The sequence below is a fragment of the Pseudomonas sp. SST3 genome (assembly GCF_003325755.1).
Map to the genome: position 1 here is coordinate 113236 of NZ_QORI02000004.1, position 56919 is coordinate 170154.

A 56919-nucleotide genomic window follows, 5' to 3' on the forward strand; every position below is an offset into this window, starting at 1 on the left:
CCGCCTGCTGATCGAGGTCGCCACAGGCGCGCAGGGTCGATTGCAGATTTTCCACGCCTTGCTGGTTGAGGGTGTTGATCTCGGTGATGTCCATATTCAGCGACTCGATCACCGAAGTCTGCTCTTCCGTAGCGGCGGCCACCGACTGGTTCATCGCATCGATCTCCCCAATGCTCTGGGTCACGCTACTGAGACGCTCACCGGCACGGTTGGCGATGCCCACGCTGGCCTCACTCTGGCGCTGGCTTTCGGTCATGGTGGCTACCGAATCACGCGCGCCGACTTGCAGTTTCTCGATCATGCCGTGGATTTCCTGGGCCGAGGCCTGGGTGCGATGCGCCAGGCTGCGCACCTCGTCGGCTACCACAGCGAAACCACGCCCGGCCTCCCCGGCGCGGGCCGCTTCGATGGCAGCGTTGAGCGCCAGCAGGTTGGTCTGCTCGGAGATGCCCTTGATCACGTCAAGGATCTGGCCGATGCCGACGGTCTGGCTGTTGAGCGCCTCGATCTGGGTACAGGACGCGCTGATGTTGTTCGACAGCTGCTTCATCGCCTCGATGTTCTGCTCCACCACCGTGCGCCCATCTTCGGCCTGATGGCTGGCACCGCTGGCCTGCTGCGAGGCATCAGCCGCGTTGCGGGCGATCTCCTGTGCGGCGGCGCCGAGCTGGTTGATCGCGGCGGCGACGCTGTTGGTACGGCTGGCCTGCTCATCGGAGTTGAGCATCGATGAGTTGGAAGCGGTCAGCACGCGCTTCGCCACTTCGTTGACCTGCTCGGTGGCCGACGACACATCCCGGATCGAGCCGTGGATACGCTCGACGAACCGGTTGAACGCCATGGCCAGAACACCGAATTCATCGTTCGACTCGACTTTGAGGCGGCGCGTGAGGTCGCCTTCGCCCGCGGCGATGTTTTCCATCGCTTGACCCATGTCATTCAGCGGGCGCATCAGCACGCGGATCAGCATGCCCAGCAGCAGCATAATGAAAACCACGGCAATGATGGTGGCGAGTACCGCCGTGGTACGGAAGCTGGACAACGCGGCATAGGCTTTGCCCTTATCCACCGAGATACCGACATACCAGCTCACCGAAGGCAGGCCGGCTACCGGGCTGAAACTGACGATCCGCGTCTGGCCGTCGAGCTCGGCTTCGCTATATTTGCTGGTCAGCGCTGGGGTGTCCTGCGGATAGAGATCACCCAGGGTCTTCATCACCTTGGTCTTGTCCGGATGGACGAGGATTTTGCCGTCGCCGCTAACCAGGAAGGCATAGCCCAGACCATCGAAGTCCAGCGCGTTGATGGTGTCTACCAGTACGCGCAGGCTTAGGTCGCCGCCGACCACACCGAGATTACGGCCGCCACGCTTGGCTGGCGTTGCCGCCGAAATGACCAGTTCATTGGTGGCGGTGTCCACATAGGGCTCGGTCAGGGTGGTGCTTGCCGCGGCGATGGCGTCCTTGTACCAGGGTCTCTGGCGCGGATCGAAGTCGGCCGGCAGCTCGAGCCGGGGGTAAACGATGAACTCGCCGTCGTCGGCGCGGCCCAGGTAGGTGAAGGCGAACGTGGAGCTGAGCGCCGGCTGCTCGACCAGCGACTCGACCGCGCCGCCCGAGCTGTCATGAGCGACCGTCTGTGCCACGCTTTCCAGCAGCACCAGGCGGCCGGTAAGCCAGTTCTGGATATTGTTCGCGGTGCTTTCGCCCATCTCGCTGAGGTAGTCCTGGAGATTGTCGCGAATAGCGTTGCGCTGCAGGTAATCGTTGTAGAGCGTGAACAGGGTGAAGGTCGCGATCACTACGAGTGACGCGGCCAAGAGAATCTTGTGGCTGAACTTGAGACGGCTAGACATGGGGGCAAGTCCGGATCGGGTCTGATCGAATCGGCAATCCCTGGCCTGGGTGAGCATCCATTGCGTTACATCCGTGCTGTCGGCTGGAGCCAACGGATCTTTAACCTAGAGGCTTCGTCGGAATAGGCCCGAGTCCCGTCAGCCGTGCGCTTCAGCGGTTCCGGCGCGGTATCTGACACATCCTGTATCACTTCGCTGACTGGCCTTTCGCCACAAACAAAAACGGCACACCCGTTGCCGAATGTGCCGTTCTGCTACCCACCGGATCGGTGGGCGAACTTATCGCCCTGCCAGCGCCGGCATGACGCGTGGACGCAGGCCCTCGCCGAGGATGGTCAGCGCACCGATGGCGCCGGCAATCCAGTACCAGCGCGCCAGCGGGTCGAAGCCCAGCCAGCCGAGGGCATGCAGGAAGACCATGGTGATCAGCACCGGGCAGACATAGCGCACCATGAACAGCCACAGCGCGTAACCCAGCGGTGGCAGATCCAGCTCATCACGCATGATCTCGCTGCGCAGCACGTAGCCGGCGAAGATAACGATGAAGATTCCGCCCAGCGGCATCATCCAGCGTGAGGTCAGGTAGTCCAGCCAGTCGAAGAAGTTCTTGTCCATCGGCGCCCACCCGGCCATCAGATTGAACGAGAGCATCGCCAGCAGACTGATCACCAGCAATACGGTGCCTGCACCCATGGCAGCCTTGAGACGGCTGATGCCGTGTTTTTCGTTAAGGTAGGCCACGGTGGCCTCGATCATCGAAATGGCGGAGGTCAGCGCCGCGATCGACACCATCGCGAAGAACAGGGTGCCGAACAGCGTACCGAACGGCATCTGCTGGAAGGCCAGCGGCAGGCTCATGAAGATCAAGCCGGGGCCCGCGGTCGGGTCCATGCCGTTGGCAAAGATGATCGGGAAGATTGCCAGTCCCGCCAGCAGCGCCACGCAGGTATCGGCGATGGCGACCATGAAGGTGGTGCGGGTAATGGATTGATCGTCGGGAATATAGGAGCCGTAGGTGAGGATCGCACCGGACGCCAGGCTCAGGGTAAAAAAGGCATGGCCGAGCGCAGCCAGCAGCGCTTCACCGGTGAGCTTGGAGGTATCGAAGCTGAACAGGAAGGCGAACCCCTGATCGAAGCCGCCGCTGGTGAAGGCATAGCCGACCAGAATCAGCAGCATCACTGCAAGCCCCGGCATCATCCAGCGCACCGCGCGTTCGATGCCCTGCTGCACACCTTTGGCGACGATCCACAGCGTCAGCAACGCCACCAGCACACTCCAGCCACCGAGCTGCCAGGGATTGGCGTTGTGCGCCTCGAACACCTGCGCCAGGCTATCGACGGAGCTGGCGGCGAGCGAGCCGTCGAGCATCTTGACGGTATAGGCAAACGCCCAGCCGGCCACCACGACATAGAAACAGAGAATCAGGAAGCCGGCCGCCATGGCCATGCCACCGACACCCTTCCAGATCGGGCTGCTGCCGTTCTCACGCACCGCCCGACCGATAGCATCGATGGGGCTGCCACGGCCGCGACGGCCGATGGCGATCTCGGTCATCATCACCGGGATACCGATAGCCAGGATGCACGCCAGGTACATCAGCACGAAGGCGCCACCGCCGTATTCGCCGGTGATATAGGGGAATTTCCAGATGTTGCCCAGGCCGACGGCCGAACCGGTCGCAGCGAGGATGAAGCCCCAGCGGGAAAGCCAGAGGTTCTTGGGTTTTTCACGGGTCATGCGTCACCTGTTTGTTGTTATCTGTGACGGAATCGAACCCGCCGCGCTCGTGGCGCGACGGAGTGGCAAGGCGGATCAACCTTTATTGAGCGTCGGGCTGCACCTCCGGAGCTGCTTTGGCAAAAGCTTCGAGGGTTTCGCACTGCTCGGTCATCTGCAAAATGCGTGGATACGCACTGAGGTCACAGGAAAAACGGCGCGCATTGTATACCTGTGGAACCAGGCACGCCTCCAGATAACCCGGCCGCCTGCCGAGTGACAGTTTGCCGTCGAACGCGGCCAGCCCCTGCTCGACACCGGCGAGGCCCGTGGCGATCCAGTGGCGGATCCACTGCTGCTTGGCCTCATCCTCGACGCCCAGCGTGCCGCTGAGGTATTGCAGCACCCGCAGATTGTTCAGCGGATGCAAATCACAGGCGATGTGCAATGCCAGCGAACGTACTTGAGCCCGATCGGCTGGATCGTCCGGTAGCAAGGCCGGGAGCGGGAACACCTCTTCCAGGTATTCGAGGATGGCCAGCGACTGGCTGATGCGCTCGCGGCCATCGACCAGAAGCGGCACCAGCTCCTGCGGATTGAGCGTCTTGTAGTCGGCCGAATGCTGCTGACCGCCATCCTTGACCAGATGTACGGGCAAATTTTCGAACGCCAATCCCTTGAGGTTCAAGGCGATGCGCACCCGGTAGGCAGCGCTGGAACGCCAGTAACCGTAGAGCTTCAGCGTGGGTGATCCGGCTGTTTCGTTCATGTCAGTGTTGTTCATGAAATCCCTGCTTGTGTTGCCTGCTCGTAGGATGGATGACACTTTCTTCATCCGCCTTCGGCCGCTGCGGTGTTCTCGACCCGCCTGGTGGTGAAGTTGACCCACCCTACCGCTCCAACGGCGGTGCGCGCAGTCTCGTCGGGCGGGCTTCAGCCCATCGTTCAGCTTTGCATCGGTGGGCTGAAGCCCACCCTACGGTTTATTCCTCACCGATCACGCCGCGGCGAACCTGATCTTCCTCGATGGATTCGAACAGGGCCTTGAAGTTGCCCTCGCCGAAACCTTGGTTGCCCTTGCGCTGAATGATCTCGAAGAAGATCGGGCCGATCACCGTGTTGGTGAAGATCTGCAGCAGGATGCCGTCATCGCCCGGCGCACCGTCGATCAGCAGGTTCAGCTCGCGCAGCACATCGGTGGGCTCGCCGTGGCCGGCAACGCGGGTATCGACCTTCTCGTAATAGGTGTCCGGCGTGCGCATGAAATCCACGCCGTTGGCGCGCAGCTGGCGCACGGTGGCGTAGATGTCGTCGGTCGACAGCGCGATATGCTGGATGCCTTCGCCGTGGTACTCGCGGATGAATTCCTCGATCTGCGACTTGTCGTCCGCCGACTCGTTGATCGGGATGCGAATCTTGCCGCACGGCGCGGTCATCGCGCGGGAGAAGAGGCCGGTGAGCTTGCCTTCGATGTCGAAGTAGCGGATCTCGCGGAAGTTGGCGATGCGCTCGTAGAAACCGGACCAGACGTCCATCTGCCCGCGCATGACGTTGTGGGTCAGGTGGTCGATGCACATCAGGCCGACGGCGTTGTCATTCGGCGTACGGCCCTTGATGAACTCGAAGTCGACGTCATAGATGCTCTTGTCGCCGTAGCGGTCGACGAGATACAGCAGCGAGCCGCCGATGCCTTCGACGCAGGGGATGTTCAGCTCGCCAAAGTTGGCATGACTGCCGACCAGCGTGGCGCCCTGGGATTCGACATAGGCGGCGGCCTGGGCAGCGTTTTTCACCCGGAATGCCATGGCACAGGCACTCGGCCCGTGTTTCTCGGCGAAGGCATGCACGTGCCCGGTAGGGCTGCCGTTGAGCACGATATTGATATCGTTCTGCTGGAACAGCCAGACCTCCTTGGAGCGGTGCCTGGCGGTTTCGGTGAAGCCCATCTGATTGAACAGCTGACGCAGCTGCTCGATGCCCTCGGCGTTCGGCGCCGTGAATTCGACGAATTCAAAGCCGTCGGTACCGATAGGGTTATGCTGTTCGATCTTGGTCACGGCGTTCATTTCGCCTCCTGATTCTTGTTATAGGTGCCGCTGCACGGTTTGGCTGCGCCCATCACAAACCAGAGGGAGAAGCTCCACAAGCCCGCATTCAGCGCCATGCGCAGCTTTGCCAGGGCCGCGCTGGAAGCTTTTCTTTACAACCCGACGGAAGGCCCGGAGGACGAGCTTGCAAGCCCTTATCCGTAACGAAAAGCTGACAACCGGGCTGCCAGCCACCGCACTTAATTAGCTAGCTCCGGCTGGGCTGGTGGGCTGAAGCCCACCCTACTGTCATCGGTAGAGCGGGCTTCAGCCCACCGATGGGCCGCCCGATCCCCAGCTCGTAGGGTGGGCTTTAGCCCACCGAGGCCTGTGCAAGGCGCTGCCCTGTCGTGCGACAGAGATCGTCAATGGCTGCTAGAGCAACCCGCTCAGATTGAGAAACACCAGCACGATCGCCAGCGGAGTGCCGAACCGCAGCAGTAACCACCAGGCGCGGAACAGCCCGCCCTGACCAATGCCGATGGCCTCGCGCACCGTTTGCTCCTTCAGCACCCAGCCGGTGAACAGCACCGTCGCCAAGCCACCCAGCGGCATTAACCAGTTGGTGGTCAGGTAGTCGAGACTGTCGAAGAAGGTCTTGCCGAACAGCATGAAGTCGGACCAGTAATTGAACGAGAACACGCTGCCCAGGCTCAGCAACCAAAGCAATCCACCGCTGGTCAGCACCGCCTTGAGACGGCTCATGCCGAAGCGTTCGGTCATCCAGGCGATGCTTGGCTCACTCAACGAGATGGCCGACGTCAACGCCGCAATCACCAGCATGATGAAGAACAACCCACCCACCAGCTGGCCCAGCGGCATCTGCCCGAAGGCGATCGGCAGGGTGACGAAGATCAGGCCAGGACCCGCGCCCGGCTCCAGCCCGTTGCCGAATACCAGGGGAAAGATTGCCAAGCCGGCCAACAGCGCGACGGCCGTATCAGCCAGTGCGACCAGAATCGACGTCTTGGCGATCGAGGTGCCTTCCGGCAGGTAGGAGCCGTACACCATCATCGCGCCGCAACCGAGGCTGAGCGTGAAGAAGGCGTGGCCCAGGGCGATGAGCACACTGGTCGCGGTCAGCTTGGAGAAGTCTGGAACGAAGAGGAATTCCGCACCGCGGGCGAATTCACCATTGAGCGCCGCATAGCCGACCAGCGCCAACAGCAGCACGAACAACCCCGGCATGAGAAAGCGCAGCGAGCGCTCCAACCCGCCCCGCACACCCAGCCCGACAATCAGCATGGTCGCCGCCAGCACTAGGCTGCCGCTGACGATCAGCCGCAGCGGGTCGGCCAGCAATGCGCCGAACATCTCGCCGCTCGCCTCACCGGTCACCCCGTTGAAGCCACCGCTCAGGGTGGTCGGGACATACGCCAGCGCCCAGCCTGCCACCACCAGATAGAAGCTCAGGATGAGAAACCCGGTCAGTCCACCCAACCAGCCGGCAACGCGCCAACGCGAGCTAGCTCCAGCCTCGCGCGCCAGGCGCGCCACTGCACCGTCGGGATTCTGCCGTCCGCGCCGACCGATCATCACCTCGGCCATCAGCAGTGGGATGCCGATCAGCAGAATGCACGCCAGATAGACCAGCACGAAGGCGCCGCCGCCGTTCTCGCCGGTGATGTAAGGGAATTTCCAGATATTGCCCAGGCCGACCGCCGATCCCGTGGCGGCAAGGAAGAACACCCAGCGCGAGGACCAAAGGCCACGCGCCGCGCTTTGCTGCGTACGAACGGAGGCGCCACCGAGCGTGCCGGCGACGAGGCTGCTTTTGTCAGTCATTGCGGATTCCTGCTTGTTGTTTTTGTCAGGCTGTTGTCAGGGGAAACGCCGGCAGGCAGGCCCGACCACACGATGGCGGTACAGCACTGCGAAGATCTGATCGGTGTTTTCCACATAGCTCGGCAGTACAACTGGGCTGCCGAAAAAAACGGGGCGGCACAGGCCGCCCGAAGGTCACGCGTGTAAGCGCTGCTCGCTCGGCTGCTCGCCCGGTTCGCCAACCCGCAGCCGCTCGAGGGCCAGACGATCAGCGATGATCGAGGTCGGCTCGCCACTGGCGGCCGCACGGTCGAAGATTTCGCGCAGCGTGTCGCCGATGCTTTTGATATGCGCATCGATGCGTGCCGCGCTGCCACCGACGCGCTGGTAATACACATCAATGATGCCGCCGGCGTTGATCGCGTAATCCGGTGCATAGAGGTGATTGCGCCGCTGCAATTCGACGCCGATATCCGGGCTCGCCAGTTGGTTATTGGCCGCCCCAGCAATAACTGGCGCGCGGAGGGTCTGCAGTGTCTCTGCATTGAGGATGCCGCCCATGGCGCAGGGCGCGAACACATCCACATCGAGCCCGTAGATATCGTGCGGGCGCACCGCGTGGGCACCGAGTTCATCCATCGCCTGTCGCACATTGGCATCGAAGATGTCGCACACCCACAGCTCGGCACCCGCCGCCTTGAGATGCCGTGCCAGACCAAGACCGACATGGCCAACGCCCTGGATGGCGACTTTCAGCCCCTGCAGGTCATCCCGGCCGAGGCGCTGGCGCACCGCCTCACGCAGGCCGACGAAGACACCGAGCGCGGTAGAGGGCGAAGGGTCGCCGCTGACAATGCTGCCGTCGAGCGTGGTGCGCGGCGTGGCGCCGATGACATGCCGGGTGCGCTGGGCGAAGGCCTGCATTTCCGGCTCGCCAGTGCCCGAGTCGGCGGCGGTGATGTAGCGCCCGCCGAGGCTATCGACGAAATCGCCCATTGCATGCAGCAGCGCCTGGCTCTTGCCGGTGTGCGGATCGCCGATCATCACCGCCTTGCCGCCACCGAGCTTGAGACCGGCCAAGGACGACTTCAGCGTCATGCCGCGAGACAGACGCAGCACGTCGCGCAGCGCATCGTCGTCGCTCACGTACGGGAACATCCGGCAACCGCCCAGCGCCGGGCCGAGCGTGGTGTCGTGGATGGCGATGATGGCGCGCAGACCCGATGCCTTGTCATGGCAGAACACCACCTGTTCGTGGTGATCGAAATCGGGATGGGTGAAGACGGACATTTGCGGATTCCTCTGTTGTTGTTCTGTTCAGGCGCCTGCAGTCCAGGCCCCTTCGAATGTTCTGTCTGCATATGCGCTTGCGTTTGCCGGCCGGGCGACGGCCGTACGTCCAAAACCGGTGGGCTGAAGCCCACCCTACGGCCGCGCCACTCGGACTGCTGTCGTAGGGTGGGCTTTAGCCCACCAATGCGCGAAGCCCCGGCGGGCTAAAGCGGAACGCCGCCCGGCCCGCCCGACTCCGTAGCGCTACGCGTCAAGCCGCCGGCTCGAACAGCCGCACGGTCTGCACCTCGTCGCCGCGGTTCAGCTGTTCCTTGAGCAGCTTCTCCTGCTGGCGCGCTTGGCAATCGAATGCTCCTTCACCGGGCCATAACCACGGATCAGCTCGGGTAGCGCAGCGATAGCCACAGCGGTGCGGTAGTTGGTCGGCTTGAGTTTCGCCAGCAGTCCGTCGAGGTTGCGCTCGTACTCGCCGATCAACTCGCGCTCCACACGGCGGTCATGGCCGTAACCGAATACATCCAACGGCGTGCCGCGGAGGAACTTCAGCTTGGCTAGCACGTTGAAGGCATTCAGCACCCAAGGCCCAAGTTCACGCTTGCGCGGCTCGCCAGTGGTGCTGTCGCGCTTGGCCAGCCAGGCCGGTGCCAGGTGGAACTGCAGCTTGTAGTCGCCTTCGAACTGCGCCTCGAGCTGCTGGCGAAACTCCGGCTCGCTGTACAGCCGCGCCACTTCGTACTCGTCCTTGTAGGCGAGCAGCTTGAAGTAGTAACGCGCCACGGCTTTCGAGAGCGCCAGGTCATCCGCGGTATCCACCGCACGCACGCGCTCGACCATCGAGCGATAGCGCTTGGCATAGGCCGCGTTCTGGTACTTGGTAAGGAAGTTCATGCGCCAGTCGACGATCTCTTCCAGGGTCTGGCAGAGCGGTTCGGCCATTTCCACCGGACGCGCCAGCTTTTCGACCGCCTCGCGCTCCAGTGCCGCACGACGGCCCCAGCGGAACGCCTGCTGGTTCAGCTCTGCGGCGACGCCGTTGATGCTGATGGCCTTTTCGATGGCCTCGGCGGACAGCGGCAGCAACCCTTGCTGATAGGCAAAGCCCAGCAGAAACAGGTTGGTGGCGATGCTATCGCCCAGCAGCCGAGTGGCCAGGAAGGTCGCATCGATGAAGTGGGTTTTCTCTGCGCCCACCGCATCGACCAGCGCTTCGCGCATGGCCTTGCCCGGCACCTGAGCATCAGGGTTACGGGTGAACTCGGCGGTTGCCGACTCGTGACTATTGATCACCGCATTACTGATCTGATCGTTGAGGCGGGTCAGGGAATCCTCGCCGGCAGCCACCACCAGATCGCAGCCCAGCAGCAGATCGGTTTCGCCTGCGGCGATGCGCACGGCATAGATATCGTCTTGCTTGGCGGCGATACGCACGTGAGTGACCACCGGGCCGAACTTCTGCGCCAGACCGGCCTGGTCGAGCACCGTGCAGCCCTTGCCTTCCAGATGCGCGGCCATGCCCAGCAGCGCGCCGAGGGTGGTCACACCGCTGCCGCCAACGCCTGGAATCAGCACGTTCCAGGGGCGGTCCAGCGTCGGGTGCTGCGGCTCAGGCAATGTCGCCGCCTCGATACCGCCCGCCATCGCCTCGGGCTTGCGCAGCCCACCACCGTGCACGGTGACAAAGCTCGGGCAGAAGCCTTCGACGCAGGAAAAGTCCTTGTTGCAGGCGTTCTGATCGATTTCACGCTTGCGGCCCAGTTCGGTTTCCAGCGGCATCACTGCCAAGCAGTTGGACTTCTCGCCGCAGTCGCCACAACCCTCGCACACCGCCGGGTTGATGAAGGCACGCTTGGCCGGGTCTTCCAGCTTGCCGCGCTTGCGCCGACGGCGTTTCTCAGTGGCGCAAGTCTGGTCATAGATGATCACCGAGACACCCTTGAACTCGCGCAACTCTCGCTGCACGGCGTCCAGATCGCGGCGGTGGTGGAAGCTGGTGATGGAGGCGAAGGTTTCGCGGGTCGGGTATTTGTCCGGCTCGTCACTGACCAGCGCGATGCGTTTCACGCCTTCATCGGCGATCTGCCGACTGAGCTGATCGACCCGCAGTTCACCGTCGATGGGCTGGCCACCGGTCATGGCCACCGCATCGTTATAGAGAATCTTGAAGGTGATGTTCACACCGGCGGCCACCGCAGCGCGCACGGCCAGGCTGCCAGAGTGGAAGTAGGTGCCATCGCCCAGGTTCTGGAACATGTGCGGGGTGTCGGTGAACGGCGCCTGGCCGATCCAGTTGACGCCCTCCCCGCCCATCTGGGTGAAGGTCTCGGTGCGGCGGTCCATCCACTGCACCATGTAGTGACAGCCGATGCCGGCCGAGGCGCGGCTGCCTTCCGGCACCTTGGTCGAGGTGTTGTGCGGGCAGCCGGAGCAGTAATGCGGCGTGCGAACGGTGTCGTAGCTGCGCGCCGCCAAGGCCTTTTCCTTGGCGGAGAGGAACGCGAGCCGCGCCTGGATGCTGTCGCTGGTGTAGATCGGCGCGAGACGCTTGGCGATCACCCGGGCGATCATCGCCGGGGTCAGCTCGGAGAGGTTCGGCAGCAAGGAATTACCGTGCTCATCGAACTCGCCGACCACCCGCGGACGCTTGTCCAGCGGCCAGTTGTAGAGCTGCCCGGTGAGCTGGTCTTCAAGGATGCTGCGCTTCTCCTCGACGACGAGAATCTCGTCCAGCCCCTGTGCGAACTCATGCACCGAGACCGGCTCCAGCGGCCAGCTCATGCCGACCTTCAATACGCGCAGGCCGACGGAGGCGCACAGCGCTTCGTCCAGCCCAAGGTCGTCCAGTGCCTGGCGAACGTCGAGATATGACTTGCCGGTGGTGATGATGCCCAGTCGCGGGTTCGGCGAATCGAGCATCACCTGGTTGAGGTTGTTGGCGCGGGCGAAGGCGCGCGCGGCGTAGATCTTGTACAGATTGAGGCGCTTTTCCTGCGCCAGCGGCGGGTCCGGCCAGCGGATGTGTACGCCGTCTTCGGGCAGTTCGAAGTCATCAGGGATGCGCGTTTTCACGCGGAGCGGATCGACTTCAACAACCGCGGAGGAGTCGACGTTCTCGGCGATGGTCTTGAGCGCCACCCAGCAACCGGAATAGCGCGAGAGCTCCCAGCCGATGATGCCGTAGTCGAGGATTTCCTGGACGTTGGACGGGTTGAGCACCGGGATCGAGGCGGCAATGAATGCGTGTTCACTCTGGTGCGGCAATGTCGAGGATTTGCAGCCGTGGTCGTCGCCGGCCAGCAGCAGCACGCCGCCATGGGGCGAGACGCCAGCGGCGTTGCCGTGCTTGAAGACGTCACCGGAGCGGTCGACACCCGGCCCCTTGCCGTACCACATGGCGAACACGCCGTCGTACTTGGCGCCCGGAAACAGGTTGGTCTGCTGACTGCCCCAGACCGCCGTCGCCGCCAGTTCCTCGTTGAGGCCCGGCTGGAAATGGATGGCGTGCTGCTTCAGGTAATCGCGGGCTTCCCAGAGGCTCTTGTCCAGCATGCCCAGCGGCGAGCCGCGGTAGCCGGAGATAAAGCAACCGGTATTCAGGTTTTGGGCCTGGTCGCGTTGATGCTGCAGCATGGGCAGGCGGGTCAGCGCCTGGGTGCCGGTGAGGTACAGATGCCCGGTTGCGAGCCGGTACTTGTCATCCAGGCGGATCTCGGCCAGTGACATGTGGCGCTCCTGTTTGTTTTTATCGGAGTCTGGACGGCTTCTTAAGCCATCCGCCTAACAAGGCTGTGGGAGCTGCACGGAAAGCTTTCCCACGCCAGCACACAGCAAGGGATCACCTCACCGTTGCGCGTTGGATAAGAGTTTGGCCGTGACGCCGAGCGATTTTCTTTCTACTTTTGCTGTGTAAGCGCACTCGCGTGCATGATCCATCCACTAACAACAACAAAAAGAGAACGAACATGCAGACCCCGCTGAGCAGCATCGACCGCAAGATTTTGCTGCTGCTGCAACACAACGCCGACCTGTCCGCTGCGGAGATCGCAGAAAAGGTCGAGCTGTCGCAATCGCCGTGCTGGCGCCGCATCAACCGCATGCAGGAAGAAGGGCTGATCGAACGCAAGGTCGCGCTGCTCAACCCGAAGAAGCTCGGGTTGAACATGACGGTGTTCGTCAACATCAAACTCTCCGCCCATGGACGCAGCAACCTCGATGAGTTCGAACGCGCGGTGGTCGGTTATCCCGAGGTGCTCGAATGCCACACCATGGCCGGCGAGTCGGATTACCTGCTCAAAGTGGTGGCCAAGGACATTGACAGCTATGAACGGTTTCTTCGCGACCAGCTGTTGCAGCGCCCTCATGTGCAGGAAGCGCATTCACATATCGCGATGAGTGAGGTGAAGCGCACCACCGAGCTGCCGTTGGATTAGCGTGGCGAAGATCAGGCCTGTTGAGGCTGCGGCCGTATGTCGAAACGATGGCTTGCCCAGCGCAGCGCCAGCGGTCCGAACAACAGCAGGAGCCCCATCAGAGCGAAGGCCGCCCACCATCCCAGTAGCTGATCGTCGCCCAGCGCGTCGAGCACCATGCCAAACAGCAAGGGCCCGAGGAACGCACCGGTAAATCCGGTGCAGGAATACAGCGCCATGGCGGCGCCGCGGTAGCTGGCAGGTGCCACGGCTACCAATCCGGCGGTGAGCGCGGCCGAGTCGGCGGTCACCGTGAGGCTGTAGCAGAGAATCAGCATCAGCAGCGCCCAGAACGGCAACACAGCGCCGAGTCCGATCAGGCCTGCCAGTACGGCGGAAAGCAGCATTACCGACATCAGCCAGCGCTGCCGACCGAAGCGAATCGCCATCTCGTTGCCGAGGATACTGGCCGGCATGCCGATCAGTGTCGCCAGCATCGCTATCCAGGTCCCGCTCAGCCAGGGCGCCTGCCCCTGCCAGTCACCGGTAAACACGATGAACGCCACCAGCCAGGCGCGAAAGGCGAACAGTTCCAGGTTGTGCATGGCGTAAGCCAGGCAATAGGCGATGACAGGGCGTTCCATCAGCGGCGCCAAATCCAGCCAGCGCCGCGGCGCATGCTGGGCGACCGGTTTAGGTGGCAACCCGCGCCACACCATCACCCAGGCCAGCAGCGCGCAGCCGCCACTGAGCAGTGCCGGCAGTTGCCAGCCTCCGAGCTTGGCCAGTTCACCGGCGAGCAGGAAGGAAAGCGCCGTGCCGAGCCCGAAGCTCGCCGTGTAGAAGGCAATGGCGCGCGACTGTGCCGGCCCCTCAATGCGCTCAGACAAGGCCTTCAGCCCAGGCATGTAAGTGCCGGCCAGGCCAATGCCGGCCAGCATGCGCCAGAGCAGCGCCGACCAGAAGTCATCGGCCAGCACAAAGCCAACGCTGGCGAATGCGGTCAGTAGCATCGCCCAAAGGTAGATCAGCCGCGCATCGTAACGATCGGTCAGCCCGGTCAGGACCGGCACCGCCAGCATGTAACCAAGAAAGAATCCGCCGCCGATCCAGCCCGCTTCGGTGTTGTCAAGCGCCCAGAGCAGCTGGAACTCAGGCAGCAACGCGGCGAACAGCGCAAAACCGGCCATGCCCAGGGTTTCCGCGAGGCACATCACCAAGGTGAGACGGCGAGCAGTCGAGCTCGCTTCGGAAGTGGGTGATGAGACATCGGTCGGGTTCATTCGGCATCCATCGTCGCGGCGATTCCGGTAATGGAACGCACCCAGCTCCTCACAGAGCCTGACCGTCCCAGGCCAGGGTGACCCCAGCCGGCAGCGCGGCGGGGTTGTCCAGCAACCAGGCGTCCAGATTGTGGCCAATATGGGTGAGCAGCGCGTGCCTCGGCTGAAGCTCGGCAATCACCGCCAGCGCTCGGGTCAGATCGTTGTGGTTCTGCGGTGACGTCTGCGGCGGGCTCGAGCAGTCCAGCACCAGCAGGTCCAGCGATTGTTGGCGCAGCACGCTCACGCTGGCGTCGGGCACGCCCAGGGTGTCCGTGAGATAGGCGATGCGCCGGCCCATCCCTTCGAACAAATAGCCCAGGGTCGGCTTGGAGTGATTGAGCGGTAATGCAGTGACGCCCAGTTCGCCCAGCTCGCGATGTTCCAATGCTTCGAAAGGCGCCGAAAAATCCAGAATACCGGGATGCTTGTAGAGATCGGCCAAGCCTTCAGGGTCACTTGGGCCATGCACCGGTATGCGCAACCCGAGCCCCCAGCGCAGATGCAGCAGGCCTTGGGCGTGGTCGGCGTGGTAATGGGTCTGCAGGATTCCGCTGAGGCTGCCGGGCGCGAAACGCTCGGTGAGGTCGGTCAGGCCGCTGTCGATCAACCAGCGCTGCGCGCCGCACTCGATCAACGCGCAGCAGGGGCCGCGGCGCCAGGCCGGATCGAGCCGGGCACGCTGGCAAGCGGCGCATTCGCAGTTGTACACCGGCACCTGACGGGCATTGCCGCTGCCGAGGATGGTCAGGCGCATGCCGGAGCCCGGTCGATCAGTTGCAGCAGACGCTGCACGGTTTGTTCCAGCGGCCCAGAATTATCCAGGATCAACGCCTCGCCCTGCTCCGCCGCCGAGCGGAACTGTTCATTGCGAGCCAGCCGTGCCTCGATCTCATTGATCGACTCACGCCCCCGCGCCAGCAGTCGCTCACGCAGCACCGGCAACGCCACCGTGAGCAACACCGGCTGCAACTGCGGATAACGCCGATGCGCCTCGCTCAGATAGCCCCGCGATCCATTGACCAGCACATCCTCGCCCGCCGCCAGCCAGTCATCGATCTGCCGGGAAATGCCGTAATGCAGACCGTTGGCTTGCCAGTCCAGGGCGAAAGCGCCGTTGCGGCGCAGTCGCTCGAACTCGGCCTCAGTCACTGCCAGGGCATCCTCGCCCACCGCCTCGGCAGAACGGGTGATAACGCGCCGGGCGATCCTGCACCCGCGCGCCTGCAGCGGCTCGCGGGCGGTCAGCAGCAGGCTGTCCTTGCCGGCACCGGATGGGCCCATCAGATAGATCAGTCGTCCCGTCATCCGTCCGTTCATCAAAACACCCTTCTGCCTTGTCGCCATACCTGTCGGACCACCGGCATGCCATGCCTGTCACTTGCTTGCAGCAGATCGGCGCGCAAACCGGGGCGAATCTGCCCGCGGTCGTCGAGACCCGCCGCCTGAGCCGGCGCCAGACTGACCGTGGCGACCGCTTTGGGCAAATCATAGGCATTGCCCAGCGCCGCGAGCTGAAACGCGGCCTGCAACAGGCTGGCCGGATAGTAATCGCTGGAGAGGATGTCCAGCGCACCGCGACGGGCCAGATCAGCCGCGGCAATATTGCCCGAATGCGAGCCGCCACGAACGATGTTCGGTGCGCCCATCAGCACCTTGAGCCCACGCGCATGGCTGGCCTCGGCCGCCTCGAAGGTGGTCGGGAATTCAGCGATCGCCATGCCGAAACCGGCCGATTCCTCGACGTGCGCGAGGGTGGCGTCATCGTGGCTGGCCAGCGCCAATCCGCGGGCCTGACAGATCTCGACGACGGCGCGGCGCTGGCGGTCGCTGTGCTGTCTGGAATTGGCGACTTGCTGATCGCTGAACGCATCCATCTCCGTCTCGCTGAGGTGGTATTTGCCCATGTAGTACTCGCGGTACTTCTGCGCCTGGGCGAACTGCCGCTGGCCCGGCGAATGATCCATCACCGATACCAATTGCACCAGCGGCTGTTCCACCAGATCGCGGAACAGGCTTAGCGCATCCGGATGGCAGACTTCGCAGCGCAGGTGCAGCCGATGCTCAGCACGGGTGTCTCCGCTGGCCTCGGCATGGGCAATGGCGTCGAGCATGGCCGGCAACTGCTGCATGCGCTTGCCGCGCGGATTGATGTCACCGATGGACAATGCATCGAACACCGTGGTGATCCCAGCGGCGACGATCTGCGCATCGTGGGTCAGCACCGCGGAGGCCGAAGGCCAGTCGACACCAGGGCGCGGCGTCATGTGCTTTTCCAGATTGTCGGTGTGCAACTCGACCAGGCCGGGCATCAGGTAGTCGCCGCCCAGATCCTGGGCCTGCGGCAGTCGGCTGTTGCCTTCGTCGAACTCGGCGATCAGCCCATCGCGGATCACCAGCGTGCCGTCGATCACCCGATCGGCGGTAACGACTCGGGCGTTGCTCAGAATCAGTTCAGCAGGCATGGCGATGCTCCTCGGCGGTCATGTCCAGGTAGCGGTCGGCGACCGCCTCGCGTATGGCACGGTCATGGAAGATGCCGATCAGCGCGGCCCCTGCGGCCTTGGCCTCGCTGATCAGCTCCAGCACCACCCGGCAGTTGGCCTCGTCCAGCGAGGCGGTTGGCTCGTCCAGCAGCAACACCGGCCACTGCACCATGAAGCCGCGCGCCAGGTTCACGCGCTGCTGCTCGCCACCGGAAAAGGTGCCGGGGGCCAATTGCCAGAGCCGCTCGGGGATGTTCAGTCGGGCCAACAGATTCTCTGCACGCGCACGTGCCTGTTCACGGTCCCAGCCACGCGCCAGGGCCGGTGCCATGACCACCTCCAGGCACGGCACCCGCGGAATCACCCGCAGAAACTGGCTGACATAGCCGAGACTTTCGCGACGGACCGCCAGCAGCTGCCGCGGCTCGGCGCCGACCAGCTCCAGCGGTTCGCCGCGATGGCACAGGCGGATGCTGCCGGTGGCCAGGTAGTTGCCGTACAGGCAGCGCAACAGGGTAGATTTTCCTGCACCGGAACGGCCGTGCAGTACCAGACACTCGCCGGGAGCCACAGTGAAGCTGACCTCGCTCAGTACGTTTAGGGTCACGCCGTGCTGTTGATGGAGCGTGAAGGATTTACGCAGGTTGCGGACTTCGATCGGGTTGTTCATGAGTTACCTCGCAACGAAAGGAAAGGCTGAAGGCCGTACCGGCGTGCCTGATTTGCGAGCAAGAACTCGGCGGGGCTCGCGGCTCGCACTGGCCCCTTGGAGCCAGCTTGCTGGCCAAGCTCTTTGCGCAAGACCGTTCGTCCCGGGCGCTGCCCGGTTCGCGAGCAAGCTCGCTCCTACAAAGAACGGATGGGCCATGATCCAGCCCATCCTCCCGGCCCCAAGGACACCAGCCGTGCGTAATTCTCGAGCCAAGGGCTCGGCGCCCCCCTCGCGCCTACAAGAGCAGCGGGTAACGTTGCGCTCGCGGCTTACATCGGCCCCTTGTAGGAGCCAGCTTGCTGGCGAAGCTTTTCGCGACGAACCGACCGCCATACCCGGCTTGCTTGTAAGCCCCCTCATGGCTGCAGCACCGACGAGACCAACAGCTGCGAATACGGATGCTGCGGATCATCAAGAATCTGATCGGTAAGGCCGGTTTCCACCACGCGCGAGCGGCGCATGACCATCAGCCGATCCGCCAGCAGCCGCGCCACAGCCAGATCGTGGGTGACGATCACCACGGCCAGATCCAGCTCGTGCACCAGCCCGCGCAACAGGTCGAGCAGGCGCGCCTGCACGGAAACATCGAGACCGCCGGTGGGCTCGTCCATGAACACCAGGCGCGGACCGGACACCAGGTTGCGGGCGATCTGCAGGCGCTGCTGCATGCCGCCGGAGAAGGTGCGCGGCAAGTCATCGATACGTGCCGGATCGATCTCCACCTGGCTCAGCCAATCCAATCCGGCCTGACGCAACTGGCCGTAATGCCGTTGCCCCTGGGCCATCAGCCGCTCGCCGATATTGGCGCCGGCCGAAACGCCCATGCGCAGGCCGTCGCGCGGGTTCTGTTCGACGAAACCCCACTCGGTGCGCAGCAAGTTGCGACGCTCCGCCTCGCTGGCGGCGTAGAGATCGAGCCAGGCACCGTCGCGGCCGCGGTAGCTCACCGAGCCCCGGTCAGGCGGGCAGCGGCCGGAGAGCAGGCTGAGCAGCGTGGACTTACCGGAGCCGGATTCACCGACGATGCCCAGCACCTCACCGGGATAGAGGTCGAAGTCGACGCCCTGGCAGCCAGTATCCGGCCCGTACAGGCGCGTCAGCCCGCGGACCGACAGTAAGGGCTGATCGAGCGGGCTGACGGGTTGTTGCAGTTCGAGCGCGGCGTTCATTCGGCGGCCTCCTGGGCGTCGCGGCGTTGCGTGCAGTAATCGGTATCCGAGCAGACGAAGCGCTTGGTGCCGGCGTCGTCAACAATGAGTTCGTCGAGGTAGGAGCTGTCACTGCCGCAGAAGGCGCAGCACTGATCCCACGCCTGTATCGCGAAGGGGTGATCTTCGAAATCCAGGCTGCGCACGTCTGTGTAGGGCGGCAACGCATAGAGGCGCTTTTCGCGGCCGGCACCGAACAGCATCAGCGCCGGGCTCATGTCCAGCTTCGGGTTATCGAATTTGGGAATTGGCGACGGGTCCATCACGTAGCGGCCATCCACCGTCACCGGGTAGGCGTAGCTGGTGGCGATATGACCGAAGGTGGCGATGTCTTCGTAGAGTTTGACGTGCATGACGCCGTAATCGGCCAGCGCATGCATGGTCCGCGTCTCGCTCTCCGACGGCTCGATGAAGCGCAGCGGTTCGGGAATCGGCACCTGATAGACCATGATCTGGTCATTGCGCAGGGGTGTTTCCGGAATGCGGTGGCGGGTCTGGATCACCGTCGCCTCGGGCGTGCGGGTGGTGGTGGCGACGCCGGCAGTACGGGAGAAGAAGCGACGAATCGACACCGCGTTGGTGGTGTCGTCCGCGCCCTGGTCGATCACCTTAAGCACGTCCTCGGCACCGAGAATGGCGGCGGTCAGCTGCATGCCGCCGGTGCCCCAGCCATAGGGCAGCGGCATCTCGCGCCCGCCGAAGGGCACCTGGTAGCCGGGGATCGCCACGGCTTTGAGCAGCCCGCGGCGGATCATGCGTTTGGTTTGCTCGTCGAGGTAGGCGAAGTTGTAGCCCTGCTCTGTCTCGCCGGGCTGACGGTCAATAACAGTCATATTCATGCGCGGCGCTCCTCGGCATCGGGCTCGGACTCGGCCGTGGCGGTCTCGTCGACCGGCGCGCGGCGGAGCTTGCGGATCAGTTCCAGTTCGGACTGGAAATCGACGTAATGCGGCAGCTTGAGGTGCGAGACGAAACCACCGGCCTCGACGTTGTCGCAGTGCATCAGCACGAATTCTTCCTGCTGCGCCGGGCCCTGCACCGTCTCGCCGTACTCGGCGCCGCGCAGCGCGCGATCGACCAGGGCCATGCCCATGGCCTTGCGCTCGGCGTAACCGAAGGCCAGCCCGTAGCCGCGGGTGAACTGCGGGTCGATGCCCTGCCCGCCGACGAACTGGTTGACCATCTCGCACTCGGTCACTTCGATGTCGCCCAGCGGCACGGCGAAGCCCAACTCTGGCGGTTCCATCCAGACCTCGACCTGGCCGATGCGGATTTCCCCGGCGAAGGGGTGATTGCGGCCGTAGCCACGCTGGGTCGAATAGCCCAGCGCCAGCAGGAAGCCCTCGTCGCCACGAGCCAGCGCTTGCAGTCGTTGGGCGCGGTCGCTGGGAAATTCCAGGGGTTCGCGGGTGATGTCCGGCACGGCGTGGTCTTCGCCGCGTTCCGGTTTCATCAGGCCTTCCTGGGCGAGCAGGTCGAGCACGCGCGGACAGGCCGCCAGCTCGGCGTGAGGATCAAGCTCCGGACCGGGATGTTCGCCTTCGGCCAGCAAGCTGAAATCCAGAAGGCGATGGCTGTAGTCGAAGGTCGGGCCAAGCAGCTGGCCGCCGGGCAAGTCCTTGAAGGTCGCCGAGATCCGCCGGGTCGGACGCATCTGCGCGGTTTCCAACGGGACGCTGGCGCCGAAGCGCGGCAGCGTGGTGCGATAGGCGCGCAGCAGGAAGATCGCTTCGAGCAGATCGCCGGCCGCCTGCTTGATCGCCAGCGCCGCCAGCTCTTCGTCGAACAGCGAGCCTTCGGCCATGACCCGCGCCACCGCCAACGGCAGTTGCTGACGGATCTGATTAACGCTCAATTCGGGCAAGGCGGTGTCGCCGCGGCGCTTCTTCGCCAGCAGCCGGTGAGCATTATCGATGGCCTGTTCGCCACCTTTAACGGCTACGTACATCAGGCGACCTCCTCTATCGATGGCACAATGCGGGTGCTGCGGGGCAAGCCGATCAGTGATTGATCAGCGGCAAAAAACAGATCCAGCCCGCGCGGGAAATCATTCCGGGCGGCGCGCTGCTGCCAGAACGCAGCCGGTACCGGCAGGCTCACCTCGCGCTGGCCGAGGATCCCTGGGCCGCTCCAGCTCAACGCCCGGCCACCCTCGAGGGCATCGAGCTGGACCAGCAGCGTGCAGGACTGGTCGGGAAAGCGTTCACTGCCAGTGCAGTAGCCAGACAGGTCGCCCAACTCCTGAACGCCGAGCAGCGCAAAATCAGCCACCTCACGTTCGGCCACGATTGGGCAACCGCAATGGAAGGCCAGGTTGGCGCGTACCGCTGGCGTATCGAAGGCCGGCGCCAGCCACAGCCGCGTATCCCCGTCGAGCAGGCTCAGGCACAAGGCGTAAGTCGCCGGCGCCAGCGGCTCGAGGGCGGCTATCGGGATGACTGGCTGCGCCAGGCCAGGCTCGGCAAGAGCTTTAAGCGCAGTACGAAACACTCGTTGGCTGTCGAGTACTTGATCGTCGAACGCCGGATGCAACAAATCTGCACTCATCAGTCTTCTCCTCGGACCAGGGTGAAGAATTCCACCTTGCTACTGGCCGTCTCGGCGTCCTGCACCGCACGACGTGCCGCCTGCTCAGCTGCCAACGGATCGATCAGCTGCTGCTGCCAACGCGCCTGATCGCGGCCTTGCAGATGCGCGTCCGCCAGCGCGGCCAATTCGGCGTGACGCTTGTTGCGTCCGGCCACGTAGCTGTAACCGGTGCGGCCGTCGCCAAGGCGAACGACGCATCGGGTCACGCTCATCTCGCCTAGATTGAACGCGGCGCCGGTGCCGCCCATGCGGCCACGGACCAGGGTCATGCCGATCTCTGGGGCACGAACGAGTTGGTAATCGATGTCCTTGAGTGCAGCCTCGTAACGCGCCAGCTCATTGCCGGCGCGGGCAAGCACGCCCATCCAGCGCTGGCGTGTGGCAACTTCAGGGGTCATGTGCGTCTCCATCAGATAGCGACCTGGTATTGGAAGCGGTCGGCGCGGCTGGTCGACAACGACAGCTCCACCGGCCGGCCGGCCAGGTCATGGGAAAGGGTCATAACGGTGAGCAGCGGCGCGTGGCGCGGCATCAGTAGCTGGTCAGCCTCGTCGGGCGTGGGCAGCCGGGCCCCGATCAGGCTGAACGCACGGTGCAGCGGCACATCGCGCTCGGCCAGGTAGTGGCGAAGCGAGCCACCGTTGTAGTCGGCCAGGAGTGCTTGATGACTGGCGCAGAAACGGTGTCGGATCAGGCTTACCGGCTGATCGTCGAGCAGGCGCAGCGTGTGCAGTTCGAGCAACGGTGCGCTCTCGCTCAACGTCAGGTGTTCGGCTTCCTCTGCCGTGGCAGGACGCACCTGCCGCTGCAGCAGCCGAGCCTGTACGCCGTGCCCCTGCGCCGACAGCGACTCGCTGTAAGCGCTACCGACGGCCAATGGATAGATCAACGGCCGCGCCAGGACTCGAGTGCTCCTGCCTTGATGCCTGAGCACCCGCCCCTCGCTGACCAGCTCGTCGATGGCGCGGCGCAGCGTGTGCCGGTTGACCGCAAACCGAGTCGCAAGCTGGACCTCGCCAGGCAGCTGATCGCCTGGCTGCAGATGGCGCAATTCCTCACGCAGCTGGGCGGCCAGTTGCAAGTAGCGCGGCTGCGGTTGTCTAGACATGTGCATGGCTAAAAAAAGACGCTCGTGGCGCCCTCTCCTGTCAGATGAACAGTTTGCGCAAGCGCTGGGAAACGATGTCGATCACGCTCACAACCGCCACGATGACGATCAGCAGCGCGCAGGTCTGGCCGAACTGGAAACCGCGAATGGCCTCCCAGAGAATCACGCCGATGCCGCCAGCGCCGACCATGCCCACCACCGTTGCGGAGCGCACGTTGGATTCGAAGCGATACAGCGCATAGGAAATCCACAGCGGCAGGACTTGCGGGATGACGCCGAAAATCACTTCCTGCAGCGCGCTGGCGCCGGTGGCGCGCACGCCCTCAACCGGGCCCGGCTCAATCGCTTCCACCGCTTCAGCGAATAGCTTGGCGAGCACGCCTGTGGTGCCGACGAACAGCGCCAGTACGCCGGCGAACGGCCCGAGGCCAACCGCAACGACGAAGAGCATCGCGAAGACCATTTCATTGATCGACCGGCACGCATCCATCACCCGCCGGACCGGCTGATAGACCCACCACGGCACGATGTTTTCGGCGCAGAGAATGCCCAGGGGAATCGCGCAGAGAATTGCCAGCACAGTGCCCCATAGCGCGATCTGCACGGTGACGATCATTTCCTTGAGGTACAGCTCCCAGTTGCTAAAGTCCGGTGGAAAGAAGTCAGCAGCAAAGGTCGCCATGTTGCCGCCGTCGCGAATCAGCGCCAGCGGATTCATTTCGGCGCCCTGCCAGGACCAGCCGAGGATCGCCAGAAACAGGCCCCAGCCGATCAATTTGAACCACGAGCGCTTGTGCGGCGCTGCGACAGGGGTCGGTGCGGTTATAGAAGTCATGGAAACTCCAGCAGACGAGAAAGCCGGCCGCCACTTGCGCGGCGGCCCGTGAATCAACCCGCTGTGGCGGCTGCGGTTTTCTGCTGGAGCTCGGCCATGCGCTGTTCAAGCACGGCGAGCTGAGCGTCCAGGTCCTTGAGCTGGGCCTGCTTGTCGCTTTCGTCGAGCTTGGCGTTGTTGGCGATCTCGCTGCGCTTCTTGAACAGTTCCAACTGGCGAATCGGTAGGAGCTGGTCGTTATCGGAGGCGCGGAACTTGCCCCACTGAAGGTCAGCCAGCACCTTCATCTCGCTCGGCTCGTCGCCGTAGCTCATGATGAAGTCGCGAATGTCTGCCTTGGTCGCCTCAGGCAAGTTCTTGCGCCAGACCATGGGGTCGGCAGGAATCAGCGGCGACGTCCAGATCACTTTGAGCTGAGCAGCTTTCTCTGGGGCGGTCAGCTCCAGGCGCTCCATGCCCTCGCTATTGAAAGTGCCGACGTCGACCTGCTTGTTAGCCACCGACAGTGCGTTTACTTCGTGGCTGCCATTGAGCGAGCGCTTGAAGATCTTATTGGCGTCTACCTTGTTCTTGGCGAAGACGTAATAGCCCGGCACCAGATAGCCGGAGGTGGAATTCGGATCACCGTTGGCGAAGGTCAGCTTGCCGGCGTCCTTGAGCATATCTTCGACGGAGTTGATGGGACTGTCCTTGTGCGCCACCAGCAGGCTGTAGTAACCCTGCGCACCGTTGGCGGCGACGGTCTGGGCGAAGATCTCACCGCCGGCGCGGTCCACGGCTTCCATCGCCGACTTGTTGCCGTACCAGGCCAGGTCGACCTTGTCGAAACGCATGCCCTGGATGATGCCGGCATAGTCCGGGGCGAAGAAGGCGTTGATCTTCATCCCGGTGCGCTCGCTCATGGCGGCGAGGAAGGGATCCCATACGGCCCGCAGGTTCTGCGAGGATTCGGTGGAGATGATGCCAAAATTCAGTTCTTTGCCATCTTCGGCGTGGGCGCCGCCCAGCAACGAGCCGGTCAGCAAGGCGGAGGCGGCCAGCACACGGCCAATACGATTGAACATGGAAAAGCTCCTGTTATTGGATGACGTTGGGGTTGGCATGACGTGGGATTGAGGGAATCAAGCCCGGGCCAGACTCAGCGTGCGGGTCTGCGCAGGCACTGCCGCGGCAGGCGAACGGGTCTGATCGGAAAACAGCAAAGTGGCGTCGAGATCGGCGCCGTAGAGATCGTTGAGAAGCCGCGAATCGAGATCGGCGCAGGCACCGTCGTAATGGATGCGTCCATCCTTGAGCGCCACGGCTCGCTCGCAATAACGCAGGGCGTAATCGACCTGATGCAGGGTCACCACCACGGTCTTGCCGTCGCGCCGGTTGATGTCGGCCAGGATGTCCATGACCTTGCGGGCGGATTCCGGGTCGAGCGAGGCGATCGGCTCGTCGGCGAGTATCACTTCGGCCTGCTGAGTCAGCGCACGGGCAATGGCTACTCGCTGCTGCTGACCACCGGACAGTGTCGAAGCACGCTGCTCGGCACGATGGGCCAGCCCTACGCGGTCCAGTGCTGCCAGCGCCTGTTGCTTCTGCTCGGCGCTGAACATGCCCAGCGAGCCGCGCCAGCGCGGCATACGCCCGAGGAATCCCAGCAGGACGTTGTCTATCACGCTGAGGCGGTTGACCAGGTTGAACTGCTGGAAGATGTAGCCGATGTCGGCACGCAGCCGCCGGACGTCAGCGTTCAGACGTCCCGCCGACTGCACCTCGCGGCCGAGCACCTCGACGTTGCCGCCGCTACGATCGCAGCAAGCCAGCCCGGCAATGTGCCGCAGCAGGGTGGACTTGCCGGAGCCGGACGCGCCGATCAGCGCCACCATCTCACCCGGCTGCACGGAGAGCGCCAGGTCGTGCAGGGCAAGTTTGCCTGCGAATGTCTTGTTCAGACGGTCGACACGGATAACCGCACTCATGGATCGACTCCTCATCGAGAACGACGGCAGCCGATGGCGGCCGTCTGATGAGGCATGACCTTAGGCACGGCCAGTGTCACTTGGGTGAACCGTTCGTGACGGTTTGGTGACTTGTCTGGACAGGCGAAACGGGGGAGTCGAAGGGCGTTCGTCGAAGCGCGCCTTCTAGCTCGCCGGTTGGCGCCTTTCAGCCGTTCGCTGGACTATTTCGGGATGCCGTTGACCTGATCGCCAGTGCCCAACTGATGGTGACGAAACCAGCCCTGGTTCACTTCCAACGCATAACGCGCCGGCTCGCGTGAACAGCGGATCGTTTTGTCCAGTGGCGCCAGATCGATGATGTCGACGATGCGTCCCTGTTCGTCCATGAAGGCAGCCGACAACGGCAGCGGCGTATTCTTCATCCACAGGCAATGGCGGCGAACATCATCGAAGCGAAACAGCATGCCGCGGTCCGCTGCCAGCTCGGTGCGCTCCATCAGCCCACGGGCACGCTCGTCCGGCGAACGGGCGTACTCCGCCTTCAGTTGCGCAGCGCCAATCTGCAGATCGAGCAGCGACTCGGTCGCAGCCACCGAGGAAAGGCCACTCAGGCCCAAGAGAGATAACAGCCAAGCCGTGCGCATCGAACGCCTCTGGAGAAAGAAAGGAGCCATCGCAGCATAACCAAGGCAGTGGTCTCTAGTCCTCGGTCACCGGCGCCTCGATGGCCACGTGTTCGCTGTCGCCATAACGCTTCTGGCAGCGCTCGCAGTAGAAGCTGCGGCGTTTGCTGCGGCCGAGGGATTTGGCTTTTACGAAGGGTTTTTTGCAGCGCGGGCAGGTGGTCTTGGTATGCGCCAGCCAGTGTGCTTTCAAGGTGCCTTCGCGCTTCCACTGCAGGAATTCGAAGCTGTAGGTGCGTACCTCCTTGGCCAGCTCGCGCAGCTTGGTAGCCGGCAGGTCACCGATCAGCGACAGCGGATGAATGCGCGTGCGAAACAGCACTTCGTTCTTGATGATGTTGCCGGAGCCGGAAAACAGCGTCTGGTCCAGCAGCGCATCGCACGCCAGCAGACGTGGCCGCGCGCGTAGCTTCTTCAGCGTCACTCGGCCATCCCAGGCCTCGCTCATGACGTCCGCGCCCCAATCGTAGGCTTCGTCCAGGGGGCCTTCGATGAACTGCACCGAACAGCCGTAGAAATTCAGCTCACCGTTGGCGAACCCCAGCCTGAGACGAGGCGCGGAGTCCTTGCGCTCATTGATCCGATAACTGCCGAACAGCAGCAGATGAATGCGCAGGGAGACGTCATCCAACTCGATGAGAAAATGCTTGCCCCAGCTGCGAAATGAACGCACCGATTGACTCACCAGCCGCGCCTTGTCGAGCTTGGCGCTGCCCTCCGCGAACTCGACGGTCTTGCCGGTGAATCCGGCGACTTCCTCTCGAAGAATGACGATGGACGGACCTTCGGGCATGGCTGCTACCGGTACGTGGGCGTACTGATATGGACTCGAGCCGTGGCTGAAGGTGCGACGAGGAAAAGCGAGCGCTTCGCGCCGATGTGGGCGTGTTCGCCATGACGCAGTTTTGCGCGCCCGACGTTGTGCCTGCAGACGGGGGGTCATAGAGTACTGGCATTCCGTGGCGCCAGAGCCTTGAGCCCGCCCCACCATGACCTCGTCCGGATGTAGCCGATGGATATCAAACCCTTACTGAAAACCCTGGCCGCCCAGGATGGCTCCGATCTGTTCCTGTCCACCGGAGCACCGCCCTGTGCCAAGTTCAACGGTGTGCTCAAGGCGCTGGCAGCCGAGCCGCTGAAGCCCGGCGACATCGCCACCATCGCCGACGGCGTCATGGATGCCGAGCAGCGTGCCGAGTTCGAGCGCGAGCTGGAGATGAACCTGGCGATGTCGATACCAGGCGTCGGGCGCTTTCGTATCAATATCTTCAAGCAGCGCAACGAAGTCTCTATCGTCGCGCGCAATATCAAACTAGATATTCCCAATTTCGATGACCTCAAGCTGCCCCAGGTGCTGCTCGACGTCATCATGGAAAAGCGCGGTCTGGTGCTGTTCGTCGGCGGTACCGGTTCGGGCAAGTCCACGTCGTTGGCGGCGCTGATCGATCACCGCAATCGCAACAGCGGCGGGCACATCATCACCATCGAAGACCCGGTGGAATATGTGCATCGGCACAAGAAATCCATCATCAACCAGCGCGAAGTCGGCGTGGATACCCGTAGCTTCCAGGCCGCGCTGAAGAACACCCTGCGCCAGGCGCCGGACGTCATCCTGATCGGCGAAATCCGCGACCGCGAAACCATGGAACACGCCCTGGCGTTCGCCGATACCGGCCACCTGGCGATTTCTACCCTGCATGCCAACAACGCCAACCAGGCGCTGGACCGCATCATCAACTTTTTCCCCGAAGAACGCCGGCCGCAGCTGCTCAACGACCTGGGCAACAACCTCAAGGCGTTCATCTCTCAGCGGCTGGTGAAGACCCGCGACGGCAAGCGCCGTGCCGCGGTGGAGGTGATGCTCGGCACGCCGACGGTTCGTGATCTGATCAAGCGCAACGAGTTCAGCGAACTCAAGGAGATCATGGAAAAGTCGAAGAACCTGGGCATGCAGACCTTCGACCAGGCACTCATCGATCTGGTCAACGAAGGGGTGCTGGACGAGGAAGAAGCCACCAAGAATGCCGACTCGGCAAACAATGTGCGACTCAAACTCAAGCTGCACCGCGACGGTGGCGTCGCCGCCAGCCCGAGCAACGCGCCGGCGTCGCCACAGCCAAGCGGCGAAGCCAAGACGGCGAACTGGGGAATGGAGCTGAAGCTGGAAGAGCTCGATGACCCTAACGAGGAGAACGACAAGCCCTGACGGCCGCGAGCACTCAGGCCCAAACAAAAAGACCGGCCATTACCGCTCAGATGGCCGGGTGAGCCTACCACTCCAGCTGCAAGCGGCTCTCGAAACGGCGCTGCTCGCCGCTCAGCGGATCGCGAAACGCCAATGCCTGCGCCAGCAGCTTCAACGGCTTGGCGTAGTCATCCTGATCACGCCGCGCGCGCTCGATCAGCTCCGGATAGAAGGGATCGTTGCAGATGCCCGCACCCAACGTCGCCATCTGCAGGCGCAGTTGGTGTTTGCGGCCGGTGACCGGATAGAGCGCGTAACGCCAATGCTCGCCGCGACGCTCCAGCACCTCGATACGCGTCTCGCTGTTGGGCTCTCCCTCGCCTTCCTTCATTAGGAAGAACGGCTCACCCTCGACCATGTGTATCCGCTGCTGCCGGGGAAATTTCAGATCGGGCAGCGCCGGGCAGATCGCCTCGTAGCGCTTGTCGATCTTCCGTTCGCGGAACAGTGCCTGATAGCGGCCGCGGCTCTCGCGATTGGTGGAAAACAGCACCAGTCCAGCCGTCAACCGGTCGATACGATGAATCGGCACTAGATCGGGATTGCCCACACGCTTGCTCAGCCGCGCCAGTAGCGTTTCGTTGACGTACTCGCCGGCCGGCATCACCGGTAGGAAGTGCGGTTTGTCGGCCACCAGCAAATGCTCGTCGAGATGCAGCACCTGTTCCTCGAAGGGAATGGGTTTCTCGTCCGGCACCTCGCGAAAGTAATGAACCTTCAACCCGACCTGATAGGGATGCTCGACCGTTATCGGCTGCCCATCGGCGCCCAGGACGCGGCCACGGGTGAAGCGATCGGTCCAGGTCACGCGATCGATCGCGGGGAAATGCGCGCACAGGCAATCGAGCACCGTAGCCCAGCCGCCTTGAGGTAGATGCAGGGTGCTGCGGGCATTGGGAGCGGTAGCGGACATGACGAAGGCGTGCACGAGGGAACGGCCGATGATGATAACCGACTGCGCCGCGACAGCTCCGACAGTGCCGGCTCGAAATCCATCGGATTTCACCAGTACCTGTCGATCTGCACCGATGCCAGTCGACCATCAGAGCGCGCATCGAAATCATCGATGCCCCATGACTCGTTCCGCACTGGAGGTCACGATGAACAACCATCCGATCGTTTCCCGTCAGCAGTGGCTGGCCGCCCATACCGAACACCTGCTCAAGGAGAAGCAGGTCACCCATCAACGCGAGGCGCTGGCCGCGGCCCGTCGCGAATTGCCCTGGGCGCTCGTGGAAAAGGATTACCGCTTCCAGGACGCACAAGGCACGGTGGGCCTGGAGCAGCTGTTCGACGGCCGCAGCCAGCTGGTCATCAAGCATTTCATGTTCGGCGCGACTGGCAGGAGGGCTGTGTCGGCTGTTCTTTCGAGATGGACCACCTGCAGGGCGCCCTGGTGCATCTGGCCAACCACGACGTCAGCGTCGTGGCCGTATCACGCGGACCTTTCGCGGCGCTGGAGGCCTTTCGCCAACGCATGGGCTGGCAGATCCGCTGGGTGTCGTCTGCCGGCAGCGATTTCAATCGGGACTTCCACGTCTCGTTCGATCCCGAAGATATCGTCGAGGGCAAGGTGTTTTACAACTTCACCTGGGAACCGTTCGTCTGTGAGGAGCTGTCGGGCTTCAGCGTGTTCTATCGCGACGAAGACGGACGCATCTTTCATACGTTCTCGGCATATGGGCGCGGCGCGGAGGAGTTACTGGGCAGCTATGTGCTGCTCGACATGACGCCCAACGGGCGCAACGAAAACGAACGGCACAACCTGACCGATTGGGTCCGCCATCATGACCGTTACGGCAGCGGAGGCAGCGTTGGCCCCGATGGGCGCGCCGTTCCAGCTGCCCAAGAATCGGCTTCAGACTGTTGCCATTGAGCCGGAGCGCGCGTTGGTCACACCCTGAATTTCCCTGAAACCCTCGCGGCCTTGTCCGGTCCAGATTAGAACAGCAGGCATTCCGGGGCTGCGAAGGCCGCTTCCATTGCGCGTGAGAGTTGCGTTGCGTGCGAACGCCTCCGGTGTACCAGCCCTCCCTTTGTCTGAACGGTTCATCCTCCAGACCAAGCGAGGTTTCCATGGCAATGACAGTGGGTGACTACCTAATCGAACGCCTCTACCAATGGGGCGTTCGCCGCATCTATGGCTATCCTGGCGACGGCATCAACGGCGTGTTCGGCGCCCTCAATCGTTCGGATGAAAAGATTCGCTTCATCCAGGCACGCCATGAGGAGATGGCTGCTTTCATGGCTTCTGCCGATGCCAAGTTCAACGGTGGCCTCGGCGTCTGCATCGCTACCTCTGGCCCTGGGGCGGCACACCTGATAACCGGCCTGTACGACGCGCGCCTGGACCATATGCCAGTGTTAGCCATCACCGGTCAGAAATCGCGTACCGCACTAGGGAGTCATTACCAGCAGGAAATCGATTTGGTCTCGCTGTTCAAGGATGTTTCCGGCGCGTTTGTCGAGCAGGCCAGCGCACCGGCCCAGGTCAGGCATCTGATCGACCGGGCCATTCGTACCGCGGTGGGCGAGCGCAAGGTAGCGACCATCATTCTACCCAGTGATCTGCAGGACGCCGAATACAGCGAGCCACCACGCGCCCATGGCGCGGTGCATTCAGGCATCGGTTACACGCGGCCGAAAATAGTGCCCTACGAGGCTGACCTGCAGCGCGCCGCAGACGTGCTCAATGCCGGCAAGAAGGTCGCCATCCTGGTCGGTGCCGGGGCGCTGAACGCCACCGATGAGGTCATCGCGGTTGCCGAAAAACTCGGGGCCGGGGTGGCCAAGGCGCTGTTGGGCAAAGCGGCGGTACCGGACGATCTGCCCTGGGTGACCGGCTCCATTGGTTTGCTCGGCACCGAGCCGAGCTACAAGCTGATGACCGAATGCGACACCCTGCTGATGATCGGTTCGGGCTTCCCCTACTCCGAGTTCCTGCCCGAAGAAGGCCAGGCGCGAGGCGTACAGATCGACCTCAAGGCAGACATGCTGAGCATTCGCTACCCCATGGAAGTCAGCCTGCAAGGCGATTCCGCCGAAACACTCCGGGCGCTGCTGCCACTGCTCACCGAGAAGACCCAACGCAGCTGGCGCAGCGACGTCGAAGGTTGGCGGATGGAATGGGAGCAGACGCTTGAGAAGCGTGCCATGACCCAGGCGGACCCCGTCAACCCTCAGCGCGTCGCCTATGAACTGTCGCCGCGCCTGCCCGACTATTCGATCATCACCAGTGACTCGGGCTCCTGCGCCAACTGGTACGCGCGGGACGTGAAGATCCGCCGCGGCATGATGTGCTCGCTGTCTGGGGGGCTGGCCTCGATGGGTGCAGCGGTGCCCTACGCCATCGCCGCCAAGTTCTCGCACCCTGATCGGCCGGTCGTTGCGATGGTTGGCGACGGCGCGATGCAGATGAACAACCTGGCCGAACTGATCACTGTCGCCAAGTACTGGAAGGAGTGGCAGAACCCGCAATGGATCTGCTGCGTATTCAACAACGAGGACCTCAACCAGGTGACCTGGGAGCAGCGGGTAATGGAAGGCGATCCTAAGTTCGAGGCGTCGCAGAACATCCCCAATGTGCCCTATCACCGCTTCGCCGAGTCGATCGGTCTGAAAGGCATCTATGTCGACCGGGAAGATCGTGTTGCTGCCGCATGGGATGAAGCCTTCGCCTCTGACAAACCCGTGTTGATCGAATTCAAGACCGACCCGAACGTGCCGCCGCTGCCACCGCACATCACGCTGGAACAGGCGAAGAAATACGCCTCGGTGTTGCTGCATGGCGACCCGGATCAGGGCGGGATCATCAAGCAATCGGCCAAGCAGGTGCTCAGCAAGGTGATGCCCGGGCATGACAAGGATAAAGAATGACCGCTCGGCCGGACGCGGCCATTCGCGCGCTACGGGTCGGGGCCTACCGCGTTCCGACCGACGCGCCCGAGGCCGACGGTACCTTTCGGTGGGACGCGACTACGCTGGTGCTGGTTGAGCTGGATGCGGCCGGCGAGACCGGCATGGGATATACCTATGCCGACGCCTCGTTGGTGCGGCTAATCGACGACCATCTGCGCTCATTGGTTGTAGGTGCCGACCCGATGGCCATAGCCGGCATCGCCGAGCAGCTCTGGGCCAGCGTGCGCAATCTGGGGCGTTCAGGCCTGGCCGCCTGTGCAATTTCGGCAGTCGACGGTGCGCTGTGGGATCTCAAGGCGAAGTGCCTTGGCGTGCCGCTGGCGCAGCTGCTGGGCACGCGGCGGACTGCAGTACCGGTGTACGGCAGCGGCGGGTTCACGAGTTATGCCGACGACAGGTTACGCGACCAGCTTGGGCGCTGGGTAGAAGAGGACGGCTGCCGCTGGGTGAAGATGAAAATCGGCGCCGATGCCGATCATGACGGCCAGCGCGTGGCCGCGGCTCGGGATGCGGTCGGTGACGCCGGGCTGTTCATCGACGCCAACGGTGCGCATAGCAGCCGCAGCGCCATCGCTTTCGCCGCGCGTATCGCCGAGTACCGTGTCGGCTGGTTTGAGGAGCCGGTCAGTTCGGATGATTTGAACGGGCTGAGCGCGGTGCGTGAGGCTGTCGGCGCACAGGGACTGGCGGTGGATATCGCCGCTGGGGAATACGCATATACGCCGGACGATTTCCGCCGGCTGCTCCAGTGTGGCGCCGTCGATGTGTTGCAGGCTGACGCGACTCGGTGCGGCGGCATCAGCGGTTTTCTGCAGGCAGCAGCCTTGAGCGATGCCTTTCATATCGATGTTTCTGCGCATTGCGCCCCTGCCTTGCATCGACACGTGGCTTGCGCGGTGCCGCGACTTCGACATATCGAATGGTTTCACGACCACGTGCGCCTGGAGTCACGGTTGTTCGACGGGGCTCCTGAAATCGATCGGGGCGTGATCACCCCAGACTGGAGTCGGCCTGGTCATGGCTTGCAGTTCAAGCATGCCGATGCGCGGCAGTACCAGATATGACGCTCTCCCAACCTGCGCAAGAGAGGCTTCATGGTTTCAGGCACTCAACTCAAGCTGATCGCCGCTGGCGCAACCACGGCGTTGGCTGCGGCCTCACTGGTCTGGCAAAAGCATGAACGACGCGGTCGCGGGCTGCTCTTCCGCCCCGCGGACGACAGCCTCGTCGCGGCGGCACGCACGCTCAATCGGGGCGCCGGGTTGCTGGCCCTTGCAGTCGGTATGGACAGCGCCGCCGAGCATTACCGCGGCGACTTTCAGAACCGGGCCATGTACACGCCACTGGCGGTATCAGCGCTGTCATTGCTCGCAAGCAGTCAGGGGCAGCAGGACCCGGACCCAGCCTCCAGCCGACTGCGCAACGGGGTCTACCTGGGCACGGTGTTAACCGGTCTGGCCGGGACGGGCTTCCATCTCTACAACGTCACCAAGCGGCCGGGCGGCTTCTGCTGGAGCAACCTGTTCTATGCCGCCCCCCTTGGCGCGCCGTCGGCGTTGGTGCTTTCCGGCGTATTGGGTTATTACGCCGAGCGGTTGCGCGCCGAAACGGATGACGCGATACCGCAGGTGTTCGGCTTACCGGCAGGCAAAGCGGTCGCGCTGATGGCAGCCGCCGGGTTGCTCGGCACCACGGCCGAAGCCGGGCTGTTGCATTTTCGCGGCTCGTTCCAGAACCCCGCCATGTACTTGCCTGTCACTGCGCCTCCGATCGCCGCAGGGCTGCTGGTCGCCACGGCACTTGCCGGGCCACAGCATCCGCGTCTGCGCTGGTGGTCGCGTTTGACCCTGCGTTTCACCACGTTCATGGGCCTCGCCGGAGCGGGCTTCCATACCCTGGGCATCGCCCGCAACTTCGGCGGCTGGCGCAACTGGCGGCAGAATCTGCAGGCCGGCCCGCCGCTCCCCGCTCCGCCGAGTTTCACCGGCCTGGCGCTGGCGGGCCTCGCCGCACACACCTTGCTCGATGAAGAGCGCGACCTGTCGGAATACCGATGGTGGGACAAATGAATCAGCGCTATCCCGGCTATGACGTACAGAGCAAACGCGAGGGTTCCTCCTGGAACGAGCCGACTCGCCGGGCGATCGATACCCGGGTTTCGGTACCCGATCAGCCGCGCTTTTTTGACTCCACGCAATGGCTTGTGCTCAGGGCGGTTTGCGCGCGAATCGTGCCGCAGCCGAGCAATAGACCGCCGGTGCCATTAGCGGCGCTGGTCGATTCGAAGGCCTTCCAGCGGCACGGCGAGGGCTATCGGGATGCGCGCCTGCCACCGTTGCCGCAAGCCTGGCGCAGCGGGTTAGCCGCGCTGAACGCCGAGGCGCAAACGCTACACGGCAAAGCTTTTGCGCAGCTCAGCGACCACGAGCAGGATGCGCTATTGGCGGCCATGCAGAAGGGCCAGCTGTACCATCCAGCGTGGGGCGCGATGCCGCCCAAGGTGTTCTTCAGCGAACGGGTGGTGCATGACATCACCGCCGCGTATTACAGCCATCCCACAGCCTGGAACGAAATCGGCTTCGGCGGGCCCGCCAGCCCGCGCGGCTATGTGCGGCTGGAGGCCAACGCCCGTGATGCCTGGGAACCGGCCGAGGCCAAACCCGACGACGAAGGCAAAGCCAGGGAGCTCAATCATCGTGTCAGATGAGTTGTTCTTGCACGCACTGCAAACCCCCCGCGGTCGCGACGGGCGCGCCCCCGATGTATTCAAGGTCGGCCGCTGGATACCCATGCGCGAGTACCCACAGAATGAGCCAGTGGACTTCGCCATTGTCGGTACCGGGGCGGGTGGCGGCACCCTTGCCTGCAAGCTCGCCGAAGCCGGGTTTTCGGTGGTGGCCTTCGATGCAGGCGCCTGGTGGAGACCGCTTGAGGAATTTGCCTCGGATGAAGGACACCAGCAGAAACTCTTCTGGACGGACGAACGCCTGTGCGACGGGGCAAACCCGCTCAAGCTCGGGAGCAACAATAGCGGCATGGCAGTAGGCGGCAGCACGGTGCACTTCGCCATGGTCTCGTTGCGGTTTCGCCCGGAATGGTTCAAGGCGCGTAGCCTGCTTGGCTATGGCTGCGACTGGCCGATCGACTGGCAGGACATGTGGCGTTATTACACCGAGGTCGAACAGACGCTGAAAATTGCCGGACCGGTTCGCTACCCCTGGGGCCCGAAACGTCCCCGCTACCCCTATCGTCAACATGAGGTGAATGCTTCCGGGTTGGCGCTGGCCCAGGCCTGCGAATCGCTCGGCGTGGATTGGTCGCCTACCCCCTTGGCGACACTCTCCGCACCGCGCGGCGACGCACCGCCCTGCGTTTACCGGGGTTTCTGCGTCACGGGGTGCTCCACCAACGCCAAGCAGAGCGTGCTGAACACCTGGATACCCCGCGCGGTGAAGGCTGGCGCGGAAATACGAGATTTGGCGATGGTCGGTCGCGTCGAGACGGGCCCGGACGGCTTGGCTACCGGCCTGCACTTTCATCGGGAAGGCCGGTGGCAGTTCCAGCACGCCAAGCATGTCGTGATCGCCGGCTATGCCATCGAAACCCCCAGACTGCTGCTCAATTCAGCCAACGATCGATACCCGAACGGGCTCGCCAACAGTTCCGGGCTGGTCGGCAAGAACCTCATGGTGCATAGCAACCAAGCGGTATGGGGCATGCTGGAAGACGAGATTCGCTGGTACAAGGGTCCGCCGTCGCTGGCGGTGTGCGAGCACTGGAATTACGAAGACCGCGGCAAGGACTTCTTCGGTGGTTATGCATTCATGAGCCAAGGTCCGCTACCGGGCGCCTGGGCCGCGTCCCAGACCGGCAACCACGGTCTCTGGGGACAGGCGCTGGTGGACGAAATGCAGCACTACAACCATCAGGTGGGTCTGAAAATCGTTGGCGAAACCCTGCCGCAAGCACACAACCGGGTCACGCTGGCCGATGAAACCGATCAGTACGGCCTGCCGATCGCCCGCGTCAGCTGGAGCTATAGCGATAATGATTGGCGGTTGATCGAGCATGCGCTGGACTTCACGCGCCGCGGTCTCGAAGGAATCGATGCGAAAAACATCTGGGCCGAAGCCGAGGGTACTGCCCATCTTGCCGGAACCGCGCGGATGGGCAGCGATCCGGCCAGCAGTGTGGTCGATGGTGACTGCCGCAGCTGGGATATCCGTAATCTCTGGATCTGCGACGGGTCGGTGTTGCCCACCATTGGCGGCGCCAATCCGTCTCTGACCATCCAGGCGATCGCCTGCCGCACCGGCGACCGCATCCGTGAACTGGCGCGCCGGGGCGAACTGTAGCGGACCGCTGCGATCAGTCCTCTTCCTCGTGGGTCACTTCGCCGGTTTTGCCGTCCAGCTTGAAGTCCCAGACCTTGCCGTCGGCCTTCATCCCCTCGCCTTCCCAGGAATCGCCCTCAGCGTCTATGGAGTGGAGCGTGGTGAAGCCAGCGGATTTGGCCTTTTCCACCGCCTGCTCCAGGGTAATCCAGTCGGCACCCGGCTTGTCTGCCAGCGCGACTCCGCTGGCGATTCCGAAAACGGCGATGGCAAGGGCGGCGGTCAGGTGTTTCTGATTCATGGCGAAATCCTCTTGTTTCACGAACGGGATGTGCTGCGATGCGCTCTTGTACATACGAGCCCGACGCCCGACCGGGGTTCACCGATAGGTCTGGAATGGGTCCGGCGGTCTGTATCAGCGCTTTTCAATGGAAACGAGGGCCGCTTCGTCGCCTTCGCTCTGAAAGCCGATCCGGACCTCATCACCCACCGCCAGACCTTCGAGCTGCTCGCGCCGGGCCTGGAACTCCATGGTCGACGCAGGCCATTTCAACGCCGGTACGGGTCCGTGGGCGATGGTCACGACGCCTCGCTCGCGATCCAGCGCCTCGATGGTACCGCTGGCGCGCATGACCGGCTCGGAGACCATTTCGGTGGCGGGCCCGGCATCGATATCCGGTGAATCAGAGGGCGCCGCAGGCTTGAGTAGATCCTGTGCCAGCACGGTTGGAGCGAGCAGGAGCAGGCCCGATAGCGTGATGCAATGGAGTGGTTTCATGGCAGACCTCCCGGAACAGGTGGACGTACGCTGCATTGGACAATGCAGCCGCTGCTATTGCTGCCCAGGGTGCGGTTTCACGACACGGTCACGTTCAGTTTCGTGTAAGCCACGGCTCGTAACCTGTGCAACGTCGAAACCCACATAGGAAAACGAAACCATGAAAACACTGACTACCCTGATCACTGCCGCTACCCTCGCCCTCGGTGCCAACCTGGCCATGGCTCGGGACCTCGGCCCGGACGAAGCGCTCAAACTGCGCGATGCCGGCACCATCCAGTCCTTCGAAAAGCTCAACGAAGCGGCCCTGGCCAAGCACCCCGGTGCCAAGGTCGAGGAAACCGAACTTGAAGAAGAATATGGTCGCCACATCTATCAGGTTGAATTGCGCGACGACAAAGGTGTGCAATGGGACATGGAGCTCGACGCCAAGACCGGCGAAGTGCTCAAGGACCATCAGGACGACTAATGCGCCCCGCCACTCTTCTCATTATTCCGCTGGCTCTGCTGCTCGCCGCCACCCCGGTGGCGAGCCGCGATCTTGACCAGGATGAAGCCCTGCGGCTGCGCCGCGAGGGGCTGATCCAGCCACTGGAAAGCTTGTTGCAGAAGGCAATGGAGCGCCACCCCGGCGCTCGGCTGCTGGAAGCCGAACTGGAAGAAGAAGATGGCCTCTACGTCTACGAAATCGAACTGCTGACCGCAGACGGCGTCGCCCGCGAGCTGGAACTGGACGCGCGCGACGGTCGACTGCTCAAGGACGAAGAGGACTGATGCGCCTGTTACTGGTCGAAGACAATGTGCCGCTGGCCGATGAACTGATCGCCAGCCTTGGCCGCCAGGGTTACGCCACCGATTGGCTGGCCGATGGCCGCGACGCCGATTACCAGGGCACCAGCGAGCCCTACGATCTGATCGTTCTCGACCTCGGATTGCCTGGCAAGCCGGGGCTGGAGGTGCTCCGCGATTGGCGTGGCCGTGGCCTGGCGACGCCGGTGCTGATTCTCACGGCTCGCGATTCCTGGGCCGAGCGCATCGAAGGGCTGAAAGCCGGTGCCGACGACTATCTGACCAAGCCCTTCCACCCTGAAGAACTGTTGCTGCGCATCCAGGCACTGCTGCGCCGAGCCCATGGCGTGGCCAACCAGCCGCTGCTGCAGGTTGGCGGGGTGGCGCTGGACGAAGCACGTCAACGCTGCCGCAAGGACGACCAGGACATCGAACTGACCGCCGGCGAATTCCGCCTGCTGCGCTACTTCATGCTGCATCCCGGTCAGCTGCTATCCAAGACTCAATTGGCCGAACATCTTTATGACGGCGAAACCGAACGTGATTCCAATGTGATTGAAGTCCACGTCAACCGCCTGCGCGGCAAGCTCGGTCGCGAGCTGATCGAAACGCGGCGCGGTCAGGGCTATCGCTTCGGCGGCGCGCCTTGAAATCCATTCAGCGCAGCCTCAGCTTCGGGCTGATTGCAGGCCTGCTGCTGGTCGGCCTGCTATTGGTGCAGACCAGCCTGTGGCTGTTCGAAGCGGGCCTGCGGCGCAACCTGGCCATCGACCTGCGAGAGGAAACCGAGGGGTTGCTGATCGCCGTGGTGCAGGGCCCGGACGGTTTCAAGCTGGACCCGAGTCGGCTTAACCCTCGCTACCAGCGGCCGTTTGCCGGCCACTATTTCCGCATCGATCTGCCAGCGCAGAGCTGGCGGTCGCGCTCGCTATGGGATGCCGAACCGGCTTGGCCTACCAATAATGGGCTGGCCGATGAGCTGCTGCACGGCCCGCAGGATCAGCGGCTGCTGAGCTATCGCGCCGAATATCGCCGCGACGGCCAACCCATCGTCATCAACGTGGCGCGCGATTACACACCGATCCTCAAGAGCTTCGCTCAGGTTCGCCTCGGCGGCCTGGCGCTGGTCGGTCTGGCACTGCTGGTGTTTCTGCTGTTGCAACGCTATGCGGTCAAGCTCGCCATGCGCCCACTGGAGCGCGCCCGTCAGCAGATCGCTCAGTTGCAGCAGGGCCAGCGCCAGCAACTGGACATCCAGGTGCCGGTCGAACTGCAACCATTGGTGGAGCAGATCAACCACTTGCTGGCGCATACCGACGACACGCTCAAGCGCTCGCGGCACGCCCTGGGCAATCTGGGTCATGCGCTGAAAACGCCGCTGGCGGTGCTCGCCAGCCTCGTTCGCCACGAAGAGCTGGCTGCTCATCCGCAACTGCAGGCGAATCTTCGTGAACAGCTGGAACAGATCCAGCAACGCGTCTCCCGCGAACTGGGACGCGCCCGCCTGGCTGGCGACGTATTGCCCGGCGGTTATTTCGACTGCGCCGAGGAGCTCGGTCCGCTATTCGAAACCCTGAACATGATCCACCGCCGCGACCTTCATCTGCATTGGCAGGCGCATGAAGGTTGTCGCCTGCCCTGGGATCGTGAAGACATGCTCGAGCTGCTCGGCAATCTGCTGGATAACGCCTGCAAATTCGCCCGGTCTGAAGTGCTGCTGACGATCACGCAGTCGCCGGACGGCTATCTCATACAGGTAGAAGATGACGGACCGGGCATACCGACCGAACGTCGCGAAGCGGTTCTGGAGCGCGGCATACGCCTCGACGAGCGTGCCGAAGGGCACGGCCTGGGGCTTGGCATCGTGCGGGATATTCTGGCTGCCTGGAACGGTCGGCTGACGTTGGAGCAAAGTGCGCTGGGCGGATTACGCGCAGGCATCGACCTGCCAGTGCAGAAGCGCAGGACGGAATAGTCAGATCACGGAAAAGCTAAAGGCGCGGGGTTATTGCGTGCGCGCCAGCTCTTTGCGCATGTCTTCGAGCATCGTTTCCACTAACAGGCCATTCTGCACCTGGCGGCCGGACACCATGCGAATGGCCTCGGTGCCGTTGATTGGATAGCCGACGCGAACGACCAAGTATCCGTCGTCCTGCGGCTCCACGCGGGTCTTGTAATCAGCCGGAAAATTATCGGCAAGGTGACGGGACAGGGTTTTCATGAGTGCCTCGAGCGCTGAGTCTGAAACAAAGACCCAGCAATAAGCCTGGAGATTCCAAGCCACTCATCGGATGACCGCCTATCGACAAAAAACTGTAACGGTAAACCCGTCCAGGCTCACTTCCCCTCGCTTCGCCCGTAGGCCAACCAGGCCAGAACGCCCATGCCGGCAAAAGCGGTTGCAGAGAAAAGCAGCGCATTCAGTAACAGGCTCATCATGTTGTCATCCTTGCTCGGCTCGCTTGAAGTACGTACCGAATATATGTAGCTTCGCGCGACACGTCGAGCCACCTGATAGTCGCATGTAAAGTTTTCCGGCAGATGAGGCGAATATGAAAAGGAAGCAATCGATCAGTCAGATCCGCTGGGATCTGGCGCTGCGCTACCGGCTGATCGAGACGATAGCCTGGTGGGAAGGCCGCCTGACCACGGGCCACCTGATGCAAAGTTTCGGCATCAGCCGGCAGCAAGCCTCGAAGGACATCAATACCTATCTCAACGAGCATGCGCCGAATAACCTTACATATGACCGTCATCTGAAGGGCTACAAGCCGAGCAAACAGTTCGAACCGCTGTTCATCGATGGCAGCGCCAGCGCCTACCTGCACCTGCTCGATCAGAACCGTGACCGCGCCCCGCATATAGAAGGGCTGGCGCTGGCCTATGCGCACACCGAAGTACTGCACATGCCCGACCGCAGCATCCGCCCGGAAGTGCTGCGGCCGATTCTGCGCGCCTGTCGCGAGGGGCTGCGGCTGGAAACCGAGTACGTCTCCCTCGCCCACCCGGAGGTGGAGATCCGCGTGATGGCGCCGCATACGCTGGTCTTCACCGGCACCCGCTGGCATGTACGTGCCTATTGCGAGAAGAACCGCGGCTACCGTGATTTCGTCCTCAGCCGTTTCCGCGGCGAGCCGGACCTGATGGACGAGAGCGAGAATAGGATCGAGCAGGACGAGGCATGGAATACGCCGATTGAAGTGATCATCGAGCCCGATACGCGACTGACACCGGAGCAGAAAGCAATCATCGAGGTCGACTACGGAATGGATGATTGTGCGCTGCGCATCGCGACCCGTGGAGCGCTGGTGCAGTACGTGCTGCAGCGCTATCAGATCGATCCGAACACCGTGCAGGCGAATGCGGCGGCGCAGCAGATTCAGGTGAGGAATCTTCAGGCGCTGAAGGCGTGGTTGTACTGATGACTACGCCACGCCGCAACGCCGCTTTTCGTAGGAGCCAGCTTGCTGGCGATCCGGGCTGGAGCTCGGCGCCGAATACGTGCACCGCGCTTTTCTCGCTAAAACGCACAGCCCAATTACACCCCCGCTCCGGCGCTTTTCGTAGGAGCGAGCTTGCTCGCGAAATGGTGCTGGCAGCACGTACATTTTTATATGGCGCCGCGCTTTCCTCAGCCCAACCCACAGGTTGCGCCTTGCACGGCGCGTCACGAGGGGCCATCCCTGGCCCATCGCTCCTCGCTCGGCATCCATGCCTCGCGCCCCCCTACGCAACGCCTACGCTCGGCCTCCTGAAGGGGGCTCGGATCCGAGTCGCCTGTAAGTCGGCGAATGAATTGGAAAACAACGTTCCGCTTTTCCATCAATTGCACGACCGAACGGACAACACCAAACCGCCCCTTTCAGACGGCCGAATGGAATCGCTGCGTAGAGGGGTGAGCGGCATGGATGCCGCGAAAGCCGTGAAGGGCCATGGATGGCCCTTGCGCGGCGACCCTCGGAGCAGCGATGGAATAAGGGAAGTCGAGCGCAGCGAGACCCGGATGCAGGGGCAAGCGTTTTTGGTTACTTTTTCCGCGTCTGGAAAAAGTGACTCGCCGTGCAAGGCGAAACCTGTAGGCCCAGCCGAGGAAAGCGCGGCGCCATACAAATATGGCCGTGCCGCCACAGCTTCGCGAGCAAGCTCGCTCCTACAAAGAGCGATGAACCCACCGCACGAATCGCGATCTCCCAGCCTAGCCAACGAACGCGTAACACCACGCCACCCCACTCAAAAAAGCCCCCGCCCATGCGCCTGATCCACACCTCCGACTGGCACCTCGGCCAGACCCTCCACGGCCAGGACCGCGATTACGAACACGCGCAGTTCCTCGCATGGCTGCTCGGCCAGCTGACCGTCCACCAGCCGGACGCCCTGCTGATCGCCGGCGATATCTTCGACACGGTCAACCCGCCGCTCAAAGCCCAGGAACGCCTCTACGACTTCATCGTCAGCGCCCACGAAAAGCTGCCGCAACTGGATATCGTAATGATCGCCGGCAATCACGATTCCGGCGGGCGCATCGAGCTGCCTGGACCGTTGATGAAGCGCCTCAACGCCCACGCCATCGGCCGCATCAGTTGGCTGGCGGACCACCAGCTCGATCATGGCCGGCTGCTGGTACCGCTGCATGACGCCAAGGGCCAGGTAGCAGGATGGTGCCTCGCCCTGCCCTTCCTGCGCCCGACGGAAGTCACCGGCGGCGAGGCGGGCGAGGACTACATGGCCGGCATCCGTTACGTCCACCAGCACCTGATCGCAGCGGCAGAAGCCTTGCGCCAGCCCGGCCAGGCGCTGATCGCCATGAGCCACGCACACATGGCGGGCGGCGCGGTCTCCGAAGATTCGGAGCGCAACATCGTCATCGGCAACGCCGAGGCGCTGCCGGCCAGCCTGTTTCCCGAGCCCATCGCCTACGTCGCCCTCGGCCACCTGCACAAGCCGCAGAAGGTCGCCGGGCAGGAACGCATCCGCTACAGCGGCTCGCCGCTGCCGCTGTCGTTTGGGGAGATCAACTATCCCCATCAGGTGCTGCTGGTGAGCGTTGACGGCGACCAGCTGGGCAACATCGAAAGTCTGCCCGTGCCGCGCGCCGTCGAAATGATCCGCATCGGTCGTGCGCCCCTGGCCGAGGTGATCAGCCAGCTCGAAGCCCTGCCGCCGGTGGGCCTGTTTGCCGAGAACCCGCCCTGGCTGGAGGTGCGCGTACAGCTCGACGAACCGCTGCCGGACCTGCGCCAGCGCATCGAAACGGCCCTCGATGGCAAGGCCTGTCGCCTGGTACGCATTGCCAGCGAATACGCCGGCAAGCGCGGTGAGGCTGAGTCCGAGGTGCTGCTCGGCCTCGACCAGATCACCCCGCAAGAACTCTTTGCCCGCGCCTGGGAAGAGCAGTTCGGCAACCCACCGGATGAGCAGGCGCTGGACGATTTCGCCAGCCTGCTGCAAGGCGTCGAGTTCACTGGCGAAGGAGACGCCCGATGAAGATCCTGGCCATTCGCCTGAAAAACCTCGCCTCGCTGGCCGGCGAGCAGGTTATCGACTTCACCGCTGAACCCCTGGCCAGCGCCGGCCTGTTCGCCATCACCGGGCCAACCGGTGCCGGCAAGAGCACCATTCTCGATGCCTTGTGCCTGGCGCTTTTCGGCAGCACGCCACGTCTAGATGGCGCCTCACTGCTGAGCAAGGTGCCTGACGGCAGCGATGAAATCGGCAGCGGCGACGAGCGCAACCTGCTGCGTCGCGGTTGCGGTAGCGGCTACGCGGAAGTGAATTTCGTCGGCGTGGACGGCCATCGCTACCGCGCCCGCTGGGAGGTCAAGCGCGCCCGAGAGAAGGTTGACGGCCGCTTGCAGGCGAGCAGCCAGAGCCTGCTCGACCTGGATCGCGACCAGTTGCTGGCCAGCGGCAAGAAACGCGAGTTCAAGGAATTGCTCGAAGCCAAGCTCGGCCTGACCCTGCCGCAGTTCACCCGCGCCGTGCTGCTGGCACAAAGCGAGTTCTCGGCTTTTCTCAAGGCCGACGACAACGACCGCGGCACGCTGCTGGAAAAACTCACCGACACCGGTCTCTACAGCCGCCTCGGCCAGGCCGCCTTCGAAGCCGCCAAGCGCGCCCGCGAAGCACTGACCGCCCTGCAACAACAAGCCAGCGGCGTGCAGCCGCTGGAGCCCGAAGCGCGCCATACACTCGAAGCCCAGCACCAGGCGCAACTGGCCGAGCTCAAAACGCTGCAGCAACAGCTCGAAACGCTCAAGCAACAACGCCAGTGGTTGCAGGATCTCACACGCTTGCAAAGCGAACGCGACAACGCCAGGCAGCAGCTGACCGAGGCTGAAACGGAGTTTGAAGACCTGGCCGACGCCCGCCGTATTCTCGGGCTGTTCGAGCTGCTGGCACCGCAACGACACCGCTTCATCCGCGAGAGCGAACTGGCGCCGCAGCTGACGAAGGTCGAGGAAAACCTGGCGCGTCATCAACGCGAGCACAGCGTGGTGCAGCGCCGGCTCGACGAGCTGGAGCAGCTCTGCCACGCCTCGACCGGGGCACTGAAAGCCGCCGAACAGGCGCTCAAGGCCGCCGAACCCCAGCTCGCCCAGGCGCGCCGCGAAGAAGAACACTTAAGCCATCTAGGCAATGATCTGGATGATGCACGCCGGCAAGCCGACCAGGCCGAAGCCGCGACCAAGGCCGGTGAACAGACCCTCGCTCAGCTGCGCCAGCAGCAGGACCAGGCCGCCACGCAACTGGCGGCCCTGACCGAAGGGCTTGCCCGCAGCGCCGAGCTGCAGCCGTTGTGCGCGGCCTGGAATGGCTACCGACCGCGCCTGCAACAAGCCGTGCAGATTGCGGCTCGTCTGCAACAAGGCCGTCAAGAGCTCCCGGCTCTGGAAACGGCTGCCAAGACTGCCGAAACCGCACAGGTGCAGGCACGCCAGGCGCTCGATGAGCTGCAGGCAGGCATTGGCGGTGAAACGGGCCTGGCCGAGCAGCTCGCCCAGCTCAACACTCGGCTTGATGCCTGGCGCGAAGCCCTGCGTGAAGGCGAAAACCTGCATGGGATCTGGTCCCGCCAGCAGCAACTGGTCAGTCAGCAACAGGCGTTACTCGACGAGCAAAGCCGCCAGCAATCCGAACTCGACGCCCTGACCCACGCCGGCAAGCTCGCTCGCAGCGAACGCGACGATGCGGAAAAGGCGCTCAAGGTGGTGCAGGCACTGCTGGATCGCCAACGCCTGGCCCGCAGCGCCAATGTCGAAGCCTTGCGCGCGGCGCTGGTTACAGGCGAACCGTGTAGCGTCTGCGGCAGCCTCGAGCATCCCTGGCATGACGGCAAAGCGCTGCTCGCCGCCTTCGATCAGGGTGACGAACGCGAACTCGAACTGGCCCAGCAACACCTGAAAACCCACGATGAAAAACTCCAAACGCTGCGTGACCAGCACATCGCGTTGACGACAGGTATCAAACAGAACGGGCAGCGACACGCGGAAATCGCCGATGAACGGGCGAAGTTGGAATCGCAACTGGTAGCTCTACCACTCTATGCCGAACTGCTGAGCGAGGCGGAAACGGAGCGTCAACGCTGGCTCGATACGCGACTCGCCACGCTCAGAACAGACATCACCGCGGCCAGCGCCCGTCAGCGTGAACTGCTGGCGTTGCAGCAACGCAGCGAAACCCTGCAGAGCGCCTGGCAGCGCGCACGCGACACCTGCGTACAGGCGACACAGAGGCTCACCGGCCAGCGCGACGCCATCGCCCGTGACGAAGAACGGCTGGACGAAGAGCTGGCCGAATTCGCCAATCTGCTGCCCGCCGCCCTGCTCGCCCGTTGGCGCGAGGCGCCTGCCGAGACCTTCATGCAGCTAGACAGCCAGGTCGCGGCGCGGCGTCAGCAGGTCGACCAGCAGACCGAGGTCGCCGAGGAGCAACAGCAGCGCCAGACCGCCCTGGAACGCGAGCAATTGCAGCAACAGCATCGTCTCGACCAATACAAGGCATGCGCCGCTCGCCTCGCCGACCTCGAAGCCCGCGAACGGGCCTGCCGCCAGAGCCTGCGCGAACGCCTCGGCGAGCAGCCCAGCACCCAGATCTGGCAGCAGCACCTGGAAAAGGCCATCCTGACCGCTCGCCAGCAACAAGCCGACACCGACCGACAACTGAACGAGGCGCGCGTCGAACGGACTCGACTCGCCAGTGAACAACAGAGCTGCAGCCAACGACGCGACGAGCTGCTAGACGAACGCAAAGCGCTTGGAGAAGAGCTCGCCGCCTGGCGCGCCGCGCATCCCGATCTGGACGATGCGAGCCTGGCGCAACTGCTGCAACTGGACGACGCCTTGCTCACCGAAGCGCGCGAACGCCTGCGCGCCAACACCGAACAGCTCGCCCGCAGCCGCGAACGGCTGGACGGCTGTACGCAGCGACTCGCTATGCATCAGGCCGGGCAACCCGATGCCCCCGATGGCGAAACCCTCGAACACCTCTATCGGCAGCAGTTGTCCGGTTGCGAACTAGCCGAACAACGCAGCGCCGAAACCCGCGCGGCGTTGCTCGACGATGACCGTCGCCGCAACCAGAGCCAGACGCTGCTGGGGCAGATCGCCGAAGCCACCACCGAAAGCCAGCGCTGGGGGCGCATTGCCGCGCTGATCGGTTCGAGCGACGGCGGCGCCTTCCGCAAGATCGCTCAGGCCTACAACCTCGACCTGCTGGTGCAGCACGCCAATGTGCAGCTGCGCCAGTTGGCCAGGCGTTACCGGCTCAAGCGTGGCGGTAGCCCGCTGGGGTTGTTGGTGATGGATACGGAAATGGGCGACGAACTGCGCTCGGTGCATTCGCTGTCGGGCGGCGAGACCTTTCTCGTCTCGCTGGCTCTGGCGCTGGGCCTGGCCTCGATGGCGTCGAGCAAGCTGAAGATCGAGTCGCTGTTCATCGACGAAGGCTTCGGGAGTCTGGACCCGGAGTCTCTGCAAATAGCCATGGACGCGCTGGATTCGCTGCAGGCCCAGGGGCGCAAGGTCGCGGTGATTTCACACGTGGCGGAGATGCACGAGCGCATCCCGGTGCAGATCCAAGTGCAGCGACAGGGCAACGGTCAGAGCGGACTGCGGATCACTGGCGGGACCGCCTGAGCGGCCCTCAACAGGGCGTGGGCCGCTTTAATTAACTGCGGGGGGCGGTTGCGTGGCGGCGTCAGCGCACCAGCGGCAACATGCCCTTGAGCACGTCATCGCGACGCACGTAGTGATGCCAGAGAGCAATACCGGCATGGCCGAGGATCAGCGCAAATAGCAGGTACTGGCCGGCAATATGAAGATCCTTCGCCACGCCGCGAACACCGGAGGAGAACGGCAGCGGCCCGATTTCCACCCACCAGAACAGGTTGACCGGCTTACTGCCGAACAGCAGCCCGGAGATCGGCATCAACAACAGCAGCAGGTAGAGCAGCCCGTGCCCGACCTTGGCGGCGAGCTGTTGCGACAGGGATTGTTCATGCGCCAGCTGTTGCGGCGGAACATGGCGGCCGCGATAGACCAGGCGCAACAGGGTAAGCACCAGTACCAGGACACCCAGGGATTTGTGCAGGGTGAACACGCCACCCTTACCACCCAGCAAAGGTGCGAACAGGTCGGCACCGTAAGGCAAGGCAACGATGATCAGCACCAGCAGGGCGCTGAGCCAATGGAACCCGATCTGTATCGGGGTAAAGCGTGCAGTTGTCATCCAGACCTCTCGTGGGCAGGCGCGTTATAAAAGCGCCGCAATTCTCGCGCATATGGCGCCGACACCCAAGCCAGAGCGGCTTCACGAGGTAACGCCGGCATCTCATCGTCGCGCGAAATAAAGCGAAACCGGCAGACGACGCTTGTGGCGGCGCCGCCAGATTCCGCACGAGAAAGGATGAAACGAGCTCACCGCTTGTGGCCGTGCGCCTGTTGCAACGACGGATCGTCGCAAGCGGCGGTAGCATACGAACCCTAGCTTTCAGCCAGCTGTCGACAACCAAAGCATCTTGAGTCTGTCGCCATGCCCCGAACCCGCCACATAGCCGAACAATTGCGCGCCATGCACGAGCAAGGCTTCGTGTTGCTGCACGGCGTATTGGCCCCTCGGCAGGTCGAAGCCGTACGCGCCGCCATCGATCGTCTCGAGCCGATCCATTGGGATTATCAAGGGCTGGTCGACGATCATTACAAGTGCGTGTTCAACCGTGATCCGTTCTGGCTGCCCTACCTTGACCTGCCGGGCGTCATCGAGCTTGCCGAAGCCTGCCTCGGCGACGATTGCCACGTCATTGGCCAGACCGCCTGGCGCAGCCATCCGGGATTTGTCGGCGGCGAACTGCATGCCGATTATCTGGCCATGCAACTGCCGGAGCACTGGCTGGCTGAACCAGGCTTTAACGTGCCGATGCAGGTCTGCACGGCGCATATCTATCTCGACCGGATCGATGCCGACCTCTGCCCGACCCTGGTAATCCCCGGCAGCCACCGGGCCGGCCGCAAACCACGCCCAGGTGAGACCCATTGGCAGGACCGCGAACCCCAGCCGGTGCTCTGCGAAGCAGGTGACGTGCTGCTGTTTCGCAGTGACCTCTGGCACGCCGGCAGCCGTAATCGCACGGCCGACCGCAGCCGCTATTTGCTGCAGGTGCACTACGGCCGGCGCATGGTGGCGCAGAAGTTTTCGCCCTATCTGCAGTGGCGTTTCAACCCGGAGGTCGTTGAAGCCGCCACGCCAAGACAGCGCCGTCTGCTCGGTGAACATGAGGCGTCGGAATACGACTGAGCAGTAATCGCCCGGCTGGCTCCCGCTCGGTGGGCTCGCCGCTCAGCCCTCGTAAAACCGCTTCGCCCCCCTCCCGCCTACTAACCTGGGCGGGGTCGAGCGAAGCGGTAGGCACCGACAACCCGGCCAGCAGCTCTTCGTTAGGTCGACTGGCACATCCTCTGCATCGAAGTGAGCAACCAGCCGTACCACACGGCTCGCCCACTCAAATCGAAGAGGATCCCGCTATGATTTCCTGCCGTAGCCAAGTGACCCAGATGATCGTCTCCGCCAAGGTGCGCAAGAACCTGAAATGGACGCAGATAGCCGAATCCATTGGCATGTCCAAGGAGTGGACCACCGCTGGCTGTCTCGGTCAAATGGCCTTCGACAAGGCCCAAGCGGAAACCCTCGGCAAGCTATTTGAACTGCCGGATGAAGCGATCGCCTGGCTGCAGATCGTGCCCTATAAAGGGTCACTGCCGACGTCGGTGCCCACCGCCGACCCGCTGATTTACCGCTGGTATGAGATGGACAACGTCTACGGCAGCACCATCAAAGAGTTGATCCACGAAGAGTTCGGCGACGGCATCATGAGCGCCATCGATTTCTCCATGGACATCCAGCGCCAGCCGGATCCGAAAGGTGATCGGGTCAACGTGGTCTTGTCCGGCAAATTCCTGCCTTACAAGAGTTACTGATCAGCGGATACGGACTTCCCGTGCGCCAGACTCTCGACCCTGTTCCTTGGAAGAAATTCGCTGCTGGGCGTGGACCTGTTCGGCGTCTTGATCAATAACGGCGCGGTCGTCGATGTTGCCTGTTGTCAGCGAGAACCTGAGGCGAAATCGACGCGCCCGTACCAGGCAACGGCGCATTGGCCTATAACGCGGGCTGCTCACTCAGTTGCAGCTGCGTCAGATAGGCGGCCAGTGACTCGATGTCGGCATCGGATAGCCTCGCGGCGATACCGACCATCACCGCACCGGCCCGGCTCGGGTCGTTGTTGCGAAAGCGGGTAAGCGCCTTGCGAATGTATTCGTCCGGCTGCCCCGCCAGACGCGGCATGGTTTCCATGCCTTGCGCACGGTCACCATGGCAGGCGGAACAGGTCCGCTGGAACAGCGCCGCGCCTTGCTTGATCAACGCCGCATCGCCGGCGGTCGCAGCGGGCCGGACCTGCTGCTGACTGAAGTAGACAGCAATGTTGACGCGGTCTTCGAGCGTCAGGTTCTTGGCCAGCTTCGACATCACGAAGTCGGTGCGCTCGCCCTGGGCGAACTTCTCGAAGGAATGGAATAGGTAGATCGGATTCTGCGAAGCCAGATTGGGGATATGCGAACGCTTGCTATTGCCGTCCTCGCCGTGACAGTAACCACAGAACAATGCGCGCTCCTGACCGGCTACATAGGCTTGCTCGCGCCGCTCGGCATCACCCATCAGATAGCTGAAGCGTTCCATTGCCTCTTCGCTGGCGAGAGCGAATGGCACAAGGCAACTGAGCAGAATAGGGAAAAATAGGCGCATGGCGTGTCCGGCTGTAGTTGAGATTGAAGCGCTCGAGCAGCCGGGACTATAAGGACAAAAACTGCAGTGACACTGGCACAGGTCAATAAAGACTCACACGGCAATGCCAGGCCGGACAGGACCGCGAGTCCGTACGCAATTTTTCTATCACACACTTTCGAATGGCCGGCGCGGCCTGGTTGTGCGCAGCCTGAACGCGCACAACGCATCAGCGGGCTAGACTGAAACAGAGAAAGCTGCGCGCTATTGCCACATTGACCCTGTGAAAAAAAACTGAAGGCAAGGCATGACAGGCGCAACACAGCCGCTTCGTATTCGACTAAAGTAGCGGCCCTTTTTGCCAGCACGAGCCGCGCACAATGCTAGATGGACACGCCGAACTGACCATGACCGTACTGATGACTCCGGACAAGGCCAACTTTTCCGGCAACGTACATGGCGGCACGCTGCTGAAGTACCTCGACGAAGTCGCCTATGCCTGCGCCAGCCGTTACGCCGGGCAATACGTCGTCACTCTGTCGGTCGATCAGGTGAACTTCCGCCAGCCGATCCACGTGGGCGAGCTGGTGACATTCCTCGCCTCGGTCAACTACACCGGCAACACCTCGATGGAAATCGGCATCAAAGTTGTCACCGAGGACATCCGCCAGAAGACCGTGCGCCATACCAACAGCTGCTTTTTTACCATGGTGGCAGTCGGCGAAGATGGTCGCCCGGCGACGGTGCCCGTACTAAAACCCCAGACGCCCGACCAGAAGCGACGCTTCGCCCAGGCCCAGCATCGCCGGCAGATCCGCCGCGAACTGGAAGAACGCTATCGGGCCATCAAGGACGACTACTGATCCCTGCCTCATTCAGCGGCGCCTGCCTTCATGACGATTCCTCGGGCATCTGGTTTCGATGCCCGCATGAATCAGCAGTGACGGCCATTCAGGTTGCAGGGCCGCGCATATGAAACGGCGGTAGCTATCAGCCTCCGCAAGTCTAGCCATATGTGCGCCTGCTCGCCGCGTTCGTACCGATCGAATAAAACCCTATACAATCCGCGGTTTTTCTCCCACAACCGAGGATCTGCCGTGAGCGCTCTGCCGCACTGCCCCCAATGCAACTCCGAATACACCTACGAGGACGGCCAGATGCTGGTCTGCCCGGAGTGCGCCCACGAGTGGTCCGCCAACGCGGCCGAAGCCTCCGGGGATGACGAAAAGATCATCAAGGATTCGGTCGGCAACACCTTGCAGGACGGCGACACGATCACCGTGATCAAAGACCTGAAGGTCAAAGGCTCTTCGCTGGTGGTGAAAGTCGGCACGAAGGTCAAGAGCATCCGCCTGGTCGATGGCGATCATGACATCGACTGCAAGATCGATGGGATCGGCGCGATGAAGCTGAAGTCGGAATTTGTTAGAAAGGCTTAATTGCGAATCGCCTGGTTCAGCGTAGTCGCGATAGCCGCGAGATCGTTGCTGTCTTGTAGGAGCAAGCTTGCTCGCGAATTGGCCATAAAAAGCATCGCCAGCAAGCTGGTTCCTACAAAAAGCGGGACCGTTCGTCCGCATACTGAGCGTGCGGACGAACATCACCTTCTAGCCCACCCTCAAGGTGTCAGATACGAAGACCGCGTCAGGCCCAGACGCAGCGCGTCGATATACTGAGTACGCTCCTTGGCGCTGAGCCGGGCACTGGACACCTTGTCGCGGTAATAGGTCATCAGCTCCTCCGGCGACAGGTGTACGTAACGCAACATGTCCTCAATGGTGTCGTGGGTCTCGATGCCAGCATGATAGAAGCTGCCATCCTCGCGCTGATAGACGTTCACCGAGTCGGTATCGCCGAACAGGTTGTGCATGTCGCCAAGGATCTCCTGGTAGGCACCAACCAGGAACACGCCCAGGAAATATTCCTCGCCCGCCTGGATTTCGTGCACCGGCATGCTGTTTTCAATGCTCTGCTCGTCGACGTAGTGTTTGATCTTGCCATCGGAGTCGCAGGTCAGATCCTGCAGCACGGCGCGGCGCACCGGCTCTTCGGTCAGCCGCTGCAAGGGCACGATCGGCAGGATCTGGTCGATCGCCCAGGTGTCCGGAAGGCTCTGGAAGACAGAGAAATTGCAGATGTACTTGTCCGCCAGCTTATCGTTGAGCTCGTCGAGCACGGCGCGGTGCGAGCGCTGGCGCGCCTTGAGCTGGTTGTACAGCCGACGGCAGATAGCGAAGTAACTTTGTTCGGCCAGCGCCTTCTGCGCCAGGGATAGCTTGCCCGACGCGTACTGCGCGGCGGCCTCGCTCATGTAATGGGTCGCCCGCCAGTACGTCTCAGTGACCATCTCCGGATCGGTCGGCCCGAGCAGATCGGCCAGGGCCTGGACGATTTCGGGCAGCTCGTCATAATTTTCGATCGTCGGTGCCTCGTCATTGTGACGCTCGAAATCGGTGACCTGCATCACCAGTACCGCATGATGTGCGGTCATGGCCCGACCGCTCTCGGAGAAAATATGCGGGTGAGGCAGCTCCTGCCGATCACAGAACTCCTTGAGCATGCCAACCACGGTGCCGGCGTATTCGTCGATGTCGTAGTTGATCGAGCTGGCGTTGCGCGAGTGCGTGCCGTCGTAGTCGACCCCAAGTCCGCCACCCACGTCGATGTGATCGACTGGCAACCCGAGCGCGCGCAGCTCGGCGTAGTAACGGATGGCTTCGCGAAAGCCTTCGCGGTAGTCGGCGAGGTTGGCAATCTGCGAGCCCATGTGAAAGTGCAGCAAGCGCACGCCCTGGTCGACCCCGGCCGCGCGGAAGCGATCGATAACGGTAAGGAGCTGGGCTGCGGACAGGCCGAACTTGGACTTCTCTCCGCCAGTGTCGGCCCACTTGCTCGACGCCAGCGAGGACAACCGCACCCTCAACCCGACCTGCGGAACAATCTTCAGCTCTGCCGCCTCTTCGATCACCAGCCCCACTTCGGACATTTTCTCGATGACGATGAAGACATTGTGGCCGAGCTTCTGCCCCATCAGCGCCAGGCGAATGAATTCGCGGTCCTTGTAGCCGTTGCAGACAATGGTGCCGCCCTTCGGCGCCAATGCCAGCACCGCCATCAGCTCCGGCTTGGAGCCGGCCTCCAGGCCGATGGCGACGTTCTGCGTAGCGATGATGTTCTCCACCACCGCTTCCTGCTGATTGACCTTGATCGGGTACAGGGCGGTGTACTGGCTCTGGTATTCGAGGCGCTCAATGTTAGCGTCGAAGGCGCCGGTCAGCCGACGCACCCGGTCCTGCAGGATGCCCGGGAACCGCACCAGCAGAGGCAAAGTGAGCCCGGCGTCGCGCAATTGCTCGATCAGCCCGGTGAATTCGACTGACTCGCCAGCGGGCCCTTGGGGACGCACTTCGACATGGCCATCGTCATTGATCGAAAAATAACCGGCGCCCCAGTGGCGAATGCCGTAAACGCTCCGGCTGTCCGCTGCGGTCCATTGGCTGCCGTCGTCTTTACGTGTGCGTCGAACAGGCATTCAAGCCTCCTGAAAAATTGGGTAGAGGTCTGCCGAGCGTAGAACACGGCAGAAGGCTATCTCGATTGGACAGCCGGTACGCAAGAAAGCGCAGATCAGATACGTAACGGGCTCAACCGCCAGATTTTTTCGCCTTGAATCCACGCTTGATCAGCTCGTCGAGCAGCAGCTGAACATGATCGCCCTGAATCTCGATAATGCCGTCCTTGAGCGCGCCGCCGGTGCCACAACGACGCTTGAGCCCGCTGGCAAGCTCCTTGAGCTCAGCTTCGGCCAGCGGTACGCCGGTTATGGTCGTCACAGTCTTGCCACCGCGCCCCTTGCTCTCCCGACGGACCCGAGCGATGCCGTCGCCTTCCGCAATAGCCGACTGTTTGCAAACACAGCCATCCAGTGGCTGGCTGCAATCGGGGCAGTGCCGTCCCGCATCCGTGGAGAACACCAGCCCGCCAAGGCCTGAAAAGGAAGTGGTTTTCTTGGCCACACGAACCTCTTGAGCGAAGAAATCGGCGCGGGCAAAATCCAGCGCGTTAAAGCTGCGCAATTTAACAGCAAAATCCGCGCACCCGAAGCGGTGCACACGTCATTGCTGCAGGCTTCTAGCAAAGCTCCGCCCCGAGACGAACCCCGAGCGAGCAGCACACACGCAGGATCCCTTCGGCTGCGATCTACGGCGATCGCCAACTCATCCACCCTTCAGGCGCTGCGCTGGACCCGGTAGAAGCGGAACGCTTCGCCGAAAGCGCCTTCTACAAAGCAAGGCCTGCACACCATCCGGGTGGGCGTTCCGACCGGCGAACACGCGAACTCATCGACATAGGAGCGCTGCGTTCAGGACGGGCAAGGCCGGCCACCCCCTTCGATTTGGCTCAGAGCCGTCCGGCAGGCGCGTACGGTTCAGGGTCGATGCAGGGCGCGTTGCCGGTCATCAGATCGGCCAGTAGCTGGCATGAGGCAGGCGCGAGCACCAGACCGTTGCGGAAATGCCCGCAATTGAGCCAGAGCCCATCATGGCCGGGTACCGGGCCGATATATGGAATGCCCTCAGGCGATGCGGGCCGCAGTCCTGCCCAGTGTTTGATCACTTCGGCGTCAGCCAGAGCCGGCAGCAGTTTGATCGCCGTCGCTCTGAGGCTTTCGAATGCATCCTCGGTAGGCGTCTTGTCGAAACCGACATCTTCCAGCGTACTGCCCACGAGAACATGGCCATCACGCCGTGGGATCGCATATCGCCGCTTGGCCAGCACCATGCTCGGCAGGAAATCTTCGGCGCACTTGAAGAGAATCATTTGGCCCTTCATGGGCTTCACCGGCAGTTCGACTCCGAGCGTGGCCAGCAAGTTACCGCTCCAGGCGCCCGCGGCGACGACAACCCGCTCGGCCCGCATCTCGCCCTTTGCCGTCTGCACACCGACAACCCGCCACCCATCACGAACGAAGCCGGCTACGGGGCAATGCTCGATGATCCGGACGTTAGGCAGCTTGATCAACGCTGCACGCAACGCCTGCAGCAAACGAGGGTTGCGCACGTTGGCCACCCCCGGCATAAATACCGCGCGGGAAAAACCTTCACCGAGGGGCGGCACAGCGGCATGCACCTCTTCGATCCCCACTCGGTGCAACGGTCGACCTTCACGCTCGGCCCAGGTCAGCGCCTCGTCTTCATCATCCAGATCCAGCCAGTAGAGTCCCGTCTCGTAAACCTCCGGATCAATATCGGTCTGCTCTCGCAAGCGCTCCCCCAACCGCGGATAGAAATCCTGCGACCAATGCGCCAATGCCGTAACCGCCGGACTGTAACGCCACGGGTACAACGGCGAAACGATTCCGCCACCGGCCCAGGAGGCTTCGGTGCCCGTTTCACCTGATTCGAGCAGGACCACATTCCGCCCCGCATTCGCCAGCAAATAGGCGGAAAGCAGGCCAATTACTCCGCCGCCCACAACTATTGATACCTCAACCACGCTTATCTCCAAACGGTCAGCAGAATTAACATCCATACCTTGACTTTGACTCACACGACGTTAAAAGGAGGGCGGTCTGGAAGACCGAATCATACGTGCAAAGGGAAGCGCACCATGAACCGCACCTGTTCAAGAGCATTCACGCTCATCGAACTACTCGTCACAATTGCAGCACTCGGCATCCTGCTAGGCATCGCCGCGCCAAGCTTCAGTTCGTTAATCGAGCGCAATCAGCAAACAACCACAATCCACGATCTGCTCACTGCACTTAGTCACGCCCGCGGCCTGGCTATCAATCGCCGCGAGCTTGTCAGCCTTTGTTCCGGCATCGATAGCTGCGAGTCTTCAGCCAACTGGGAGAAGACCATCTTCATATTCAGCGACCCGAACCGAAACGGGCAATTCGATGCAGGCGAGCAAATCCATCGCATCGTGGCGCTACCGGATCGCTATCGCTGGAATTGGCGCAACTTTCGTAGCAAGGCATTCATGTCGTTCAAGGCTAACGGTACGACCGATAGCCTGAACGGTACCTACACCCTTTGCAGCGGTAGCGAAGCCATACAACAACTTGCGATCAACATCACAGGGCGTTTGCGAACTCGATCACCAAAGGACAACAGCGCCTGTAGCTAACGAACCGTATACCCCCTGAAAGCGACCGAATATCCCCTTAGCGTTCGTAGCCCAACGTTAAGCTGGGATGATTCATTAGTCGAAACGCCAGAAGAACACCCATGCATATTACCCGTGGCTTCACCCTGATTGAGTTAATGGTGACTATCGCCGTGCTGGCAATAGCCATTGCTATCGCCGTTCCGTCCTTTACATCGGTCATTCAAAGCAATCGCACCACATCACTGAATCAGGAAATGCTGGGTACCATTCAACTCGCCCGCTCCGAAGCTGTGAAACGCCGCAAGGACGTGATCATCTGCAGAACGGAAAATCAGAGCGTGTGCGCCAATGGTACGAACTGGGCGGCTGGTTGGCTCGTCAGGGAGGTAGGCGGCGACGTAGTTAAGGTCTGGGACCCTGTAGCAGGAATGGCCTTAACCGGGCCGAAT

Annotated in this window: 51 protein-coding genes and 3 pseudogenes (2 of these 54 cut by a window edge); 21 read left to right on the forward strand and 33 right to left on the reverse strand. The window is 62.7% G+C overall.

Features of this window, described 5'->3' with window-relative positions; genetic code table 11:
* The 8 genes and pseudogenes from DQ405_RS28480 to DQ405_RS05655 all read right to left on the reverse strand — a co-directional run.
* Positions 1-841: the 5' portion of a methyl-accepting chemotaxis protein gene (locus DQ405_RS28480; protein ID WP_446730867.1), read on the reverse strand. 38 nt of this gene lie to the left of the window's left edge; the window shows 841 of its 879 coding nt (coding positions 1-841); the start codon lies at positions 839-841; its stop codon lies off the left edge, out of view.
* Positions 821-1912: pseudogene (locus DQ405_RS28485) on the reverse strand (cache domain-containing protein); the annotation flags it as partial. The pseudogene DQ405_RS28485 and the gene DQ405_RS28480, both read right to left, overlap by 21 nt.
* Before the next feature lie 222 nt (positions 1913-2134).
* Positions 2135-3595: a sodium-dependent transporter gene (locus tag DQ405_RS05630; protein ID WP_168423289.1), complete on the reverse strand. Its 1461-nt coding sequence runs from the start codon at positions 3593-3595 to the stop codon at positions 2135-2137.
* An 82-nt stretch (positions 3596-3677) separates the two neighbouring features.
* Positions 3678-4358, reverse strand: a complete 681-nt coding sequence (gene maiA, locus DQ405_RS05635) for a maleylacetoacetate isomerase (RefSeq protein ID WP_241729844.1) — start codon at positions 4356-4358, stop codon at positions 3678-3680.
* A 199-nt stretch (positions 4359-4557) separates the two neighbouring features.
* Entirely contained in the window at positions 4558-5640 is a 1083-nt protein-coding gene (gene hppD / locus DQ405_RS05640) for a 4-hydroxyphenylpyruvate dioxygenase (protein WP_168423290.1), read from the reverse strand.
* 396 nt (positions 5641-6036) lie between these two features.
* Positions 6037-7446, reverse strand: coding sequence for a sodium-dependent transporter (locus DQ405_RS05645; protein WP_168423291.1), 1410 nt, complete (start codon positions 7444-7446; stop codon positions 6037-6039).
* A 174-nt stretch (positions 7447-7620) separates the two neighbouring features.
* Entirely contained in the window at positions 7621-8715 is a 1095-nt protein-coding gene (locus DQ405_RS05650) for a Glu/Leu/Phe/Val dehydrogenase dimerization domain-containing protein (RefSeq protein ID WP_168423292.1), read from the reverse strand.
* Between the two features lie 253 nt (positions 8716-8968).
* Positions 8969-12438: pseudogene (locus DQ405_RS05655) on the reverse strand (indolepyruvate ferredoxin oxidoreductase family protein).
* 239 nt (positions 12439-12677) lie between these two features.
* On the opposite strand from DQ405_RS05655, the gene DQ405_RS05660 reads away from it, so the two are divergent.
* On the forward strand, positions 12678-13145 hold the full coding sequence (locus DQ405_RS05660; protein ID WP_019340442.1) for an Lrp/AsnC family transcriptional regulator: 468 nt from the start codon (positions 12678-12680) through the stop codon (positions 13143-13145).
* Between the two features lie 11 nt (positions 13146-13156).
* On the opposite strand, the gene DQ405_RS05665 is transcribed toward DQ405_RS05660, so the two are convergent.
* The 16 genes from DQ405_RS05665 to DQ405_RS05740 all read right to left on the reverse strand — a co-directional run bounded on the left by DQ405_RS05665 (position 13157) and on the right by DQ405_RS05740 (position 26809).
* Positions 13157-14407: an MFS transporter gene (locus DQ405_RS05665; RefSeq protein ID WP_168423293.1), complete on the reverse strand. Its 1251-nt coding sequence runs from the start codon at positions 14405-14407 to the stop codon at positions 13157-13159.
* 49 nt (positions 14408-14456) lie between these two features.
* The gene (gene phnP, locus DQ405_RS05670) at positions 14457-15203 is read right to left on the reverse strand and encodes a phosphonate metabolism protein PhnP (RefSeq protein WP_168423294.1); all 747 of its coding nucleotides are present in this window, start codon (positions 15201-15203) and stop codon (positions 14457-14459) included.
* Positions 15194-15754 carry a phosphonate metabolism protein/1,5-bisphosphokinase (PRPP-forming) PhnN gene (phnN, locus tag DQ405_RS05675; protein WP_168423429.1) on the reverse strand — a complete coding sequence of 187 codons (561 nt, stop codon included), beginning with the start codon at positions 15752-15754 and terminating at the stop codon, positions 15194-15196. The genes phnP and phnN overlap by 10 nt, the downstream gene beginning before the upstream one ends.
* A gap of 11 nt (positions 15755-15765) precedes the next feature.
* On the reverse strand, positions 15766-16911 hold the full coding sequence (locus DQ405_RS05680; RefSeq protein WP_168423295.1) for an alpha-D-ribose 1-methylphosphonate 5-triphosphate diphosphatase: 1146 nt from the start codon (positions 16909-16911) through the stop codon (positions 15766-15768).
* Complete coding sequence (phnL, locus tag DQ405_RS05685; protein ID WP_168423296.1) at positions 16901-17602, reverse strand: phosphonate C-P lyase system protein PhnL; 702 nt, start codon at positions 17600-17602, stop codon at positions 16901-16903. The genes DQ405_RS05680 and phnL overlap by 11 nt, the downstream gene beginning before the upstream one ends.
* A gap of 398 nt (positions 17603-18000) precedes the next feature.
* Complete coding sequence (gene phnK, locus DQ405_RS05690; protein ID WP_168423297.1) at positions 18001-18813, reverse strand: phosphonate C-P lyase system protein PhnK; 813 nt, start codon at positions 18811-18813, stop codon at positions 18001-18003.
* Positions 18810-19685, reverse strand: a complete 876-nt coding sequence (locus DQ405_RS05695) for an alpha-D-ribose 1-methylphosphonate 5-phosphate C-P-lyase PhnJ (protein ID WP_168423430.1) — start codon at positions 19683-19685, stop codon at positions 18810-18812. Before DQ405_RS05695 ends, phnK begins: the two co-directional genes overlap by 4 nt.
* Positions 19686-19687: 2 nt before the next feature.
* Complete coding sequence (locus tag DQ405_RS05700) at positions 19688-20800, reverse strand: carbon-phosphorus lyase complex subunit PhnI (RefSeq protein ID WP_168423298.1); 1113 nt, start codon at positions 20798-20800, stop codon at positions 19688-19690.
* On the reverse strand, positions 20800-21399 hold the full coding sequence (gene phnH, locus DQ405_RS05705) for a phosphonate C-P lyase system protein PhnH (RefSeq protein WP_168423299.1): 600 nt from the start codon (positions 21397-21399) through the stop codon (positions 20800-20802). Before phnH ends, DQ405_RS05700 begins: the two co-directional genes overlap by 1 nt.
* Complete coding sequence (gene phnG / locus DQ405_RS05710; RefSeq protein ID WP_168423300.1) at positions 21399-21851, reverse strand: phosphonate C-P lyase system protein PhnG; 453 nt, start codon at positions 21849-21851, stop codon at positions 21399-21401. The genes phnH and phnG overlap by 1 nt, the downstream gene beginning before the upstream one ends.
* Entirely contained in the window at positions 21851-22555 is a 705-nt protein-coding gene (phnF, locus tag DQ405_RS05715; RefSeq protein WP_168423301.1) for a phosphonate metabolism transcriptional regulator PhnF, read from the reverse strand. Before phnF ends, phnG begins: the two co-directional genes overlap by 1 nt.
* A gap of 34 nt (positions 22556-22589) precedes the next feature.
* Positions 22590-23384: a phosphonate ABC transporter, permease protein PhnE gene (phnE, locus tag DQ405_RS05720; protein ID WP_168423302.1), complete on the reverse strand. Its 795-nt coding sequence runs from the start codon at positions 23382-23384 to the stop codon at positions 22590-22592.
* Positions 23385-23437: 53 nt separating this feature from the next.
* Positions 23438-24448, reverse strand: a complete 1011-nt coding sequence (phnD, locus tag DQ405_RS05725) for a phosphonate ABC transporter substrate-binding protein (RefSeq protein ID WP_168423303.1) — start codon at positions 24446-24448, stop codon at positions 23438-23440.
* A gap of 57 nt (positions 24449-24505) precedes the next feature.
* Entirely contained in the window at positions 24506-25351 is an 846-nt protein-coding gene (gene phnC, locus DQ405_RS05730) for a phosphonate ABC transporter ATP-binding protein (RefSeq protein ID WP_168423304.1), read from the reverse strand.
* A gap of 203 nt (positions 25352-25554) precedes the next feature.
* Positions 25555-25977, reverse strand: coding sequence for a DUF192 domain-containing protein (locus DQ405_RS05735; RefSeq protein ID WP_168423305.1), 423 nt, complete (start codon positions 25975-25977; stop codon positions 25555-25557).
* A 55-nt stretch (positions 25978-26032) separates the two neighbouring features.
* A complete protein-coding gene (locus tag DQ405_RS05740) occupies positions 26033-26809 on the reverse strand; it encodes a DNA-formamidopyrimidine glycosylase family protein (RefSeq protein ID WP_168423306.1) in 777 nt (258 codons plus the stop codon).
* A gap of 219 nt (positions 26810-27028) precedes the next feature.
* Here DQ405_RS05740 and DQ405_RS05745 point away from each other — a divergent pair, with 219 nt between their 5' ends.
* The gene (locus tag DQ405_RS05745; protein ID WP_168423307.1) at positions 27029-28222 is read left to right on the forward strand and encodes a PilT/PilU family type 4a pilus ATPase; all 1194 of its coding nucleotides are present in this window, start codon (positions 27029-27031) and stop codon (positions 28220-28222) included.
* 64 nt (positions 28223-28286) lie between these two features.
* On the opposite strand, the gene DQ405_RS05750 is transcribed toward DQ405_RS05745, so the two are convergent.
* Complete coding sequence (locus DQ405_RS05750) at positions 28287-29174, reverse strand: pseudouridine synthase (protein WP_174824652.1); 888 nt, start codon at positions 29172-29174, stop codon at positions 28287-28289.
* Between the two features lie 187 nt (positions 29175-29361).
* Between DQ405_RS05750 and DQ405_RS05755 the strand changes: the two are divergent.
* From DQ405_RS05755 to DQ405_RS05780, 6 genes and pseudogenes are all read left to right on the forward strand, one after another.
* A pseudogene (locus DQ405_RS05755) lies at positions 29362-30137 on the forward strand (DUF899 domain-containing protein).
* Between the two features lie 200 nt (positions 30138-30337).
* On the forward strand, positions 30338-32137 hold the full coding sequence (locus tag DQ405_RS05760; RefSeq protein ID WP_168423308.1) for a thiamine pyrophosphate-requiring protein: 1800 nt from the start codon (positions 30338-30340) through the stop codon (positions 32135-32137).
* Positions 32134-33243, forward strand: coding sequence for an enolase C-terminal domain-like protein (locus DQ405_RS05765; protein ID WP_168423309.1), 1110 nt, complete (start codon positions 32134-32136; stop codon positions 33241-33243). Before DQ405_RS05760 ends, DQ405_RS05765 begins: the two co-directional genes overlap by 4 nt.
* 30 nt (positions 33244-33273) lie before the next feature.
* A complete protein-coding gene (locus DQ405_RS05770; RefSeq protein ID WP_168423310.1) occupies positions 33274-34248 on the forward strand; it encodes a sodium/proton-translocating pyrophosphatase in 975 nt (324 codons plus the stop codon).
* Positions 34245-34886, forward strand: a complete 642-nt coding sequence (locus DQ405_RS05775; protein WP_168423311.1) for a gluconate 2-dehydrogenase subunit 3 family protein — start codon at positions 34245-34247, stop codon at positions 34884-34886. The genes DQ405_RS05770 and DQ405_RS05775 overlap by 4 nt, the downstream gene beginning before the upstream one ends.
* Positions 34887-34893: 7 nt before the next feature.
* Positions 34894-36534, forward strand: coding sequence for a GMC family oxidoreductase (locus DQ405_RS05780; protein WP_206678897.1), 1641 nt, complete (start codon positions 34894-34896; stop codon positions 36532-36534).
* Positions 36535-36547: 13 nt separating this feature from the next.
* Here the strand turns inward: DQ405_RS05780 and DQ405_RS05785 are convergent, their stop codons facing one another.
* Positions 36548-36814 (reverse strand): PepSY domain-containing protein, encoded by a 267-nt coding sequence (locus tag DQ405_RS05785; protein WP_168423313.1) that lies wholly within the window; start codon positions 36812-36814, stop codon positions 36548-36550.
* Positions 36815-36928: 114 nt separating this feature from the next.
* Complete coding sequence (locus DQ405_RS05790) at positions 36929-37291, reverse strand: copper-binding protein (RefSeq protein WP_168423314.1); 363 nt, start codon at positions 37289-37291, stop codon at positions 36929-36931.
* A 160-nt stretch (positions 37292-37451) separates the two neighbouring features.
* Here DQ405_RS05790 and DQ405_RS05795 point away from each other — a divergent pair, with 160 nt between their 5' ends.
* From DQ405_RS05795 to DQ405_RS05810, 4 genes are read left to right on the forward strand one after another with little or no spacing between them, the layout of a single operon-like run.
* Positions 37452-37760, forward strand: coding sequence for a PepSY domain-containing protein (locus DQ405_RS05795; RefSeq protein ID WP_168423315.1), 309 nt, complete (start codon positions 37452-37454; stop codon positions 37758-37760).
* The gene (locus tag DQ405_RS05800; RefSeq protein WP_168423316.1) at positions 37760-38065 is read left to right on the forward strand and encodes a PepSY domain-containing protein; all 306 of its coding nucleotides are present in this window, start codon (positions 37760-37762) and stop codon (positions 38063-38065) included. The genes DQ405_RS05795 and DQ405_RS05800 overlap by 1 nt, the downstream gene beginning before the upstream one ends.
* The gene (locus DQ405_RS05805; RefSeq protein WP_168423317.1) at positions 38065-38730 is read left to right on the forward strand and encodes a response regulator transcription factor; all 666 of its coding nucleotides are present in this window, start codon (positions 38065-38067) and stop codon (positions 38728-38730) included. Before DQ405_RS05800 ends, DQ405_RS05805 begins: the two co-directional genes overlap by 1 nt.
* On the forward strand, positions 38727-40055 hold the full coding sequence (locus tag DQ405_RS05810) for a sensor histidine kinase (protein WP_168423318.1): 1329 nt from the start codon (positions 38727-38729) through the stop codon (positions 40053-40055). Before DQ405_RS05805 ends, DQ405_RS05810 begins: the two co-directional genes overlap by 4 nt.
* Before the next feature lie 30 nt (positions 40056-40085).
* On the opposite strand, the gene DQ405_RS05815 is transcribed toward DQ405_RS05810, so the two are convergent.
* Positions 40086-40301, reverse strand: a complete 216-nt coding sequence (locus tag DQ405_RS05815; protein ID WP_168423319.1) for a hypothetical protein — start codon at positions 40299-40301, stop codon at positions 40086-40088.
* Positions 40302-40632: 331 nt separating this feature from the next.
* Between DQ405_RS05815 and DQ405_RS05820 the strand changes: the two genes are divergently transcribed.
* The 3 genes from DQ405_RS05820 (at position 40633) to DQ405_RS05830 (ending at position 47214) form a co-directional block, all read left to right on the forward strand.
* Positions 40633-41502 (forward strand): helix-turn-helix transcriptional regulator, encoded by an 870-nt coding sequence (locus tag DQ405_RS05820; RefSeq protein ID WP_168423320.1) that lies wholly within the window; start codon positions 40633-40635, stop codon positions 41500-41502.
* A gap of 826 nt (positions 41503-42328) precedes the next feature.
* Positions 42329-43564: an exonuclease SbcCD subunit D C-terminal domain-containing protein gene (locus tag DQ405_RS05825; RefSeq protein WP_168423321.1), complete on the forward strand. Its 1236-nt coding sequence runs from the start codon at positions 42329-42331 to the stop codon at positions 43562-43564.
* Positions 43561-47214 carry an AAA family ATPase gene (locus DQ405_RS05830; RefSeq protein WP_168423322.1) on the forward strand — a complete coding sequence of 1218 codons (3654 nt, stop codon included), beginning with the start codon at positions 43561-43563 and terminating at the stop codon, positions 47212-47214. The genes DQ405_RS05825 and DQ405_RS05830 overlap by 4 nt, the downstream gene beginning before the upstream one ends.
* A gap of 61 nt (positions 47215-47275) precedes the next feature.
* On the opposite strand, the gene DQ405_RS05835 is transcribed toward DQ405_RS05830, so the two are convergent.
* Entirely contained in the window at positions 47276-47806 is a 531-nt protein-coding gene (locus DQ405_RS05835) for a cytochrome b (protein WP_168423323.1), read from the reverse strand.
* A 303-nt stretch (positions 47807-48109) separates the two neighbouring features.
* Here DQ405_RS05835 and DQ405_RS05840 point away from each other — a divergent pair, with 303 nt between their 5' ends.
* Positions 48110-48871 (forward strand): phytanoyl-CoA dioxygenase family protein, encoded by a 762-nt coding sequence (locus DQ405_RS05840; protein ID WP_168423324.1) that lies wholly within the window; start codon positions 48110-48112, stop codon positions 48869-48871.
* A gap of 227 nt (positions 48872-49098) precedes the next feature.
* Positions 49099-49551 carry a cyanase gene (gene cynS / locus DQ405_RS05845; protein WP_168423325.1) on the forward strand — a complete coding sequence of 151 codons (453 nt, stop codon included), beginning with the start codon at positions 49099-49101 and terminating at the stop codon, positions 49549-49551.
* A gap of 181 nt (positions 49552-49732) precedes the next feature.
* On the opposite strand, the gene DQ405_RS05850 is transcribed toward cynS, so the two are convergent.
* Positions 49733-50377, reverse strand: coding sequence for a c-type cytochrome (locus tag DQ405_RS05850; RefSeq protein WP_168423326.1), 645 nt, complete (start codon positions 50375-50377; stop codon positions 49733-49735).
* A gap of 359 nt (positions 50378-50736) precedes the next feature.
* On the opposite strand from DQ405_RS05850, the gene DQ405_RS05855 reads away from it, so the two are divergent.
* Together DQ405_RS05855 and DQ405_RS05860 are read left to right on the forward strand one after the other, a co-directional pair.
* The gene (locus DQ405_RS05855; protein ID WP_168423327.1) at positions 50737-51219 is read left to right on the forward strand and encodes an acyl-CoA thioesterase; all 483 of its coding nucleotides are present in this window, start codon (positions 50737-50739) and stop codon (positions 51217-51219) included.
* A 234-nt stretch (positions 51220-51453) separates the two neighbouring features.
* Complete coding sequence (locus tag DQ405_RS05860) at positions 51454-51795, forward strand: zinc ribbon domain-containing protein YjdM (protein ID WP_168423328.1); 342 nt, start codon at positions 51454-51456, stop codon at positions 51793-51795.
* A gap of 179 nt (positions 51796-51974) precedes the next feature.
* Here the strand turns inward: DQ405_RS05860 and speA are convergent, their stop codons facing one another.
* The 3 genes from speA to thiO all read right to left on the reverse strand — a co-directional run bounded on the left by speA (position 51975) and on the right by thiO (position 55852).
* On the reverse strand, positions 51975-53888 hold the full coding sequence (gene speA, locus DQ405_RS05865) for an arginine decarboxylase (protein ID WP_168423329.1): 1914 nt from the start codon (positions 53886-53888) through the stop codon (positions 51975-51977).
* Positions 53889-54000: 112 nt separating this feature from the next.
* A complete protein-coding gene (locus tag DQ405_RS05870) occupies positions 54001-54372 on the reverse strand; it encodes a translation initiation factor Sui1 (RefSeq protein ID WP_168423432.1) in 372 nt (123 codons plus the stop codon).
* 385 nt (positions 54373-54757) lie between these two features.
* The gene (thiO, locus tag DQ405_RS05875; protein ID WP_168423330.1) at positions 54758-55852 is read right to left on the reverse strand and encodes a glycine oxidase ThiO; all 1095 of its coding nucleotides are present in this window, start codon (positions 55850-55852) and stop codon (positions 54758-54760) included.
* Between the two features lie 114 nt (positions 55853-55966).
* Here thiO and DQ405_RS05880 point away from each other — a divergent pair, with 114 nt between their 5' ends.
* Positions 55967-56488, forward strand: a complete 522-nt coding sequence (locus tag DQ405_RS05880; protein WP_168423331.1) for a GspH/FimT family pseudopilin — start codon at positions 55967-55969, stop codon at positions 56486-56488.
* 101 nt (positions 56489-56589) lie between these two features.
* A protein-coding gene (locus DQ405_RS05885) for a GspH/FimT family pseudopilin (protein WP_168423332.1) crosses the window boundary here: on the forward strand, positions 56590-56919 show its 5' portion. The gene runs 147 nt beyond the window's last position; only the first 330 of its 477 coding nucleotides appear in the window; the start codon lies at positions 56590-56592; the stop codon falls past the right edge of the window.

What these genes read in the sequence shown, in the direction of transcription:
- DQ405_RS05630 (WP_168423289.1), bottom strand. Translation starts at nt 3,595, where the DNA reads ATGACCCGTGAAAAACCCAAGAACCTCTGGCTTTCCCGCTGGGGCTTC.
- maiA (WP_241729844.1), bottom strand. Translation starts at nt 4,358, where the DNA reads ATGAACAACACTGACATGAACGAAACAGCCGGATCACCCACGCTGAAG.
- hppD (WP_168423290.1), bottom strand. Translation starts at nt 5,640, where the DNA reads ATGAACGCCGTGACCAAGATCGAACAGCATAACCCTATCGGTACCGAC.
- DQ405_RS05645 (WP_168423291.1), bottom strand. Translation starts at nt 7,446, where the DNA reads ATGACTGACAAAAGCAGCCTCGTCGCCGGCACGCTCGGTGGCGCCTCC.
- DQ405_RS05650 (WP_168423292.1), bottom strand. Translation starts at nt 8,715, where the DNA reads ATGTCCGTCTTCACCCATCCCGATTTCGATCACCACGAACAGGTGGTG.
- DQ405_RS05660 (WP_019340442.1), top strand. Translation starts at nt 12,678, where the DNA reads ATGCAGACCCCGCTGAGCAGCATCGACCGCAAGATTTTGCTGCTGCTG.
- DQ405_RS05665 (WP_168423293.1), bottom strand. Translation starts at nt 14,407, where the DNA reads ATGAACCCGACCGATGTCTCATCACCCACTTCCGAAGCGAGCTCGACT.
- phnP (WP_168423294.1), bottom strand. Translation starts at nt 15,203, where the DNA reads ATGCGCCTGACCATCCTCGGCAGCGGCAATGCCCGTCAGGTGCCGGTG.
- phnN (WP_168423429.1), bottom strand. Translation starts at nt 15,754, where the DNA reads ATGACGGGACGACTGATCTATCTGATGGGCCCATCCGGTGCCGGCAAG.
- DQ405_RS05680 (WP_168423295.1), bottom strand. Translation starts at nt 16,911, where the DNA reads ATGCCTGCTGAACTGATTCTGAGCAACGCCCGAGTCGTTACCGCCGAT.
- phnL (WP_168423296.1), bottom strand. Translation starts at nt 17,602, where the DNA reads ATGAACAACCCGATCGAAGTCCGCAACCTGCGTAAATCCTTCACGCTC.
- phnK (WP_168423297.1), bottom strand. Translation starts at nt 18,813, where the DNA reads ATGAACGCCGCGCTCGAACTGCAACAACCCGTCAGCCCGCTCGATCAG.
- DQ405_RS05695 (WP_168423430.1), bottom strand. Translation starts at nt 19,685, where the DNA reads ATGACTGTTATTGACCGTCAGCCCGGCGAGACAGAGCAGGGCTACAAC.
- DQ405_RS05700 (WP_168423298.1), bottom strand. Translation starts at nt 20,800, where the DNA reads ATGTACGTAGCCGTTAAAGGTGGCGAACAGGCCATCGATAATGCTCAC.
- phnH (WP_168423299.1), bottom strand. Translation starts at nt 21,399, where the DNA reads ATGAGTGCAGATTTGTTGCATCCGGCGTTCGACGATCAAGTACTCGAC.
- phnG (WP_168423300.1), bottom strand. Translation starts at nt 21,851, where the DNA reads ATGGAGACGCACATGACCCCTGAAGTTGCCACACGCCAGCGCTGGATG.
- phnF (WP_168423301.1), bottom strand. Translation starts at nt 22,555, where the DNA reads ATGCACATGTCTAGACAACCGCAGCCGCGCTACTTGCAACTGGCCGCC.
- phnE (WP_168423302.1), bottom strand. Translation starts at nt 23,384, where the DNA reads ATGACTTCTATAACCGCACCGACCCCTGTCGCAGCGCCGCACAAGCGC.
- phnD (WP_168423303.1), bottom strand. Translation starts at nt 24,448, where the DNA reads ATGTTCAATCGTATTGGCCGTGTGCTGGCCGCCTCCGCCTTGCTGACC.
- phnC (WP_168423304.1), bottom strand. Translation starts at nt 25,351, where the DNA reads ATGAGTGCGGTTATCCGTGTCGACCGTCTGAACAAGACATTCGCAGGC.
- DQ405_RS05735 (WP_168423305.1), bottom strand. Translation starts at nt 25,977, where the DNA reads ATGCGCACGGCTTGGCTGTTATCTCTCTTGGGCCTGAGTGGCCTTTCC.
- DQ405_RS05740 (WP_168423306.1), bottom strand. Translation starts at nt 26,809, where the DNA reads ATGCCCGAAGGTCCGTCCATCGTCATTCTTCGAGAGGAAGTCGCCGGA.
- DQ405_RS05745 (WP_168423307.1), top strand. Translation starts at nt 27,029, where the DNA reads ATGGATATCAAACCCTTACTGAAAACCCTGGCCGCCCAGGATGGCTCC.
- DQ405_RS05750 (WP_174824652.1), bottom strand. Translation starts at nt 29,174, where the DNA reads ATGTCCGCTACCGCTCCCAATGCCCGCAGCACCCTGCATCTACCTCAA.
- DQ405_RS05760 (WP_168423308.1), top strand. Translation starts at nt 30,338, where the DNA reads ATGGCAATGACAGTGGGTGACTACCTAATCGAACGCCTCTACCAATGG.
- DQ405_RS05765 (WP_168423309.1), top strand. Translation starts at nt 32,134, where the DNA reads ATGACCGCTCGGCCGGACGCGGCCATTCGCGCGCTACGGGTCGGGGCC.
- DQ405_RS05770 (WP_168423310.1), top strand. Translation starts at nt 33,274, where the DNA reads ATGGTTTCAGGCACTCAACTCAAGCTGATCGCCGCTGGCGCAACCACG.
- DQ405_RS05775 (WP_168423311.1), top strand. Translation starts at nt 34,245, where the DNA reads ATGAATCAGCGCTATCCCGGCTATGACGTACAGAGCAAACGCGAGGGT.
- DQ405_RS05785 (WP_168423313.1), bottom strand. Translation starts at nt 36,814, where the DNA reads ATGAATCAGAAACACCTGACCGCCGCCCTTGCCATCGCCGTTTTCGGA.
- DQ405_RS05790 (WP_168423314.1), bottom strand. Translation starts at nt 37,291, where the DNA reads ATGAAACCACTCCATTGCATCACGCTATCGGGCCTGCTCCTGCTCGCT.
- DQ405_RS05795 (WP_168423315.1), top strand. Translation starts at nt 37,452, where the DNA reads ATGAAAACACTGACTACCCTGATCACTGCCGCTACCCTCGCCCTCGGT.
- DQ405_RS05800 (WP_168423316.1), top strand. Translation starts at nt 37,760, where the DNA reads ATGCGCCCCGCCACTCTTCTCATTATTCCGCTGGCTCTGCTGCTCGCC.
- DQ405_RS05805 (WP_168423317.1), top strand. Translation starts at nt 38,065, where the DNA reads ATGCGCCTGTTACTGGTCGAAGACAATGTGCCGCTGGCCGATGAACTG.
- DQ405_RS05815 (WP_168423319.1), bottom strand. Translation starts at nt 40,301, where the DNA reads ATGAAAACCCTGTCCCGTCACCTTGCCGATAATTTTCCGGCTGATTAC.
- DQ405_RS05820 (WP_168423320.1), top strand. Translation starts at nt 40,633, where the DNA reads ATGAAAAGGAAGCAATCGATCAGTCAGATCCGCTGGGATCTGGCGCTG.
- DQ405_RS05825 (WP_168423321.1), top strand. Translation starts at nt 42,329, where the DNA reads ATGCGCCTGATCCACACCTCCGACTGGCACCTCGGCCAGACCCTCCAC.
- DQ405_RS05830 (WP_168423322.1), top strand. Translation starts at nt 43,561, where the DNA reads ATGAAGATCCTGGCCATTCGCCTGAAAAACCTCGCCTCGCTGGCCGGC.
- DQ405_RS05835 (WP_168423323.1), bottom strand. Translation starts at nt 47,806, where the DNA reads ATGACAACTGCACGCTTTACCCCGATACAGATCGGGTTCCATTGGCTC.
- DQ405_RS05840 (WP_168423324.1), top strand. Translation starts at nt 48,110, where the DNA reads ATGCCCCGAACCCGCCACATAGCCGAACAATTGCGCGCCATGCACGAG.
- cynS (WP_168423325.1), top strand. Translation starts at nt 49,099, where the DNA reads ATGATTTCCTGCCGTAGCCAAGTGACCCAGATGATCGTCTCCGCCAAG.
- DQ405_RS05850 (WP_168423326.1), bottom strand. Translation starts at nt 50,377, where the DNA reads ATGCGCCTATTTTTCCCTATTCTGCTCAGTTGCCTTGTGCCATTCGCT.
- DQ405_RS05855 (WP_168423327.1), top strand. Translation starts at nt 50,737, where the DNA reads ATGCTAGATGGACACGCCGAACTGACCATGACCGTACTGATGACTCCG.
- speA (WP_168423329.1), bottom strand. Translation starts at nt 53,888, where the DNA reads ATGCCTGTTCGACGCACACGTAAAGACGACGGCAGCCAATGGACCGCA.
- DQ405_RS05880 (WP_168423331.1), top strand. Translation starts at nt 55,967, where the DNA reads ATGAACCGCACCTGTTCAAGAGCATTCACGCTCATCGAACTACTCGTC.